Origin of the sequence: Ancylobacter tetraedralis, from assembly GCF_014195655.1 — a bacterium.
GTDB lineage: Bacteria > Pseudomonadota > Alphaproteobacteria > Rhizobiales > Xanthobacteraceae > Ancylobacter > Ancylobacter tetraedralis.
The window spans coordinates 729,616-786,104 of sequence record NZ_JACICD010000001.1 but is presented as its reverse complement, the minus strand read 5'-3'; the positions used below and the strand labels follow the sequence as shown (position 1 = coordinate 786,104).

Sequence of the window (56,489 nt, the reverse complement as noted above, 5' to 3'; positions counted from 1 at the left end):
ACCACCACGAGGTCGACGCCGGCATCGACCAGCAGTTCTGCCCGGTGGAAGCCGTCATCGCCGACGCTGGTCGCCGCGCCGACGCGCAGGCGGCCCTGCTCATCCTTGGCCGCGTTGGGATTGGTGACAGCCTTTTCCATATCCTTGACGGTGATCAGGCCGACGCAGCGGCCCTCATCGTCCACTACCAGCAGCTTCTCGATGCGGAACTGGTGCAGCAGCCGCTTGGCTTCGGCCTGCTCCACGCCCTCGCGGACGGTGATGAGCTTGTCCTTGGTCATCAACTCGGAGATGGGCTGCGCCGGATTGGTGGCGAAACGCACGTCGCGGTTGGTGAGGATGCCGACCAGCTTGCCGGCGCGGCCATTGGGCCCGCGCTCGACCACCGGAATGCCGGAAATGCCGTGATTCTTCATCAGCGCTAGCGCGTCGGCCAGCGGCTGGTCCGGGTGGATCGTGACCGGGTTCACGATCATGCCCGACTCGAATTTCTTCACCATCCGCACATGCTCGGCCTGAACTTCCGGGTCGAGGTTGCGGTGGATCACGCCGAGGCCGCCCGCCTGCGCCATGGCGATAGCGAGCCGCCATTCGGTCACGGTGTCCATGGCCGAGGAAATGATCGGGATGTTCAGAAGAATGGAGCGCGTGACGCGCGAGCGGATATCCACCTGCCCCGGCATGACATCGGACAGGCCCGGCTTGAGGAGAACGTCGTCGAAGGTAAGCGCTTCCCGCGCGAGGCCGTCATGGACCGACATCGCCAACTCCCAGATCTGGGGCATGCGACGCGCCAAGCCGCGCCAGCCCGATGGATGGAATACGCAAAAGGGAGCGGAAAAAGCGTCATCCGCGCCCTTCGGGTTGGCGAGGGCTCATACCATGGCGCGGGACGCTTTCCTAGGCGCTTGCTCTGCCTGTGACGCAATGCGGATGCGCGTCCGCAAAAGGCCCCGCTCACCCTATCGTGAAAGCCCGCTCTCCCGGCGTCAGGCCTCGCCGAGCCGGCATTGGCGAGCTATATGCCACGTCACTCGACCTTTCCCGCGATCCGCCGGTTTTGCCCAGTGCGCCCTGAACGTCTCGTTCCCCTCATCGTCGCCTGCGCCCTGTTCATGGAACAGCTCGATTCGACCGTGATCGCCACCTCGCTGCCCGCCATCGCCATCGATCTCCACGAGGACCCGATCGCGCTCAAGCTGGCGCTGACCTCCTATCTGCTCAGCCTCGCGGTGTTCATCCCCGCCAGCGGCTGGTTCGCCGACCGGTTCGGCTCGCGCACCGTGTTCCGCGCGGCCATCGTCATCTTCACGTTCGGCTCGCTGCTCTGCGGGCTGGCCTCCTCGCTGCCGGACTTCGTCATCTACCGCATCATCCAGGGCATGGGCGGGGCGATGATGGTGCCGGTCGGCCGGCTGGTGATCCTTCGCACCGTGCCCAAGCAGGACCTCGTCTCGGCGCTGGCCTGGCTCACCGTGCCAGCGCTGATCGGCCCCGTGCTCGGCCCGCCGCTCGGCGGTTTCATCACCACCTATTTCGACTGGCGCTACATCTTCTTCCTCAACATTCCGATCGGGCTGATCGGCGTGCTGCTGGCCAGCCGCTTCATTCCCGATATCCGCGAGGACGACCTGCCGCCGTTCGACCTGCATGGCATGGTGCTGTCCGGCATCGGCCTCGCCGGCCTGGTCTTCGGTTTCGCGCTGCTGGGCCAGCACGCGGTGCAGCCGTGGATCGCGCTGGTGGTGGTCGTGGTGGGCGCGGTGGCGATGTTCTTCTATGTGCGCCATGCCCGGCACACCGACCGGCCGATCCTCGACCTGACGCTGCTGCGCATCCCCACCTTCTTCGCCGGCGTGGTGGGCGCCTCGCTGTTCCGCGTCGGCATCGGCGCCCTGCCCTTCCTGCTGCCGCTCATGCTGCAGCTGGGCTTCGGCCTCTCGCCCTTCGCCTCGGGCATGATCACCTTCGCCTCCGCCGCCGGGGCGATGACCATGAAGTTCACCGCCGCCCCGATCATCCGCGCCTTCGGCTTCCGCCGCGTGCTGATCGTGAACTGCTTCATCGCCTCGGCCTGCATCGCGGTCATTGCCGTGTTCCGGCCGGACATGTCGCATCTGGCGCTGATCATCGCGCTGCTGGTCGGCGGCTATTTCCGCTCGCTGCAGTTCACCAGCACCAACGCGCTGTCTTATGCCGACATTTCCAGCGAGGCGATGAGCCGGGCCACCAGCTTCGCCAGCGTCGCGCAACAGGTGTCGATCTCGACCGGCGTCGCGGTGGCGGCACTGGTGCTGGACAGCATGCGCAGCCTGCGCGGCGACGGGACGATCCACCTGTTCGACTTCAGCGTGGCCTTCGTCGTGGTGGCGATGATCGCGGTATGCTCGGTGTTCTTCTTCGTCCGCCTGCCCAAGGATGCCGGCGCCGCGCTGTCCGGCCGGCCGCGCCGCGCCGTGACGCCGGCCGAGGCGCCGGGCGAGATGGGCAGCGCGGCCTGAACCGCGCCGCGCGCCCGCCCGCTCTCAGTCCGGATCCGTGTCCGGCTCTCGACCCTGGCGGCTGCGGAAGCCGGTGGCGACGACATAGAGCTCGGCCGAATCCGCCCGGCTCGCCTGCGGCTTCACATGCTTCACCGTGGTGAAGTCGCGCTTCAGCTCGGCCAGCAGCGCGTTCTCGGTACCGCCCTGGAACACCTTGGCGATGAAGGCGCCGCCCGGAGCCAGCACCTGCCGGGCGAAATCGATAGCCAGTTCCACCAGCCCGACAATGCGCAGATGGTCGGTCGGCCGGTGGCCGGTGGTGTTTGCCGCCATGTCGGACATGACGACATCCGCCTCGCCGCCCAGCATGGCCTTCAGCCGCTCCGGCGCGTCGTCCTTGAGGAAGTCCATCTGGGCGAACTCGACGCCGGGGACGGGGTCGATCTCCAGAAGATCGATGGCGACGATCTTGCCGCGCCCCTCCTCCGCCTTCACGCGCTGGGCGGCAACCTGGCTCCAGCCACCGGGCGCCGCGCCGAGATCGACCACCCGCGCGCCGGGCTTGAGCAGCTTCATCTTGTCGTCGATCTCGATCAGCTTGAACGCCGCGCGCGAGCGCCAGCCTTCCCGCTTGGCGCGGGCGACATAGGGGTCGTTCAGCTGGCGCTGCAGCCATTTCTGCGAGGAGGAGGAGAGCGAACGGGCTTTCTTCAGGCGCACCTTGAGCGGGCGCGCCTCGCCGCCCTTGCGGGCCTCAGGCTTGTCGATCACGTATTCGTCCTCGCCACGGGCGCCTCGACGCCCTCGCGCCAGACACCGTCCGCGCGCATCAGTTCCACCAATATGCCCTCGCGCAACCCGCGGTCCGCCACGCGCAGGCGGTCGCACGGGAAGGCCCGGCGCACCGCTTCGAGGATCGCGCAGCCGGCGAGCACGAGGTCCGCGCGCTCCACGCCGATGCACGGGTTGGCCGCGCGCTCGGAGAAGGGCATCTCGATCAGCCGGTCGACCACCACCCGCACCTGCTCGGCGCCGAGCCAGGTGCCGTCGACCTGCGAGCGGTCATAGCGCGGCAGGTCGAGATGCACGCCGGCAATGGTCGTCACCGTGCCGGACGTGCCGAGCAGGTGCAGCCGGCCGCAATTATGCGGGCCGACCGCCTTCACGAACCCGTCGAGATGGGGCGAAAACTCCGTCACCATCGCCTCGAAATCGTCGCGCGTCACCTTCACGCCGCCATGGCGCTCGGCCACGGTGACGACGCCGAGCGGCACCGAGACCCAGGCGCGGATGATGGCTGCGGGCGGACCGCCGTCGCAGGTTTCCACCCGGTCGAGCCAGACCACCTCGGTGGAGCCGCCGCCAATGTCGAACAGCACCGCGCCATCCGAATAGGGATCGACCAGCGGCGTGCAGCCGGCGGCGGCAAGGCGCGCCTCGGTCTCGCGATCGACGATTTCCAGCGCCAGCCCGGTTTCGCGCTCGACCCGGCGAATGAAGTCCGCCCCGTTCAGGGCGGAGCGGCAGGCCTCGGTGGCGATGAGCCGGGCACCGGCAATGTGGCGGCTGCGAATCTTGGCGGCACAGACGCCGAGCGCATCCACCGCCCGGTCCATCGCCGCCTCGCCGAGCCGGCCCGAGCCGATCAGGCCCTCGCCGAGGCGCACGATGCGGGAGAACGCATCGACCACGCGGAAGCCGTTCGCGGTGGGGCGGGCGACGAGCAGGCGGCAATTATTGGTGCCGAGGTCGAGCGCGGCGTAGCAGCCCTCGCTGGGTCGTGCACGGGCCGGCCCGCCGGCTTCCGCCGGCGAGTGTGCCGCGTGGCCACGCCGTCCCCGCCCGTGGCGATGGCGCGCGTGCGGTTGTGGGCGATCCTCGCGCGACGACCTCTCGGTCGTCGGCGGGCCTGCCCAGGTCTGGGTCTCGTCGACCATTTCGGGTTCCCCGGCCGAAGCCGGCGGCCCTGCCGGCGCGGTGCGCGCCACAAGGACCGCTTTGTTCATGACTCCCGCGAAATGTAACATTCGGAAGCGCCAACGCAATCGCCATCATGACAGGGATGCCCGGAACGCGCCGCCCGGGCCGGGCCGATCGCCGCTCCGCGCGCAATTTATGCCGGCCTTATGGCGTGGCCGCGAGCTTCGCATCGATCCCTGAGACGTGCCCGCCTAGCTTCTGCGGGCGGCGCACAACCCCGCGCCGACGAACCCTCGTTGCCTTCATGAGCACTCTTTCTGCCAACCCTCTTTCCGCAAAACTCGCGGCGGGCATCGCCCCGATCGCCAATCGACTGCGTTTCGCGGTCGGCAAGGACCCGTTCGGCCACTGGGTGGCCATTGAGGAACACGGCCTGGGCGGCGGCCTGTTCCGCTCGCGCGAGGACGCGCTGCGCTATGCCTGCCGAGAGTGCGGGGGCCGGCGCAAGGCCGTGCGGCTGGTGCGCCGCCCGTTGCTGCTTACCCTGTGAGGGCGTAGCCATGCTCAACGGTGTCCTCGTCCCGCTCCTGACGCCCTTCCTCGGGGCCACGGTCGACGAGAATGTCTACGCCCATCAGGTCGAGAGGCTGCTCGCGGCCGGGGTCGGGGGGCTCATCACCGGCGGCATCATCGGCGAAGGGCCCACGCTCAGCGCGGCCGAGAATACGCGGCTGGTGCAGATCGCCGTCGAAGCCGCTGCAGGCCGGGTACCGGTGATCGCCGCCACCGGCAGCAACTCGACCGCCGCCACCATAACCGCAACCCATGCCGCCCGGATGGCCGGCGCCTCGGCCGCGCTCGTGGTGACGCCCTATTACAACCGCCCCGGCCAGGCCGGCTTGTTCGCTCATTTCGAGGCGGTGGCGCGGACGACCCAGATGCCGCTGATCCTGCACAACGTGCCCGGGCGCACCCATGTCGCGCTGGCGCCACCGACGCTGGAGCGGCTGGGCGCGCTCCCCGCGATTTTCGCGCTGGTCGACGAGAGCGAGGAGACGGGCCCGCACACCGCACGGGCGGAGGCCTGCGCCGGGCGGCTGTGGCGCATCGCCCCCGATTGCCGCAGCCCGTTCGCGCCTCACCTGCGGCCGCCCCGCGCGTGCCTGAGCGCCATGGCCAATATCGCACCCCGGCTATGCGTCGCCTTGTGGCGCCAGCGGCTGGCGGGGCATGGCGCGCGGGCGATGGAACTCGCCGCGCCGCTCGACATCCTGCAGCACGCGCTCGACCTCGAGACCGAGCCGGCGGGCCTCAAATACGCCGCCTCGCGGCTCGATCCGGCCTTCAACCCCTCCCCCCGCCTGCCGCTGACCGCGCCGGCGCCCGCCTCCGCCGCCGCATTACGCGTCGCCGTCGCGGCGCTGGCCTGCGCGCCGCTGCATGACCTGAGCCCGACGCCAATGAGCCCGACGCCATGAAGTCCATCTTCCCGACCCCTCGCTCCCGCCCGCGCCCGCCGCGGCGGCCCGCCACGCGCTATGCGCAGAGCCATGCCCTGATGACGCGGCTGGCGGTGATGTTCAGCCTCGTCTTCGGGCTCGCCATGGTGCTGAGCCATGTCGAGCGGCCGCAGCCGGAAGCGCCGGCGCCGGCGGCTCACGCGGCGGTGCGATAGCCGACGCCCGGCTCGGTGACGATGAGCACGGGGTTGGCCGGGTCAGCCTCCAGCTTGGCGCGCAGCTGGCCGACATAGACGCGCAGATATTGCGTGTCGTGCTCGTTGGCGGGGCCCCAGACCTCGCGCAGGATGTGGCGATGGGTGAGCACCTTGCCGGCATGGCGCGCGAGGAAGGCGATGAGCTCGAACTCCTTCGGGGTCAGCTTCACCTCCGCGCCGGCGCGCAGCACGCGGTGGCGGGGAATGTCGATCTCGACATCCCCGAGGCGCAGGATCGGCGTCTCGCCCTTTTCCTGCATGCGATGGCGCAGCGCCGCGCGCAGCCGCGCCATCAGTTCGCCCATGCTGAACGGCTTGTTGACGAAATCGTCGGCGCCAAGATCCAGCGCCTCGATCTTCTCGATCTCCCGATCCCGCGCGGAGAGCACGACGATCGGCACGTCCGACCAGCCGCGCAGCGAGCGGATCACGTCCTTGCCGTCCATGTCCGGCAGGCCGAGGTCGAGGATGACGATGGCCGGCCGCCGGTTCACCACGAGGCTCAACGCTTCCGCACCGGTATCGGCACGCAGCGCCTCATAGCCGTTGGCCGCCAGCGCCGGCGCCATGAAGCGATGGATGGCGGGCTCATCGTCCACGACAAGGACCGTCACGCCGCTCATGCGATCTCCTCCGTTTCGGCCGGGGCGGCCGGCTCCAGCGGCAGGCGCAGCGCGATGCGCGTACCGGCCCGCTGGCCTGGCGCGGGGCTGCGCGCCGCCACGGTGCCGCCATGCGCCTCCACAATACCCTTGGTGATGGCGAGGCCAAGGCCGGAGCCATCGCCGCCGTCGCCGCCCGGGCGCACCGCGCGCACGAATTTCTCGAACACATGCGGCAGCACATCGGGCGCGATGCCGGGCCCGTCATCGGTGACGGCGATGACCAATTGGCCATCGATCACCGTGGCGGACAGGCCGATGCGCGCCTGCGGCCCGGCATAGCGCACCGCATTGCCCACGACATTGCCGAGCGCCTGGTCCATCAGGCTCGGATCGGCCCTGAGCAGGGGCAGATCGGGAGCCGCCGTCACCACGAAGCGTTGCGTCGCGCCGCGCCGGCGGGCCGCCGAGCAGGCCCGGTTCATGATCTCCACCACGTCGATCCAGTCCCGGCGAAGGTCCAGCGCGCCCGCTTCCAGCCGCGTCATGGAGAGCAGGTTGCGCACCATCTGGTCGAGATTTTCCGCCTCGTCGCGCATCTGCAGCAACAGGTCGCGCCGCGCCGCTTCGGGGATATCGGCGCCATAGTCGATCAGGCTGGTCGCCGCGCCGAGGATGGAGGCGAGCGGCGTGCGGAAATCATGGCTGATTGAGGCCAGCAGGATGTTGCGCACGCGCTCGGTCTCGGCGGCGGTGCGGGCCTGCGTGACTTCGGCGGAGAGCTGGGTGCGCACCAGCGCCGCGGCGGTCTGCTCCGCCAGCGTGCCCAAAATACCCTCGCTCTCGGCGTCGAGCGCGGCGACGCCCGCCGTGCGCTCGATGCCGACCACGCCGATCGGCGCTCCGGCCTTGGCGCCGGTGAGCGGGCGGAAGAACCACGGCACGCTCGGCAGCGTGCCGGTGCCCGCTCCTGCCGGCTCGCCATGGTCGAACGCCCAGCTGGCGGCGGTCATCGAGGCGGTGTCGAGCCGGTCCTCCGGCGGCCACGCAGCGGCGATGGCGAGTTCGCCCTTCTCGCTGGTGAGGATGACACTGGCGCTGCCCAGCGCGGCGTGCAGCTCGACGGCGGCGGCCTCCGCGACCGAGGCGCTGTCCGGCCGGGCGGAGAGCTTGCGGGTGAACTCGTAGAGCCGGCGCGTGGCGCGCATGCGCTGGGCGGCCAGCCGCGCCTGCTCGCGCGAGCGCCCGGCCAGCGCGGAGATCGCAACCGCGACGATGAGGAAGATCAGCAGGGCCAGCAATTCATGCGGGCGGGCGACGGTGAACGTATCGACGGGGTCGATGAAGAAGAAATTATAGGAGAGGAAGGACAGCGTCGAGGCGATGATCGCCGGCCAAACGCCGTACAGCAGCGCCGGCATGAGCACGGCGAGCAGATAGAGCATCGAGACGTTGGGCAGCGCCACGAAGCGCGTCAGCAGCAGCCCGAGCAGCGTCGCCGCGCCCACCCCGAGCGGGGCGACGAGATAGCCGGCGAGCGGGCCCGGCTGCGGCAGGCGCGGCAGGCCGCGTGCCGCCGGCTCGGGCTGGTCGGCGGTGACGACATGTATGGCGACGCCGGTGGCCGCGCGCACCAGCGCATCCGCCAGCGAGCCACGCAGGAAGGCGCGCAGGCTCCAGCGGCGCGCCTTGCCGATGATGATCTGCGTCACGTTCTCGAAACCGGCGAAGCGCAGCAGTTCCGCCGGCACGTCGGAGGCGACCAGCGAGCGCACCTCCGCCCCGAGATTCTCGGCGAGGCGCAGGCCCGCCTCCAGCCGATGCCGGTCCCGCGTCGCCATCACATGGCCGGGCCGCTCGACCGTGACGGCGAACCAGGTGGCGTCCATCCGGTCGGCCAGGCGCTTGGCCTCGCGTACCACCCGCTCGGCCGCCATGTCGGGCCCGACGCAGACGAGCAGGCGCTCGCCGGCCGCCCACGGACCCTGGATGGCTGATCCCTGCATGCGCGCGACGAGGTCGCTGTCGACGCGGGCCGCCACCTGGCGCAGGGCCAGCTCGCGCAGGGCGGTGAGGTTGGAGGGCTTGAAAAAGCTCTGCACCGCGCGCGTCGCGGTGTCCTCGACATAGACCTTGCCGTCGGCGAGGCGCTTGATGAGCTCGTCCGAGGGCAGGTCGACGAGGATGATCTCGTCCGCCTTCTTCAGCGCCATGTCCGGCACGGTCTCGCGCACGCGCACGCCGGTGATGCGCTGGACGACGTCGTTCAGGCTGTCGAGATGCTGGATGTTGAGCGTGGTCCACACGTCGATGCCGGCGTTCAGCAGTTCCTGCACATCCTGCCAGCGCTTGGGATGGCGGCTGCCCTCGACATTGGAATGGGCATACTCATCCACCAGCAGCAGGCCGGGATGACGTTCGAGCGCGGCCTGCACGTCGAATTCCGGCACCAGCCGGCCGCGATAGGGAATGTTGCTGCGCGGCAGCAGCTCAAGGCCCGCGACGAGCGCCTCGGTCTCCGCCCTGCCATGCGTCTCGACGATGCCGATCACGACGTCGCCGCCCGCTGCCTTGGCGGCGCGGGCGGCGGAGAGCATCGCATAGGTCTTGCCGACGCCGGGCGCGGCGCCGAGGAAGATGCGCAGCTTGCCACGCGCCTCCCGCTCGGCGGCGGCCAACAGCGCCTCGGGGTCGGCGCGGGTGGGGTCCATCGCACTCATGCGCCGTATTCCCGAATGACCCGCCGCCGCTGAGGTCGTCCCCACTCAGGACGATGGCGTGGCCGGGGCGGCTGCATCGAGCGCCAGGTTGAGTTGGAGAACGTTGACACGCGGATCGCCGAACAGGCCGAGCTGGGGCTTTTCTATGTGGGCCTCGACGAGCGAGCGCACAAGCGCCTCGCCGAGCCCGCGCGCCTTGGCCACGCGCGGCACCTGCGCCAGCGCGAAGGCCGGCGAGATATGCGGATCGAGCCCGCTGCCGGAGGTGGTGACGGCATCGGCCGGGATCGGCCCGGCAATCCCCGCCGCCCGCAGCGCATCGGCATCGCTTTTCAACCGCTCGGCCAGCTTGGCGCTGGTGGGCCCGAGATTGCTGCCGGAGGAGGCCGAGGCGTCGTAGCCGGTGCCGGCCACCGAGGGGCGCGGATGGAAATAGCGCGCCTCGATGAAGTTCTGCCCGATCAGCGCCGAGCCGACGACCTTGCCGTCGCGCTCGATCAGCGAGCCGCCGGCCTGCGCCGGGAACACCGCCTGCGCCACCTCCACCATGGCCAACGGATAGGCCAGCCCGGTGATGAGGGTGAAGGCGACGAGCAGCGTCAGCGCGGGGCGCAGTTGGTTCACCATGGAAGTCATGTGCGTCGTCTCCTCAGGCGAGGCCCATCGCCGTGATGGCGATGTCGATGAGCTTGATGCCGGCGAAGGGCAGCAGGATGCCGCCCAGCCCATAGATGGCCAGGTTGCGCGCGAGCACCGCGCCGGCATCCTGCGCGCGGTAGGTCACGCCGCGCAGGGCGAGCGGGATCAGCGCGATGATGATCAGCGCGTTGAAGATCACCGCCGAGAGAATGGCGCTCTGCGGCGAGTGCAGCCCCATGACGTTGAGCAGGCCGAGTTCGGGAATGGCGGCGATGAACAGCGCGGGGATGATGGCGAAATATTTCGCCACGTCGTTGGCGATGGAGAAGGTGGTGAGCGCCCCGCGCGTCATCAGCAATTGCTTGCCGATGCCGACGATCTCGATGAGCTTGGTCGGGTCGCTGTCCAGATCCACCATATTGCCGGCCTCGCGGGCGGCCTGCGTGCCGGACTGCATGGCGACGCCCACATCGGCCTGGGCGAGAGCAGGGGCGTCGTTGGTGCCGTCGCCGCACATGGCCACCAGCCGGCCGCGACGCTGCTCGGTGCGGATATAGGCGAGCTTGTCCTGCGGGGTGGCCTCGGCGATGAAATCGTCGACGCCGGCCTCCGAGGCGATGGCGGCGGCGGTGATGGGATTGTCGCCCGTCACCATCACCGTACGGATGCCCATGCGGCGAAGCTGCGCGAAGCGCTCCTTGATGTCCGGCTTCACCACGTCCTTCAGATGGATGACGCCCAGCAGCCGGCCGTTCTCGGCAAGGCCGAGCGGCGTGCCGCCCGAGCGGGCGATCCGCTCCACCGCCGCATCGAAGGCGGCGATGCCGGTCGAGGCCCGCGGGTCGACCGAATGAACGAAGCGCTTCACCGCATCCACCGCGCCCTTGCGGATGCGGCGTCCCGCGACATCGACGCCCGACAGGCGGGTCGCCGCGGAGAAGGCGACGAAACTGGCCCCTTCCAGCGCCGCCATCTCGGCGGTGATGCCGTATTTTTCGCGGGCGAGCGCAAGGATGGAGCGGCCTTCCGCCGTCTCGTCGGCCAGGCTCGCCTGCACCGCGATCAGCGCCGCCTCGTGCTCGTTGATGCCGGGCACGGCGATGATCTCGGCCGCCATCCGGTTGCCGAAGGTGATGGTGCCGGTCTTGTCGAGCAGCAGCGTGTCGACATCGCCCGCGGCCTCCACCGCGCGGCCGGACATGGCGAGCACGTTGTGGCGGATCAGCCGGTCCATGCCGGCAATGCCGATGGCCGAGAGCAGGCCGCCGATCGTGGTGGGGATGAGCGTGACCAGCAGCGCCACCAGGATCGGCACCGGCACGTCGGCGGCCGAATAGCGCCCGAGGCCGGCCAGCGAGACCACGGCGATGAGGAAGATCAGCGTCATGCCGACCAGCAGCACCGACAGCGCCATCTCATTGGGCGTCTTCTGGCGCTCGGCGCCTTCCACCAGCGCGATCATGCGATCGAGGAACGAGGATCCGGGCGCGGCGGTGATGCGCACGACCAGCCAGTCGGAGATGACGGTGGTGCCGCCGGTCACCGCCGAGCGGTCGCCGCCACTCTCGCGGATGACGGGCGCCGATTCACCCGTGATCGCCGCCTCGTTGACCGAGGCGATGCCCTCGACGATCTCGCCGTCGCCGGGGATGAGGTCGCCCGCCACGACCAGCACATGGTCGCCGAGCTTGAGGTCGAGCGCGGAAACGCTGTCGACGCTGGCATGATCGGCCGCGCTGCGCAGGCGCTTGGCCACCGTGTCGGTGCGGGCCTTGCGCAGGGAGTCCGCCTGCGCGCGCCCGCGCCCCTCGGCGATTGCCTCGGCGAAATTGGCGAACAGCACGGTGAACCACAGCCAGGCCATGATCTGGCCGGTGAAGGCGAGCGGATTGCCGACCAGGACGTCGCGCAGGAACAGCACGGTGACGAGGGCGGCGACCACTTCGGTGACGAAGATCACCGGGTTGCGCATCAGCGCCACCGGGTTGAGCTTCACGAGCGCATCGCGCGCCGCCCGTCCGATCAGCTCGGGCGAGGCGAAGGCGGATGTCCCGTTGGCCGGTTTCGCGTGGGAGTGAGTGGACATTCGAAGTCTCCGAGCGCGGTCTGTCAGAAGGTCTTGGCCGAGAGCATCTGCACCTGCTCGGCGATCGGGCCGAGGGCGAGAGCGGGGAAGAACTGCAGACCGCCGAGGATGAGGATGACGCCGACGAGCAGGCCGATGAACAGCAGGCCGTGGGTGGGGAAGGTGCCGGACGAGGCCGACAGCCGGGTCTTGGCGGCGAGCGAGCCGGCAATCGCCATCATCGGCACGATATAGGCGAAGCGGCCGAGCAGCATGGCGATGCCGAGCGTGGTGTTCCACCACGGCGAGTTGGCCGAGAGCCCGCCAAAGGCCGACCCGTTATTCCCCGCCGCCGAGGAATAGGCGTAGAGAATCTCGGACAGTCCGTGCGGGCCGGCATTGCCGAGCCCGGCCAGCGCATCGGGCAGCACGGCGGCGATCGCGGAGAAGCCGAGGATCGCGGCGGGGAGGATCAGCACGGCGAGGATCGCCATCTTCACCTCCGTGACCTCGATCTTCTTGCCGAGATATTCCGGCGTGCGCCCCACCATCAGCCCGGCGACGAACACGGCGATGATCGCCATGACCAGCAGCCCATAAAGCCCCGAGCCGTTGCCGCCCGGCAGGATCTCGCCCAGCTGGATCAGGAACATCGGCACCAGCCCGCCGATCGGCGTGAAGGAGCCGTGCATGGCATTGACGGCGCCATCCGACAGGCCGGTGGTGACGGCGGCGAAGAAGGACGAGGCGGCAAGGCCGAAGCGCACCTCCTTGCCTTCCATGTTGCCACCGGTGGGGTCGAGACCGGCGGCGACCAGCGAGGGCGTGCCCGCCGCCTCCGCCCAATAGGTGACGGCGATACCGGCCACCAGGATAACAGCGATGGCGGCGAGAAGCGCACGCGCCTGCCGCCGGTCGCCGATCAGCCGGCCGAAGGCGAAGACCAGCGCGGTGGAGACCACCAGCATCTGCCAGATCTCCAGCGCATTGGCGAGCGCGGTCGGGTTCTCGAACGGATGCGCGGCATTGACGTTGAAGAAGCCGCCGCCATTGGTGCCGATCTGCTTGATCGCCATCTGCGTGGCCACCGGCCCCATGGCGATGGTCTGCTGCGCGCCCTCGAGCGTGGCGGCGGTAACGGTGGGTGCAAGCGTCTGCGGCACGCCCATGCCCACCTGGATGAGCGCGGTGACAATCGCCAGCGGCAGCAGCACGTAGAGCACCGAGCGCGTCATATCGACGAAGAAATTGCCGACGCCGGCGGCGTTGGAGCGGGCGAAGGCGCGCACCAGCGCCACGGCGAGCGCGATGCCGGTGGCCGCGGAGAGGAAGTTCTGCACCGTGAGCCCGGCCATCTGGCTGAACAGGCTCATGGTGGTCTCGCCGCCATAGGACTGCCAGTTGGTGTTGGAGACGAAGCTCACCGCCGTGTTGAAGGCAAGGTCCGGCGAAACGCCGGCAAAGCCCAGCGGGTTGTAGGGCAGCAGCCCCTGCAGCCGCAGGATCGCATAGAGCAGCACGACGCCGGCCGCGTTGAAGGCCAGCATGCCGAGCGTGTAGGCGAGCGCGCCCTGCTCGCGGCTGGGGTCGACACCGGCGAGGCGGTAGAGGCCCCGCTCGACCGGGCCGAGCAGCGACGAGAGCAGCGTTGGCTCGCCGGCATAGACGCGCGCCATATAGGCGCCGAGCGGCACAGCCGCGACGACGACGAGCGCAAGGACAATGGCTATCTGAAGCCAGCCGAGAACGGTCATTGGAATGCCTTTCGGCAGATATGTCTTGATCGGGACAAGCGTTTTTCGGGGAAGCGCCGGCGCGTCAGAACTTCTCGGGCCGCAGCAACGCGGCGACGAGATAGGCGGCGAGCGACAGGGCGACAGCGGCGCCGAGCAGGAGATCGAACATCGGCCCTACCCCTTTGAAACGGCGCGCGCATAGGCGGCCATCAGCATGAAAAAGCCGATGGCGATCGCCAGATAGACAATATCGAGCATGATCCAGCTCCTCTTGTTGAGCTGGCGGATCCTCTAGGCCTCCCGCGATAAGCGTTCGATCCGGAATGCGGCGGGCCGGCATAAAGGACGCATAAAGCCGCAGGCGCCGGCATATGGGCCCGAGCCCCGGCTGCGCAGCCAATGCCCCCGATGAGTTGGCGGCTGGATCGCGCGAACGCAGCGATTGTTCTTGATTTGTTCAGACGCGAGGCGCCAGAGTGGCTCGGTTCAGGAGAGACTCATGGCGAAGAAGACCTTCTACGTCGTCCAGCCCTTCGTGGCCGGCAAGCGCGGCTCGATACGGGCCGGTCAGCCGATGGAAGTGCGCAATGCCGCCGATGCCGAGCGCATTGCCGAACGCATGAGCCTGGTGAAGCTCGGCGCCATCGCGTTCTCCACCGATGTCGAGCCGGAGAGCGGCGATGCCGACCCACCCGTGCTCATCGCCTCGTTCGGTCAGGTGCCCGACGGCATCCTGGAGCCGGCCTGAAACTCGCCGACCTCGCCTCACACCCGCCCGCGGCAAGACGCGGCAAAGCCATCGCCACGACTGGATGCGCGCTGTGAGGCAGGGAATGGCGACGAGTTGCCCGGATTCGCCCATCGCGCGCCCCGAGACATCAAGGCGTCGTCGCGCTACGGCGAAACATGAGAGCGAGAGAGAGAGGACGTTGGCGGGAGATACCGGCAGCCGGCAAGCCCGGCTGGGGGTAGCCGCTGGGGGTAGCCGACGACAAGGTCGGTCGGCTAGATCCTTGATTTTCAACGACTATCGGAAGTGGCTGGGGGACCTGGATTCGAACCAGGACTAACGGAGTCAGAGTCCGCAGTTCTACCGTTAAACTATCCCCCACCGAAACGCCTCGGGTTCGAGGCTATTTCCGGGGCCGGCCGGCGATGACGGTTCGCGTCAGCGCCGGGGGCAGCGGCAGTGGCGGGGTCTATAGCCTCTCCCGCGGGCGCGGTCTACCCCCATATTGAGCAAACATGACACCATCCCCAGCGAGGATGGTTTCCTCGCCCGGCGTCGCCTTTCCGGCATGCGGCGATGGGCTCGCGGTGCGGCGATCGACGACGGCGCGTGATGGTCGCGCCAGCGGCGGGCCCTGCGTGGAGAGCCGAAGCTGCGGCGCGCCGGGATCTGCGGGACGCGGGATCGCCCCGACGCCGGCCCGACGGCACCGGCGGACAGCCGATCTGCCGTCCATTCTACACATGCCCCAGAGACCACCCCGCGCGATTGACGTATGGAACGAGCGGAATTTATGGTTTCTAAATACCTTTTTTCGCAGCAATCTTCACATTGACCGTCTTATGATACCTTGTTTGGAAATCTCCCCACCAAGATACCCATGCGTCATGTTCATTGCTGTCATGCAGCATGTCGTCTTTTGCAGCGCACCAATCCGTCTATATTTCCTGGCATACAGAATGCCTGAGATGATTGGAGAGCTCAGATGAGCACCTTTTCGCTGACCCACCGTACCTCGCCCGACTTCTTCTCGCGTGCGATCGAAGCCGTCGTCAGCTTCTTCGACGCCATTGGCGAAGGCCGCCGCATCGCCCAGCGCTATGAGCAGCTGTCGCGCCTGTCGGACGCCGCCCTTGCCAAGCGCGGCCTCGCCCGCGAAGATATTGCCCGCTTCGCCGTCAACGGCCGCTGATCAGACTGCGCGCGTCTGCCGACGAATCGATGGGCGCGCGAATGCGCACCATGACGCTGTCGGCCGCGCCAGTGGCATCCATGACCGTCAGGCGCACGAAGCCTGTCCCGACCGGTTGCCAGAAGAAGGCCCGGCCGGGAAGCGGAACGCCAGCGGGAATGCCGTCCACCAGCACGGTGAGACGCCCGATGCCGCCCGTCACCTTCAGCACCAGCGGTTCACCGGCTTCGTGTTCGAGGCTGGCTCCATCCGGTGGAAAGGCGATTCGCGGCGCACCGCCGGCCGTCGCCTGGCCCACGCTGCGGCCGAAATGGCGGAGCGGAGGCGGCAATTCACCATTGCGGACGCCCAGAGCCTCGCGCGGCGCCGAGCCGAGCGGCGCGGGTTTCGAGACCAGCCTCGCGAAGGCCTCGAACAGAAGCGGCGCGGCAGCCTCGCGGCCGATCATGCCCGGCACCGGCTGGCCATCCGGTCGGCCCACCCAGACGGCAAGGGTGCGCCGCCCGTCGAAGCCGACCGCCCAGGCATCGCGATAGCCATAGGATGTGCCGGTCTTGAAGGCGATGCGCCCAGTGCGCTCGTTCTGCGGCGCCGGCGTGCCGATGAGCGCCTGCGCCAGATACCAGGCTGCCACCGGGCTCATGAGGCGCCGGGCTGGCCTCTCCTCCATCATCGAGCCGTCGAGCCGGTCGCGCAGCGCGTTGGCCATGCCGCCATTGGCGATGCCGGCATAGAGCCCCGCCAGCGCGTCGAGGCTCATGCCGACACCGCCCAGCCCCACCGCCAGCCCGGGTACCTCGCCGGGCGGCAGCTGCAGGGCGAAGCCCGCCTCCCCCAGCCGGCTGGCGAGCCGCTGCGGCCCTACCGCCTGCAGCAGCACCACCGCCGGCACGTTCAGCGACAATTGCAGCGCCTGCCGCACCGGCACGGTGCCCTGGTAATCGCGATCGAAATTGCGCGGGCGATAGGCGCCGAAGCGGATCGGCCGGTCATCGATCAGCGTCTCGGGATGGGCGATGCCGTCCTCGAAGGCGAGGCCGTAGATGAAGGGCTTGAGCGTCGACCCGGGCGAGCGTATGGCGCGGGTCAGGTCCACCGCGCCGGCCCGGCCGGCATCCAGCGGATCGGCGCCGCTGACGCGCGCCAGCACCTCGCCGCTGGCATTGTCCACCATCACGAAGGCGAGCGAGACGCTCGTGCCCAGCGTGCGCACCCGCTCGCGGGCGAGATCCTCCAGCCTTGCCTGCGCTCCCCCATCGATGGCGAGGCGATGCTCGCCCGCGCTCGGCCGCTCGGCCCGCGCGCGCTCGGCAGCGTGGGCCGCCAGCATCGGCAGGGCGAGGCGCCGGTTCGGCACGGGCGTGCGCAGGGCGAGCTCGGCCTCGGCCGGGCTGAACATCCCGCTGCGGCGGAGCCGGCCCAGCACGCCATCGCGGCCATGCGCGGCGCGCTCGGGATGCCGGTCCGGCCGGCGGCTCTCCGGCGCCTGCGGCAGGGCGACGAGCAGGGCCACTTCCGCCAGCGAGAGGCGACGCGGCTCCTTGCCGAAATAAGCGAGGCTCGCCGCCCGCGCGCCCTCGATATTGCCGCCGAACGGTGCGAGCGTGAGGTAGAGGCTGAGAATCTCCCGCTTGGAGAGCTGCGACTCCAGCTGCAGGGCGCGGCGGATCTCGCGCCATTTGGCCGTGAGGCTGCGCTCGCCGCGCGGCTCCAGCAGCCGAGCCACCTGCATGGTGAGCGTCGAGCCGCCGGAAACGATGCGTCCGCGCGTCAGCATCTGGCCGGCGGCGCGCAGCAGCGCCAGCGGATCGACCCCGCCATGCGAATAGAAGCGCTTGTCTTCATAGGCGAGCAGCATCGCGATATAGCGCCGGTCGACATCGCCGGCGCCCGTGCGCAGCCGCCAGCGGCCGTCCTCCAGCGCGAAGGGGCGCAGCAGCCGTCCCTCGCGGTCGAGCACTTCCACCGAGGTGGCGATGTGAGGGATCGGCGGGGCCGCGGCGCGCACGCCGGCGAGCCAGGCGACCGTGCCGCCGGCCAGCAGCATCAGCGCCAGCAGCGCAAGCCCGGCGGCGCGCGCGAGCGCCCGCTTCACCGCGCCACGCCCCTCATGCGGTCGCCCCTCTCATCGTGCGGGTCCCGTCATCGTGCCGGGCCCGTCACCTCGACCCGGCCCACCGCGGTGCGGGCGAAGCGGCCGGGACGGTACATGTCCTCGACCGTCGCCGGGGGATGGGCATAGCTGCCGGGGGAGACCGCCCGCACGATATAGGCGACGCGCAGCAGCTTGGGCTCCTCCTCGCCCTGGGTGAGGTCGAAGGCGGCGGCGAAGAAGGCGTCGCGGAATTCGGCATGGGCGGCGTCGCTGGTCTCGCCCAGCCAGCCGAGCGCGCCGGCATCGGAACCGACCGCCAGCGCCGGATTGTCGATCTCGAAGCCGGCCGGCAGGTTGTCGACGAGGAGCACATGGCTCGGCCCGGCTTCATCCTCCTGCGCTTCGAGCACCACGACCAACCGCTGGTTCTGCGCCACTTTGGCGGGATCGGCCGGCTTGCCGTCCAGCGTGAAATAGCGGCGCGTGAGCGCGAAGCCATTCGCCGCCGCCGGCTCGGGGCTCGCCGGCGGGCCGTCGATCGAGACCGCCACATCCAGCGGAGCATTGCCGCGATTGGTGATGACCACGGGCTTTGCCGCCAGTTCCTGCGGGGTGAGCGCGCGCTCATAGATGCCCGTCTGCGCGACACCATCGACATCGATCGCGATGCCGCGCCCCTCGCGGGCGGCGCGGGCGGCCAGCAGCAGCCACGCGTCTTCCTGGGTCGAGGTCGGGCCGGCATCGATGGCGGCGGTGGCGAGCCGCGCCCGCGCGGTGCGGGCCGTGGCGGTGAAGCCCGCTTCGGAGGCGAGTGTCGCCACGCCCGCCGCATCGCGCAGGATCGAGCCGAAATCGGGCCGGCCGGATACCAGCGTTTCGGGCGCGTCGGGCAGCAGTTCCAGCGCCGCGCCGAACACTTTTTCCGCCCGCCCCTTGTCGCCGAGCATGGCGAGCGCGGCCCCGAGCTGGCCGCGCGCGAAGGCGCTCTGCACCTCCTCCAGCTTGGCGTCCGCGACATAGCGCAGGTCGCCGAGCGGAGCGCGCCCGTTGCGGGCGAGTACATAGATGGCATAGGCGGCGCCGTCGTCGGTCGCGCCGTCGGTGGCGAAGGCCAGCGCATTGCGCAGCCGGTCGAGCGCCATTGTGAAGGGCTGCTCGGGCACCACATGGCCCTTCTCGCGCGCGCGGGTCAGGAAATCGGTGACATAGGCGTCGAGCCACAGATCATTGCCGCCGGCCTGCCACAGGCCGAACGAGCCGTCCGAGCCCTGCCGCGCCACCAGCCGGGCGATGGCGCCGGCGATGGTCTCCGCCGGCGGCTTGGCGAGGCGGAAGCGCGAGGCATTGCCGAAATCACTGAGGTAGAGCAGCGGCAGCGCCTGGCTGGTGAGCTGCTCGGAACAGGCGAAGGGATAGCGGTCGAGCGCGCCGATCAGCGCGGGCACGTCCAGCGCCGGATCGGGGCCGGCGAACACCGTCACCCCGCCCCGGCCCGGCACCAGATCGGCGACGAGATCACGGCTCAGCGTGATCGAGGCGCCGGGCGCGATGGCTTCCACGCTGCGCCGCGAAATCGCGGGATAGGCGGGCCGCACGTTCAGCCGGTAGTCGCGGGTGATCGCCAGCCCGCCCGGACCGGACAGCCGCACCGAGATCTTCGCTTCACCGAGACCCGTGCCGTCCACCTGCAGGTTGAAGGCCTGCCGGCCGCCCTTGTCGAGCGGGATCACCTTCGGCGCGCTGGCAATGGCCACCGGCCCGTCGGTGACAATGTCGAGCGCATAATCGCCCGCCTCGCCATCGACATTGGCGAGCGCGAGATTGAGCGTCGAACGGTCGCCCATGGCGAGGAAGCGCGGCAGCGTGGCGGTGATCACCACGGGATCGCGGATGGTGACATCGGCCTGCGCATGCCCGACCGCCCCGGCCGACCACGCCACCGCCATCAGCCGGCCGGTACCGTCAAACGGGGGAATGGCGAAGTCGATCTTGCCCCGGCCCTCCGCATCAAGCTTCACGAGGCCGGAGAACAGCGCGAGCGGGGGCTGCGTCGGCGGCTCGGCCTGCAACTCGGCCGCCATCATGTCACCGCCCGAGCGCAGGCGCCCCCGCGAGCCGAGCATGCCGTCGATCAGCTGGCCGTAGAAATCGCGCACCTCGGTGCCGAGCGCGCGCTGGCCGAGATAGAAGCCGTCCGGGTCCGGCGTCTTGAAGGCGGTGAGGTTGAGAATGCCGACATCGACCAGGGCAAGCGTCACGTAGGCCTCGCTCCCCCGCCCAGGGCCCGACACCGTGACCGGGACGGACAGCGTCGTCTCCGGCCGCACCAGCGCGGGCGCGTCGAGCGTCACGTCCAGAACCCGCTCGGCATGATCGACGCCGAACCAGGCGAGGCCGATGGCGCGTCCGGGATTGCGGCCGGCGGCGACATCGAGCGGCCGGTGCAGGAAGGCCAGCGCATAGGCGCCGGGGCCCCAGCCCGCTTCCACCGGGAAGTCGACCACGCTGTCGCCCGCCTTCACGTCGAGCGTCTTCGAGGCGAGCACGCCGTCGCCCACGATCAGCACGGTGGCCGAGCCGGCATAGCGGCTGGCGAGGTTGACCTTCAGCGTCTCGCCGGCGGCGTATTGCGCCTTGTCGAGGCTGACCTCCAGCCGGTCGGGCGCATCGGCGGTCGCCCCGCCGCCCCATCCGGCCTGGAACGGCACGGCGGTGTTGAGCGTGCCCTCGCTCACCTCCAGCCGGTAACGCCCCCAGGCCACCGGCACGTCGAGCCGGGCCGGCGCACCCGTGCCCAGTTCCAGCGCGCCATCCGCAACCTTGGCGACGGTCTCGACCGGCTCGAAATCCCAGTCGCTGCCGAGGCGATACCATTGATAGCGCGTCTCGATGCGGTAGAGCGCCCATTGCGCGCCCTTCAGCGCCACCGGCTTGCCCGCGGCGTCGAAGGCCTGCACCTCGAAGCCGGCGCTGCCATTCTCGCCCGGCCCGCTGCCGGCGAAGAGCGGCTTGACGCCGATGCCGTTGCCGGCCGGCGTCACCGGCAGCACCAGCGAGCGGCGCACGGCACGCCCGCCGCCCTCGTTGAGGCTGACGAAGACTTCCGCCTCCAGCGGCCGCGCGGTGGGGGCGAGGCTCGGCAGCAGCACGGACAGGCTCGCCTTGCCCTGCGCGTCGGTTACCGGCGTCTCGGGCAGCGGCTGGCGCTCGGCCGTGAAGCCGTCATCGGGCCGGCCGAACGTCCAGCCCGGCAGGCCGGGGCGCGCGGCGGCGATGCGCAGCTCGACCTCGGCGGTGATGTCGAGCCCGGCGGCGGGCGGTCCGAACAGCCAGCGCCCTACCGCCGCCACGCTCACCGGCGCATTCGGCGCGATGGCGGTGGCCGTGGTGGAAAGGTCGAGCGCGAGGCGCTCTGGCACATAGTCTTCCAGCAGGAAGGTGGTGAACCCCACCGGCGCGCCGCGCGGATCGACATAGGCCTCCACCCGCCACACGCCGGTCATGGCGTCACCCAGCAGGGGGAAGGCGATGGCGCGGCCGCCGCCGCCGGCATCGGGCGCCAGCACGCGGCGCTCCTCCACGCCATCGGGGCGCTTGAGGATGAGCGTCAGCGGCACGCCGGCCACCGCCCGCACCTGCGGGTCGCGCAGCAGCGCGGTGATATGCACCTCCTCGCCCGAGCGGTAGACGCCGCGCTCGGTGGTCACGAAGGCATCCAGCTTCTCCGGCACTGCCCGCCCGCCGACGCCGCGGTCGGTCAGGTCGAAGGCCTGTTCCTGCAGCGAGAGGAAGGCGTAGTCGCCATCTCCGGCCTTGGCCACCACGACGGCGGGGGCGAAGCCGTCCTTGCCGCGCATCAGCCCGGCATCGAAGGTCGCCGATCCGGACGCATCGGTGCGCAGGCTGGCGAGAACTTCGTTCGACTTGGCGAGCAGCCGCAGATCCACGTCGGCGAGCGGCTGCGCGGAGCCGAGCGCGCGCACGATCACCTTCAGCCCGGTCGAGCCCGACAGCGCGGTGAGGCCGAGATCGGACACCACGAACCACTGCGTCGCGCGCGTGCCCCACTCATCCTCGGGATTTGCCGCCTCGCCCGCGGGCCGCGCGGCCAGAACGTAGACGCCGGGCGCCAGCGTACCCACCGCCTCGTCAACCGGGAAGGAGGTGGTGACGTCCGCGTTGAGCGTCGATGCGGTTTCCAGCTCGCCCTTGAAGACCAGTTCGGCCCGCCCGCTCTTCAGCTTCTCCAGATCGTAGCCGCCGAGATCGCGGCGGAAATCGCCATCGAGCGCCGTGGGAATGAGGCTGCGGTCGCCGATGCGGTAGAGCTCCATGCCCACCCGCGAGGTGTTCACGGACACGATCGGGATGCCGCGCGGGCCGGTGCGCGGCAGCACATAGTTGCGGCCGGTGACGCGCACGCCGGGCTTGCGGTCGCGGACATAGATGGTGAGATCGGCGCTCTCCGCCAGCGTCTCCGCCGGGATGGCCGACGGCAGCCCCTGCTTGAGCCGCACCTCGTAGCTCTCGCCGTGCTTCAGCCCCTCGATGCACAGCTGGCTGTCGTCCACCGTCACCGCGGGCTTGTCGACCGCGCCGCCGGGGCCGCTCAGGCCGGCGAAGGCGGAAAAGTCCACGCCGCGCTTCGCCAGGGCTTCGGAAAACTGCACGCAGACGCGCGGGTTGGAGGCGTCTGAATCCACCGTGTAATCGAGCATCCGGAAGCCGCGCTCCGCGCGTAGCTTGTCGTAGAAGACGCGCTGCTCGGGCACGTTGGCATAGGTGAGCGCGAGCGCCAGCGTGTCCAGCGCCGCGCGCCAGAGCGAGCGCTGGTCGTAGAGATGACCGATGGCGAAGAGCGCGTCCGCCTGGGCGGCGCGCGTCGCCGCGCTGCGGTAGGCGAGGAAGGCCGCGCCCTGCGCCCGTTCGAGGAACGTGTCCTCGCTCTCATTGTCGTTGGGCTTGATGCGGGACAGCGCCCGCGACAGGCGCAGCCACGCCCCCGCATCCCCGCTGCCGGCCCGCACCAGCTTGCTGTAGAGGTCGGCCGCGGTGCGCGCATCGCCCGCGGCGAGCGCCGCGTCGGCATCCTTGCGCAGCTGCGCGGCGGGCTTGGCGAGGAGCGCACGATCCCGGTCGACGAGCGCCTGCAGCCGGCGCGCCGACTCGACCAGATCCGGCCGCGCGAAGGTCTTCGGCAGGGCCGGCTCGGCGGGCACGGGGGCCGCTGCCGGCTTGGCCTGCGGCTTGCTGGCCGGCTTGGTCAACGCGCTGGCCGGCGGGCTCGCATTCTGCGCGATACTGGGAGCGACACTCATCGCGATGAGGAAGAGCGACGTCGCCAAGCCTCTCAGAAGACGAGGGACACCCGAATGACGGGCAGCGGCTGACGCAACCATGGCACCTATCCCGAGAACGACCGGCCAGACCGGAGCCGCCACAATAGGACGGATTCCCGCATGGAGTCATGACGCATGGAAAGGGGGCCTGATAGTGGCAAAGTCGCGGCACTTTTGCCACACAGCCGAGGATTGCGATTCCCCCGGCATTGAATAGCTCATCATGCTTAGGTATACCGGCCCTCATCCATTGCGAGCCTGCCGGCGCGGGAGCCGCGGAGGATTTCCAATTCAACCGGGGCCAGGGCGGCCGCCGATATCAGAGGCATTTCATGTCGACAACGTTCGATGCCGTCGCCAACATCATTGCCGAAACGTGCGATATTCCGCGCGAGAACATCACCGAAGAAAGCCACGCGATCGATGATCTTGGCATCGACAGCCTGGACTTCCTGGATATCGCTTTCGCGATCGACAAGGCATTCGGCATCAAGCTTCCGCTCGAGAGCTGGACGCAGGAAGTGAACGAAGGCAAGGCCACGACCGAGCAGTATTTCGTGCTCAAGAACCTGTGCGCGCGTATTGACGAGCTGATTGCCGCCAAGACCGCCTGACGACTGAAATAATAGCGGGGGGGCAGAGCGCAGCAATGCGGCTCGAATATTTTCAGATGATCGACAAGGTGCTGGCGCTCGATCTCGACGCCCGCACCTTGAAAACCGCAAATACGGTTCCCGAGGAGAGCCCCATTTTCGAGGGCCATTTCCCGGGACACCCCCTGCTTCCGGGCGTCCTGCTCTTCGAGATCATGGCCCAAAGCTGTGGCATGTTGTTGCTGCGCCTGCACAATTACGACCGAATGGCGTTTCTTGCCTCGGTCGACAAGGGCAAGTTGCGCACCTTCGTGACGCCGGGCCAGGTCATCGTCGTCGATGCGCGCCTGGAGCATGACGGTTCCGGCTATGGCCGGCTGAAGGCAGAAGGGCGGGTCGACGGCAAGCTCGTCTGCAACGCTGACATCACGCTAAAGACCATGCCGTTCCCGGCGCCGGAACTGCGTGGGTATCTGCTGTCCACCGCCGAACGCATCGGCATGCCGATGGGCGAGGCAGCAGCGCCGGCGTCCTCGGGAAATCTATCGCATGTCTGACCGTCGTGACGTCTGGATTACCGGCATCGGGCTTGTTTCTTCGCTCGGTGAAGGTCTGGAAGCTCATTGGACTGCGCTCTCCACACCGGCCAAGCCGGCGGTGGACGAGACCACGTATGCTCCCTACGTTCTGCATCCGCTGGCGAAGATCGACTTCGACCAGCAGATCCCCAAGCGCGGCGACCAGCGGCAGATGGAGCCGTGGCAGCGTATCGGCACGTATGCGGCCGGGCTTGCGCTGGATTCGGCAGGCCTGAAGGGGAACAAGGAAGTTCTCGCGACCACCGACATGGTTGTCGCGGCGGGCGGCGGCGAGCGCGACCAGACGGTCGACGGCGCCATCCTCACCGATATCGAGAAGCAGCCCAACCCTGAGGTCTTCCTCAGCGAACAGTTGCAGTCCAACCTGCGGCCGACGCTGTTCCTCGCCCAGCTGTCCAACCTGCTGGCCGGCAACATCTCGATCGTGCATGGCGTTACCGGTTCCTCCCGCACCTTCATGGGCGAAGAGAGTTCGGGTACCGACGCGGTCCGCATCGGCTGGTCGCGCATTGCGGCAGGCACGAGCGAAATCGCCCTCGTGGGCGGCGCCTACAATGCCGAGCGGCGCGACATGCTGCTGCTGTTCGCGCTGAAGAGTGTCGCGCTGCACTCCCCCTGGGCCCCGGTTCTGGCGGACCCGAAGGGCGTGCCGACCGGCTCGGCCGGGGCGTTCCTGGTGCTGGAATCGCCCGAGCACGCCATGGCGCGCGGCGCCAAGCCGATCGCCAAGCTCTCGGGCGTGTGGTCGGAGCGTGCCAAGCGCGGCGAGCCCGGCGCCATCGAGGCGCTCGTCGACGAGATGATCCGTACGGCGAAGGGCGATGTGAGCGAGGGCACCGCGATCCTCTCCGCGGCCTGCGGCGCTCCCGAGCCGACATCGGCCGAGGTTGCGGCTATCAGCCGGTCCGGCCTGCCGGTTCGCTCCGTGACCGACCGTGTCGGCCACAGCCTGGAAGCGCAGATGCCCGTCGCCCTGGCGCTCGCGGCACTGGCCGTCTCCAAGGGAAAGCTGTTCGCGCCGCTGGAAGGCGAGACGCTGGAAGAAGCTTTCGAGGGCACGCTGACGCGCGCTATCGTTACCGGAGTGGGGCATTGGCGGGGGGAAGGCGTGGCTCTGGTTGAGCGCGTCGACTGACCCAAAAGGCGGGAGCGCATCGCTCCCGAGGAGCAGATAATGGCTTCCTATACCGACAAGGCAGGCCGTCCGATTGTCGTTGTCACCGGCGCGGGGATGGTGACATCGCTGGGTCAGGGCAAGCAGGACAATTGGGCGAAACTGATCGCCGGCAAGTCCGGCATCCACCGCATCACCCGCTTTCCGATTGACGGGCTGCGCACCACCATTGCCGGCACGGTGGATTTCCTCGCCGAGAGCGGGCGTTCGGCGCCCGATCTCTCCGAGGAACTGGCCTCTCTCGCGGCGGCCGAGGCCATCGCGGAATCCGGCATCGGCTCGAAGGGCAATTTCCCCGGGCCGCTGTTCTGCGCGGTGCCCCCGATCGAGATCGAGTGGCCGCAGCGCCGCGTGCTCGCCCAGGAATCGGCCGCCAACGGCCCGATCACCTATGACGACCTGCTGCGCGCGGCCGAGGCCGGCACGCACGAGGCGTGGCACGAGCGCTTCCTCTATGGCTCGATCGCCGATCACCTCGCCGACAAGTTCGGCACGCGTGGCCAGCCGATCTCGCTGTCGACGGCCTGCGCGTCGGGCAACACCTCGATCCAGCTCGGCATCGAGGCGATCCGGCGCGGCGATTGCGAGGCGGCGCTGTCCATCGCCACCGACGGCTCGGTGACGGCGGAGGCGCTTATCCGCTTCTCGCTGCTCTCCGCGCTCTCGACCAATAACGAGAACCCCGAAGCGGCATCGCGCCCCTTCTCCAAGAATCGCGACGGCTTCATCATTGCCGAGGGCGCCGGCGCCCTGGTGCTGGAGAGCCTGGAACACGCGATGGCGCGCGGCGCCGAGATCATCGGCGTGCTGGAAGGCGTGGGCGAGATGGCCGACAGCTTCCACCGCACCCGCTCGTCGCCGGATGCCAAGCCGGTGATCGGCTGCATGCGGGCCGCCCTGGCCGATGCCGGGGTGACACCCGACGACATCGACTACATCAATGCCCACGGCACCTCGACGCCGGAGAACGACCGCATGGAGTTCACCGGCATGAGCGCGGTGTTCGGCGAGCGGATCGGCAGCATTCCGCTGTCCTCCAACAAGTCGATGATCGGCCATACGCTGACCGCTGCCGCGGCGATCGAGGCGGTGATCTCGCTGCTGACCATCCGCAATGGCCGCATTCCGCCGACCATCAACTATGAAATCCCGGACCCGGCCATCCCGCTCGACGTGGTGCCCAATGTCGCCCGCGACACGCAGGTGAACCGGGTCATGTCCAACTCGTTCGGTTTCGGCGGGCAGAATGTGTGCCTGTTGCTCACCGGCGAGCCGGCCTGAGGCGTTCGCGTTCGTCCACGGCAGTCCGAGAGGGCCGGGATCCTTCCGGCCCTCATCCTCCCCATAGCCGAGCGCTTCTTGCGCGGCGCCCTCGCGAAGAGATCCGGAAAGGTCCATGTCGATGACCCAGCGTGTTCTCGTAACCGGCGGCGGCCGCGGGGTTGGCGCGGCGATCGTGCGGTCGCTGGCGCTCGCCGGCTTCGAGGTGGTGTTCACTGTCCGCACGGCCTCCGCGGAAGCGCAGGCGCTGATCGCGGACATCCACGCCGAGAAGCCCGACGCGGTGCTCGAAGCGCGTTCGCTCGACCTCGCCGACAAGGCGGCGGTGGAAACGTTCGCCGCCCAGTTGGCGGAGGAGCCGACCTATTACGGCTTCGTCCACAATGCCGGCATGAGCTATGACACGCTGGCCGTCATGGTCGACCAGACGAAGGCCGAGCAGCTGATGCAGGTCAATTACTGGTCTTTCGTCAAGCTGGTCGGCGCGCTGGTGCGACCGATGACCCGCGCCCGCACCGGCCGGATCATCGCCATCGGCTCGATCGCGGCGGAAGTCGCCAATGCCGGCAACGCCATCTATGCCGGCTCCAAGGCGGCGCTGGCGGGCTATTGCCGCACGCTGGCCATCGAATCCGCGCGCCGCGGCGTGACGGTGAACGTGGTGGCCCCCGGCTTCGTCGACACGGCGATGCTGGTGCCCTATGCCGCCTACCGCGCCAATGTCGAGAAGCAGATCCCGGCCGGGCGTTTCGCGGCCCCGGCCGATGTCGGCGCCCTCGTTGCCTTTCTCGCCTCCCCCGGCGCGTCCTACATCACCGGCACGACGCTGCCGGTCGACGGCGGGCTTACCGCCGCACTAGCCATTCAGCGTTGAGTTCGTTAATCACGCTCGTCTTTTCACGCGGCCTCGCCGCTTTCATCCCCGCCTCCACGTTTTGATTGGGGGCCGGCCGCAGCCGATGATGTCCCGGAGTTGTCCATGCGCGCGCTTCAACTCGTATCCGACCGAGAACTGACCCTGGTCGACCTGCCCGAGCCGGATGCCCCGGCCCCCGGCGAGGTGCAGGTAAGCATCAAGGCCCTGGCGCTGAATCATATCGACGTGTGGGGCTGGCGCGGCATGGCCTTCGCCAAGCGCAAGATGCCGCTGGTCGTCGGCGCCGAGGCTGTCGGCGAGGTGATCGCCACCGGCGAGGGCGTGACGCGCTTCAAGCCGGGCTCCAAGGTCGCCATGTATGGCGCGCTGACCTGCGGCCAGTGCCGCATGTGCAAATCCGGCCGCGACAATCTCTGCGAGGAAGTCGCCGGCGTGATGGGCTTCCATGTCGACGGCTTCGCCCGCGACAGGCTCAACATCAAGGACCGCCTGTGCGTGCCGATCCCGGAGGGGATTTCCTGGGTGGACGCGGCGACCGCGCCGGTCACGTTCTCCACCGTCGAGCACATGCTGTTCGACAATGCCAAGCTGGAGCCGGGCGAAACCATCCTCGTGCACGCGGCCGGATCGGGCATCGGCACGGTGGCGATCCGCATGGCCAAGGAAATCGGCTGCACGGTCATCACCACCGCGGGCGATGACGAGAAATGCGCCAAGGCGCTGGCGCTCGGCGCCGACCACGCCATCAACTACCGCACCGACCGCTTCGAGCACGAAGTGCGCAAGATCACCAAGAAGAAGGGCGTCGACGTCGTGTTCGAGCATGTCGGCGTCGAGACCTGGAACGGTTCGCTGCTGTCCATGCGGCGCGGCGGGCGTCTGGTCACCTGCGGCTCGACCTCGGGCGTGTCGGTGAACATGAACCTCATGCAGCTGTTCCAGCGCCAGTATCGCCTCATCGGCTCGTTCGGCGCGCCCATCCGCGCGATTGCCGACGGGCTGACGCGCATGGAGCGCGGCGTGCTGCCGGTGATCGATTCGCAGTATCCGCTGGAGGATTTCGGCGCCGGTCTGGAGCGGCTGGAAACCCGCCGCGTGTTCGGCAAGGTGGTCATCACCTTCTGACGCCGGACCACCGCCGATACCTGATGGAATGACATCCTTGAACGAGCACACCCCGCCCTGGCCGACGCGGCTGCGCGACGGCCTCCTCTCCGCGGGCGTGTGGACCATCATGCGTCTGCTGCGCCTGCAGCCGCCGCAGTTTTCCGCCTGGGTCGGCAGCTTCTGGGCGCGGGCCATCGGCCGGCACACGCGCGTGCACAAGGCGGCGCTGCGCAATCTGCGCCTCGCCTATCCCGAGAAAAGCGATGCCGAGCGCGAGGCGATCGCCATCGGCATGTGGGACAATCTCGGCCGCATGGCGGGCGAGTTCGTCCATCTCGATCGCATCTGGCAATACAATATGTGGGAGCCGGCCAAGAGCCGGATCGAGGTTTCGGGCGGCTCGAACTTCGTCGCCATGCGGATCGACGGCAAGCCGGCGCTGGTTTTCACCGCCCATCTCGCCAATTGGGAACTGCCCGCCATCGCCGCCGCCGCGCAGGGGCTCGACAGCGCCGTGCTGTTCCGCGCGCCGGACAATACCTTCCTCGCCGACCTGCTGTTCGCGGCGCGCAGCAAGGTAATGGGAAACCTCGTCGCCGCCTCGCATGTCGCGGTGTTCGAACTCGCCACCGTGCTGGACCAGGGCAAGCATCTCGGCATTCTGGTGGACCAGTCGCGGCCCGGCGGGCCGATGGTGGATTTCTTCGGCCACCCCTGCCCGGTGAACCCGACCATCGCCCGGCTGGCGCGGCTCTATGAGTGCCCGGTGCACGGCGTGCGGGTCATCCGCCTGCCGGGCGGACGCTTCCGCATCCAGTGCACACCTCCGCTCAACCTGCCGCGCGACGCGGGCGGCAAGATCGACGTCAACGGCTCGATGCAGATGATCACCTCGGTGGTCGAGGGCTGGATTCGCGAGCATCCCGAGCAGTGGACGTGGTTCTACCGCCGCTGGCGCCATCTCGGCGCGGGATACTGAAGGCGCCACCCCGACACTCGGTGATCCGTTCGAAAAAGCAAAAGGCGCCCGGGACCACCGGGCGCCTTTTTCAGGTCATCGGCGCAGGAGACCGGCCTATTTGCCGCGCTTGAAGTCGCTCCAGGTGCGGGTGACGACGCGCTGCACCTTCTGCGGATAGGTGGTGACGGTGAACAGCTTGGCCAGCGTTTCCGGCGTCGGGTAGATCGACGGGTTGTCGAGGATGGCCTTGTCGATGAACTGCTGGGCGCCGAGGCTGCCGCTGGCATAGGAAATATAGTTCGAGTTCTTCGCCGCAACCTCGGGCTTCATCATGTAGTTGATGAAGGCCAGCGCCTCGTCCGGGTGGGGCGCATCCTTCGGAATGGCGAAATTGTCGAACCACATGAGCGCGCCCTCCTTGGGGAGGATGTATTCGACCTTGACCGGCGGCTTTCCGGTCTTTTCGGCGGCTTCCTCGGCGCGGGCCTTCGCCTGGAAAATGTCGCCGGACCAGCCGGTGGCAATGCAGATGTCACCCCCGGCCAGCGCGTTGATGTAGCCCGACGAATCGAACTTTTTCACGAAGGGACGGATCGTGGCGAGCAGCTTGCCCGCTTCCTGGATGTCGGCGGGCTCCTTGGAGTTCGGATCCTTGCCGAGATAGCGCAGCGCGGTGGGGATGATCTCCTCCGGCCCGTCGAGCATGTAGACGCCGCAATCCTTCAGCTTGCCGAGGATCTCCGGCTTGAAGATGATGTCCCAGGTGTCGAGCGGTATGTCGCCGAGGCGCTCCTTGACCTTGTCGACATTGATGCCGATGCCGGTCGTGCCCCACATGTAGTTGACGGCGAACTTGTTTCCGGGGTCGTAGACCGCGAGGCGCTCGGAAATCACCGGCCACTGGGACGTGATGTTCGGCAGCTTCGCCTTGTCGAGCGGCAGGAAAACGCCGGCCTGGATCTGGCGCTGCAGGAAGGAGCCGGTGGGGACGACGACATCATAGCCTGTCTTGCCGCCGAGCAGCTTGGTTTCCAGCACCTCGTTGGAATCGAAAACGTCGTAGCGAACCTTGATGCCGGTTTCCTTGGTGAACGCCTCCAGCACCGACTCGTCGATATAGTCGGACCAGTTATAGACGTTCACGACCTTGTCCTGCGCGGATGCCGGCGCGATCGCCAGCGCCGCCAGCAGACCGGCCGCAATTGTCGTGAGCAGGCGAGACATCCTGTTCTCCTTGGGAGAGTTGAGGGTTTTTGACGCGAGCGCCCCGTGAGACCCCGTTGGCACTCAAGCTAGTGCGTCGGTCGCTCATGCTCAAGCCGTAGTCACGCTTACAAATAGGTCTCGTACTCCAGCAGATTGATGCGGCGCTCGAAGGCCATGAGCTCGGCCTCCTTCATGATCGCGAACACCCGGCGATATTCCGGGCCAAAGGCGCGCCCGACAAATTCCGACTGCGCGAACATGCGGATCGCCTCGCCCATGTCGTAGGTCAGCAGCGGCGCGCCGGCTTCATAGGCATTGCCGGTCAGGGTCGCGGGCGGCTCCAGCTCGCGCTCGATGCCCTCCAGCATGCCGGCGAGAATCGCCGCCAGCACGAGATGGGGATGGGCATCGGCGCCGGCGATGCGGTGCTCCAGACGGCGCGCCTTGGGCGGGCCGTTGGGCACGCGCACCGCCACCGCTCGGTTGTCGTATCCCCAGGAAATGCTGGTCGGCGCATAGCTGCCCGGCACCAGCCGGCGGAAGCCGTTATAGCTTGGCACATAGAGCACGGCGGTGTCCGCCATGGTGGCCAGCATGCCGGCCGCCGCCTGCCGCAGCAGCGTCTCGCCGGCCGCGCCGGCGCCGAAGGCATTGTTGCCCGCCGCGTCGGTGAGGCTGACATGCACATGCATGCCCGAGCCGGCGAAGTCGAGGAAGGGCTTGGGCATGAAGCTGGCGCGCAGTCCGTGCTTGCGGGCCACGCCGTCGATCAGCCGGCGCAGCAGGATCGCGTCATCCGCCGCCGCCATGGCATCGCGGCGGTGATAGAGATTGACCTCGTACTGGCCAGGCGCGGCTTCGGAAATCACCGTGTCGGCCGGCAGCCCCTGGATGCGCGCCGCCTCGCGCACATCGTGCAGCAGCGGCGCATAGGCATCGAGGTCGGACATGGCATACATGTTCTGTCGGGCCGGCCCCGAGGTGGCGGCGGCGAAGACCGGTTCCGGCGCGCCGTCGCGGCCGGGAGCGGGCTTCATCAGGTAGAATTCCAGCTCGAAGGCGACGCACGGGTAAAGCCCCAGCGCGGCAAGACGCGCGACCTGCGCTTCCAGCTTGTGGCGTGGGTCGAGATCCCACGGCCGCTCGCCGCCCTGCCCGTTGGGCTCGAACATCGAGATCATGACCTGCGCGGCCGGGCGTGGCGACCACGGCACGGGCTTGAGCGTGCCGGCCACGGGACGGCACATGCCGTCGCGGTCGCCGGTCTCGATGTGAATGCCGGTCTCCTCCACCTCGCGCCCCCAGATGTCGAGGCCGAAAATGGACAGCGGAATGGCCACGCCGTCCTTCCAGATCTTGCCGCCGGCCCCGCCGGGAATCCATTTGCCGCGCAGCACGCCATGCGTGTCGGGCAGGAGAACCTCGACGATTTCGGGAATGCCGTGCTCGGCGACATAGGCGCCGAACTCATCAGCCTTGCGGCCGGCATCGCTGGCAGGGGCCGCGGCGGAACCCGCGGCGTCGGGCAATGGCATGATCCACCTGGTTGAATGCGTCACATCGATTTGCTCACGGCCGCGCAGGGCCGGTCAATGCCCGCGCGTCCATCACATGAGCGAGTTGTGCCATGCCGAAGCGCTTGACGCACGAAAAATGTGATCACATTCTGCAGCCCAGCAATCGAGATCCAGGTGCGCCATGACCCTTCCCAAGACCACCGCCGAACTGCGCGCGCTCGACGCCGCGCATCATCTTCATCCCTTCAGCGATACCAAGGCGCTGAACGAGGAGGGCTCGCGCATCATCGTCAAGGCGGAAGGCGTGTGGCTCACCGATTCCGACGGCAACCGCATCCTCGACGGCATGTCGGGCCTGTGGTGCGTAAATGTCGGCTATGGGCGTGAGGAGATCGTCGAGGCGGTCGCCACGCAGATGCGCGAGCTGCCCTACTACAACACCTTCTTCAAGACCACGCACAAGCCGGCCATCGAGCTGGCCGCCAAGCTCGCCGAACTGACCCCGCCGCAGTTCAACCGCGTGTTCTTCACCGGCTCGGGCTCGGAATCCAACGACACCGTCATCAAGCTGGTCCGGCGCTATTTCGACATCAAGGAACAGCCGAAGAAGAAGATCATCATCTCCCGCCGCAACGCCTATCACGGCTCGACCGTGGCGGCGGGGAGCCTGGGCGGCATGTCGCCGATGCACGACCAGAGCGCGGTGATCCCGGATGTGATGCACATCGCCCAGCCCTATTTCTGGGGCGAGGCACGGCAGGGCGAGACGCCGGACGAGTTCGGCCTCCGCACCGCTCGCGCGCTGGAGAGCACGATCGACGCGCTGGGCGAGGATCGCATCGCCGCCTTCATCGCCGAGCCCATCCAGGGCGCCGGCGGCGTCATCGTGCCGCCCGCCAGCTACTGGCCGGAAATCGCCCGCATCTGCCGCGAGCGCGACATCCTGTTCATTTCCGACGAGGTGATCTGCGGCTTCGGGCGCACCGGCTCGTGGTTCGGCTGCGAGACCTTCGGCACCCAGCCGGACATTCTCGTCATGGCCAAGGGCATCACCTCGGGCTACATGCCGCTCGGCGGCGTGATGGTGGCCGATCGGGTGGTGGACGTGCTGCTGCAGGGCGGCGACTTCAACCACGGCTACACCTATTCCGGCCATCCCGCCGCCTGCGCCGCGGCCCTCGCCAATCTCGACATCATGCTGCGCGAGAAGCTGGTCGAGCGCGTCGCCAACGATGTCGGGCCCTATCTCAAGGCGCAATGGTCGACCCTGGCCGAGCATCCCCTCGTCGGCGAAGCGCCGATGGTGGGGCTGGTCGGCGCGCTGGAACTGACGCCGGACAAGATCGGCCGCACCAAATTCGCCGATGTCGGCAAGGTCGGCACGATGGCGCGGGACTTCTCGTTCCAGAACAACCTGGTCATGCGCGCCGTGCGCGACCGGCTGATCATCGCCCCGCCGCTGGTCATCTCGCATGGCGAGATCGACGAACTGGTCGCCCGCGCCCGCAAGACGCTGGACGCGACGCATGCCGAGCTGAAGCGGCTGGGCTGGGTGAACTGACGCGCCCTGCCCGCCGGGCCGCGTGCCGTCTAAGCCCCGGGCGTGCGCGCGCCCGGCGTCTGCCGCGCGACGTAACGGACACATCGCGCTACACTAACGCAATGGTGCCGCCGGAGCCTTCGCGCGGCGCCCGCAAAGGGGAGCGTACCGGCGTGCGCCAGCGTGGGACATGAACATCAACGTCTCCTCCGAAGCCTCCGGCGTGGCGCCGGCCCGGGTCTCGGCGCTGCGGGCGGAAGCCGAGGCGCTCTATCTCGGCACCCGGCCGAAGACCCGCGCGGCGGCCGGCGCGGCGGCGCATCTGTTCCAGGGCGTGCCAATGCACTGGATGGTCGACTGGTCGACCCCGGTGCCGCTCGTGGTCGCCGACGCGACGGGCGCGCGACTGACCGATGTCGACGGGCACGGCTATGATGATTTCTGCCTGGGCGACACCGCCTCGCTGTTCGGCCACGGCCCGGCGCCGGTGGCAGAAGCGCTGATCCGGCAGGCGAAGCACGGACTTGCCACCATGCTGCCCAGCCCGGATGCCGGCCTTGTCGGGGACCTGCTCGCGTCCCGTTTCGGCCTGCCCTACTGGCAGATCGCGACCACGGCGACCGATGCCAACCGCTTCGCTCTGCGCGCCGCGCGCGCGGCGACGGGGCGCCCGCGCATTCTCATCTTCGACGGCGCCTATCATGGCGCGGTGGACGACACTTTCGTGGGGCTCACGGCCAATGGCCGGCCGGCCAACCGCCCGGGCCTGCTGGGCGAGCCGCGCGACCTGACCCTGCTTACCCGCGTGGTGCCGTTCAACGATCTCGATGCCGTGGAGGAGGCTCTGGCCGACCACACGGTCGCCTGCGTCATCACCGAGCCGGTGCTCACCAATTCCGCCATGGTGCTGCCGCAGCCCGGCTTTCACGAGGGGCTGCGCGAAATCACCCGCCGCCATGGCACGCTGCTGCTGATCGACGAGACGCACACGCTCTCCAGCGGGCCGGGCGGCTATAGCCGCAAATTCGGCCTGTCGCCGGACATGTTCGTCGTCGGCAAGGCCATTGCCGGCGGCATTCCCGCCTCCGTCTGGGGCATGACCGAGGATGTGGCGGACCGGCTGACTCGTGCCCGCGACAGCCAGCCCGAGGGGCGCTCCGGCATGGGCACCACGCTGTCGGGCAGTCCGCTGCAACTGGCCGCGCTGCGGGCGACCCTGGAACAGGTGGCCACCGAGGAGGCCTATGCGCACATGAACCGGCTCGCCGACCGCATGGAGCGCGAACTGACGGGAGTGATTTCCGAGGCTCGCCTGCCCTGGCATGTCGCCCGCTGCGGCGCGCGGGTGGAAGTGGTGCGCGCGCGCCTGCCACTCTGGGACGGCGGACAGGCCAGTACCGCGCATTTTCCAGCGCTGGAGACTGCCATTCACCTGGCGCTGCTGGTGCGCGGCGTGCTGATCGCGCCGTTCCACGACATGATGCTGGCCTCTCCCGCGACGACGGATGCGCAGGTCGACCGCCTCATCGCGGCGACACGCGATGTCGTGCAACGACTGACGGCCTGAAGCGGGTCGGCTGAAGGGGCTCAGCCCTTCAGCGTCTCGAAACCCGCTTCCTTCCAGGCCAGGATGCCGCCGGCCATGTGGCGATGGAGATCGACGCCGGCCGCCTGCGCCGCCGCCGCCGCCCGCTGCGAGCGCTGGCCCGAGCGGCAGGAGAAGACCAGCGTCTTCTCGCCGGGATCGGGAAGCTGGCCGGCCTCGAAAGTGGACAGCGGAAAGTCCACCGCGCCGGGAATGCGCTCGGCGGCGAGTTCGTTCGGCTCGCGCACATCGACGAGCAGGATGGTGCCGGCTTCAAGACCGGCCTTCACCTCGTCGACCGACAAATGCTCGATCACGCCCCCGAAGGGATTGGGCTGCTGCATCGCGTCGCTCCTGACTGTTCTCGAGGAGGTAGACCCGCGCCCGGCCGACCGCAAGGGGCATCAGCCCCCGGAGCACGCGCGGCGCGCGTCAGGCCGGCGTACGCGGCGGGCGGGCGACGACGACACCCGCGACCACCATCAGGCCGCCAATCATCACCATGAGCGAGGGTACCTCGCCGAATAGCATCGCCGCCAGCGAGGTCCCGACCACGATCTGCAGCAGCAGCACGGTCGATACAAGCCCTGCCGGCAGCCGGCCGAGCGCGACCGTCGTCAGCCCCTGCCCCGCCGCATGCGCCACGAGACCGAGCCCAACCACCGCCAGCAGCCCTTTCAGGCTCTGTGGCACGATCACCTCATCCGTCGCCACGGCCCAGACGAGGCAGACGATGGCGCCGGTCGCCGAGGAAATGAAGGAAGCCATGCCTCCGCCGAGGCCGACACCGCCGGCCCCGTCATTGCGGCGCAGTGTTCGGGTGACGATCACGTAGCCACCGTAAGAGACGGCCGCGACGACGCAGAACGCATCGCCGATCAGGCTGGCGGCATCCCCGCCATGCGCCCCGGCGCTACGCGAGATGATCAGCGCCGTGCCGACAAGCGCCAGCACCAGCGCCGCCATCAGGCCGCGCGTCGGCCGTTCGCCCAGGCACAGCCAGCCAAAGATCAGCACGAAGACAACGGCGAGATTGCCCAGCAGCAGGGCATTGGCGGTCGTCGTGCGTACCAGGCCGAAATGGAAGGCGATCAGGTCTGCGCCGAAGAACAGCCCCGCGAAGGCCGCGAGGAAGAACTGCCGGACGGTGAACAGGCGCAGCGGACCCGCAGCCCCCGCCCGACGCCGACGCGCCTGCCCGACCCGGTATTCGGCATAGGCCCAGACGGCGGTGGGACCGAGCGCGAACAGCAGGCGCCAGAAGCCGATCGCGGCCGGGCCGGTATCGGCCAGCCGTACGAAGATCGCGGAGAAGCCGATGCATATCGCCCCCGCGATCGCCGCCAGAAAAGCGTTGCGACGCAGGAGCGCCTCATGAGCCTCGCCCGAGAGCGGAGCGAGGAGATGAAAACTGTCGGTCGCGACCGGAGAGAGGGCGGCGGCGGGGGGCGGAGACATGATGACCTGAGCGATGGAACAGCGCGAAAAATGCGGGAACGCGGGAGACAGGGAAGCCGACCTTGCGGCCCGGCACCGCCCCACGCTGGTGGATGTACACCCGGCCGAGATATCGCCAAAGCGAGTTTATTTTGTCGTTTCATTCGCAAAAATGATATGAACGAATGCCGGCGGCGGTGCCGGCATAGACCGGACCCACCCGATGCGCCATCTCGACACAGAATCCCTTGGCATGCTGATCGCCATCGTCGACACCGGCGGCTTCACCGCCGCGGCGGAGCGGGTCGGGCGCACGCAATCGGCGGTGTCGGCGCGGATCGCCCAGCTCGAAGTAAGCCTTGGCGTGCGGCTGCTGGAGCGCTCAAGGCGCGGCATCGCGCTCACCGAGACCGGCGAGCGGCTGGTCGCCCATGCCCGCCGCCTGCTCGCCTTCGAGAGCGAGGCGCTGGCGGATCTGAAGGGCGGCACGCCGGAAGGCAGCGTGCGGCTCGGCATGCCGGACGATTATGTCGACGCCTATTTCACCCCCACCATCGCGCGCCTCGCGGCGGCCTATCCGCGCGTGGAGATTTCCATCCGTTGCGACCTGTCCAAGAACCTGGAGCCGGAGGTCGAGCGCGGGCAGATCGACGTCGCGCTGGTGACGCGCGATCTCACGCGCCCGACCGGGGAACTGCTCAAGAAGGAAAAGCTGCTCTGGCTGGGCGCGCGCGGCCATCGCCCCGAACGCGGCGAGACGCTGCCGCTCGCCCTCTTCCCCACCGGCTGCCGGGCGCGCCCGCATATTGCCGCGGCGCTGGACAAGGCCGGCCGCAGCTGGCGCGTGGCCTGCACCTCCTCCTCCCATAGCGGCATCTATGCGGCGGTGGAGACCGGACTGTGCATCACCGCGCTGCCCGAATGCGCCGCCCCGTCGGAATGGCGGCGGCTGGGCCCGGCGGAGGACCTGCCGCCGCTGCCCGACACCGAGGTCGGCCTGCTGATCGCCCCCGCCGCCTCACCGGCCGCACGGCGCCTCGCCGAGACGCTGCGCGCCGCGCTTTCCGTGCCGACGGTCGTCGCGGCGGCGTAGCGCGTTTTCACGCTGCGTCTTCGCGCGGAAACCCGGCTGGGCCCTTCCGGCAGCGCCCTTCCAGCGGAAAGGATCCGGCCCCACCTGTCGTGTAAAATTCACATGCACGGGTGGGGCTTCCGCGCTACCCGTGCGTCTCATGAGCGATGCGCAAAACGATGATATGGCGGCCGAAACGCCGCCCCTGGCGGCGGACCTCGATCGCCCGGCCGGCACGGCCGGCGAGGTGTTTGTGGCCTTCCTCCGCCTGGGGTTGACCTCCTTCGGCGGTCCTGTCGCGCATCTCGGCTATTTCCGCGACGATCTCGTCAAGCGGCGGCAATGGCTGACCGAGGACGCCTACGCGACGCTGGTGGCGCTGTGCCAGTTTCTGCCGGGCCCGGCTTCCAGCCAGGTCGGCATGGCGATCGGCCTGATGCGCGCCGGGCTCGCCGGCATGGCGGCGGCCTGGATCGGCTTCACCCTGCCTTCCGCGCTGCTCATGCTCGCCGTCGCCTATGGCATCACCACAACGGCCGGCATCGCCGCGGGCTGGCTTGCCGGGCTCAAGATCGCGGCCGTCGCCATCGTCGCGGATGCCGTGCTCGGCATGGCGCGCAACCTGTGCCCGGATCGCGCACGGCGCACCCTCGCGCTCATCGCCGCCGCCGCGGCCGCGAGCGTGCCCGGCGCGGTGGGGCAGATCGGCGTGATTGCGGCCGGCGCGCTGGCGGGACTTGCCTTTCTCACACCCGACACGACGCCCGGCCGCATGCCGGCTCATGCTCCGGCCGGCCACCTGCCCGGCAGGAGCGCCTCGATCATCGCCCTGCTGGTCTTCGCAGCGCTGCTGGTCCTGCTGCCGCTACTGGCGAAGGTGACGGGCAATGGCGGCATAAGTCTCGTCGACACACTCTATCGCGCTGGCGCGCTGGTGTTCGGTGGCGGCCATGTGGTGCTGCCGCTGATCGAGGCGGAACTGGTGCATCCCGGCGGCCTGACGCGTCAAACCTTCCTCGCCGGCTATGGCGCGGCGCAGGCGATGCCGGGGCCGCTCTTCTCCTTCGCCGCCTTTGTCGGGGCGGCCATGCCGGGCGCACCGAACGGCGTGACGGGCGGGCTCATTGCCCTCCTTGCCGCGTTCCTGCCCTCGGCGCTGCTGGTTTATGGCGCGCTGCGGTTCTGGACAGCGCTGGCGGCTGACCGCCGGGTGCGCAGCGCCATGACCGGGGTCAATGCCGCCGTGGTCGGCCTGCTCGGCGCCGCGTTCTGGGATCCGGTGGTGACATCGAGCATCAGTTCGGGGCGCAGCTTCGCGCTCGCGCTCCTCGCCTATCTCGCGCTGGCGCTGTGGCGCGTGCCGGCCTGGGCCGTGGTGGCCGGCGCCGCGCTGGCCGGGGGCCTGCTTCTGTGATCAGCCGCGCGTGATCTTGAACGGCGAGAAGGACTGGCAGGTCGCGAAGGGCTGGATGCGGTTGATATTCACGTGGCGCGGCACCGATGTGACGAAGAATACCTGCTCGGCAATATCCTCGGCCGTCAGCGGCTGGGTATTGGCGTAGATGCCGCCGGACTTTTCCGAATCGCCATGGAAGCGCACCAGCGAGAACTCGGTCTCGACGAGGCCCGGCTCGATATTGGTGACGCGCACCCGCGTGCCCGCGAGATCGGCGATGAGGTTGAGCGCGAACTGCTTCACGAAGGCCTTGGTGGCGCCGTAGACGTTGCCGCCGGGATAGGGATAGTCGCCGGCGACGGAGCCGGTGAACACCACATGCCCCTCACCGCGCTCGACCATGCCGGGGAGCGTCGCCCGCACCGTGTAGAGCAGGCCCTTGATATTGGTGTCGACCATCTCCTCCCAATCGTCGAGGCTGGCCGCGTGCGCCGGTTCGAGGCCGAGCGCGAGACCGGCATTGGCGAACACCACGTTGAAGGCGCGGAAGGCGTCCGGCAGTTTGTCCAGCGCCGCGCCCAGCGCCGCCTTGTCGCGCACGTCGACCTCGAGGGGGTGGAAATTCGCGCCCAGTTCGTCGCGCAGCGCGATCAGCCGCTCGGTCCGCCGGCCCGTTCCCACCACCCGCGCGCCGGCCAGGACATAGCGTCGCGCCGTGGCCGCGCCGATGCCGGACGTAGCGCCGGTGATGAGGACGGTGAGCGTCGAGGGATCCAGCATCTGGTACACGGGCGGGTTCCTATTCCAGTGTTTGGCGAGCGCAGCCTGTTGCATCGCACATAGCCTGTCGCCATGCTGGCGTCCATGCGTGCGACGCGACCGGCGACCCGGAGCGCGCCGGCGGCCGGGTAACGCCGCTCGCGGGAGGCTCGAGGAGCCTTGGCCGGGGCGGTTCGAGGTTCTTGATCCGGTGACGGTACGTTAAGGATTTGTTGAGCATAAAAAGAGTCGTGGATGGCTCCAGGCTGCCGCCACGGCAGGGTCACGCTCACGCCACGATCCTTGACGACACAGGTATATCCGCTGCACGGCCCTGCCGGCGCGGCGATCCAAGGGGCAAGGGTCCGCGCGCCGCGCGGGCAGGAGTGACAGGTCGATGCGGTTCCAGACCTTCGTGGCAACGGCCAGCATGGCGGTTCTCCTGGGCGGTTGCAGCACGACGCTCGACGGTTTCGGCGGCGCCCAGGCGACCGCCTCGGCCAATCCCAGCCCGATCACCCCCGCTCCCTCCGGTTCGATCGTCAGCGCCCCCGTCCCTGCGCTGGAGGGGACCTATGGCGCCACCGCGACCACCGCCGCCGCCGCCGTCACCCCTCGCGCGGCGGCGACCCCGGTCGCTCTCTCGCCTCCCGCCGCCACGGCGCCCGGCGGCGTTGCCTATGCCGAGCCCGGCGCGGCGCGCACCCAGTTGGCCGGCGTGTGGGATTTCGCCTGGGACAACGGCCAGAAGACCTGCAAGGTCACGCTTTCCACCACGCGCGGCATGTCCGGCTTCGCCGCCAATGCCGATGTGGGCTGCCCGAACGACATCTTCATGACCAAGGGCTGGGACGTCTGGGGCAACGACATCGTGCTGCAGAACCATCTCGGCAAGGTCACGGCCCGCCTGCAGCCCGCCGGCGCCGGTCAGTATGACGGAGCGACCACGGCGGACGGCTCGAAGATCAGCCTCACCCGCTCCTGAGCGACCGGATCGATCCAGTCATTCCGGATGGATTGCACGCCGTCTCACGTAAGCATTTTGCCCGATCCACGGCGATTTACGCATCGGAACGACCGCATCTGTCATGCGGACGTGAAAAATTCTTCTTATAATTGAAATAGATTTCCGTCGACTTCGTATTCCCTCGGATTGCGAAGTGATTGCGCTGTGAGAACTTGGCAACAGCTGCCCGTCACATTGTCGGGAACAGGCAAATAGTTCGTGCGTTAAAGGGCGGAGCGGTTCATTCTGCCCATCGGAAAAGCTGATTGATTCGCTCGTACGATCAGAGGGGGTTGTGATGCTGCAGGCAGCGACGATGACCAGACAGTCCAGCTCCGCACCGACCACGCCTCTGGGAGCCGCGCCGCTTGGAGCGGCCACTTCCGTGGCGGCCATGCGCGAGGCGGACCCGGCGCGTCAGATGTTTGCCCGGCGCGATGCCCCTTCGATCTCCCACCTCATGACCCAGATGCTGGATCTCACTCGTCCCGGCAGTGATGCCGAGGCGTTGCGGCTGCTGCGTCAGGCTTTTCCTGCCGCGCCGCTGACCGCGCGCGTCGAGGCGATGGCCCGGCGCGCCCGCTGATTTCGTCGGCTTCCGGCGGCAGCCCGCTCGCCCCTTCCCATAAGGCCAGGTTCCGGCTTCAGGCCTTATGGCCCGGTTGCGCCGCGATCAGTTCAGCTGGTTCGGCGGCCGGTGCTCTTCCTGCGGCTCGGGCTTGATCTCATCGCGGTGCAGCCCCTCGGACCGCGCCGGCTCCACGGCGCCCGCCCGCTGGCGCGCATCATGGTCGCGTGCCAGCCGCGCATAGCGCATCGCCGAGAAGGGCAGCGAGGCGAGATAGGCGATGCACAGCACCGACAGCGTCGCCCACGGCCACGTCACCAGCACCGCGACGAACAGCACGACGCAGACGAAGAGCGGAATGACCTGATCGCGCGGGATACGCGAGCCAAGCCGCTTGCCCGACCACGCCGGCAGCTTGGAGGCCATCAGCAGCGCGATCGCGAAACAGTAGAACGCCGCCACCGCCGGCGAGGCGATGAGGCGTGGCAGGCCGATCAGTTCGAGATAGACCGGCAGCAGCACGCAGATAGCCCCGGCCGGCGCGGGCACGCCGGTGAAGAAATCCGAGGCGAAAGCCGGCTTGTTGGGATCCTCCAGCATCACATTGAAGCGCGCCAGACGCAGCGCCGCGCAGATGGCGAAGGCCAGCGCGGCGATCCAGCCGATCGAGCCGAGCGATTCCAGCCCCCACATGTAGAGCACCAGCCCCGGCGCCACGCCGAAGCAGACGAAATCCGACAGACTGTCCAGTTCCGCACCGAAGCGCGAGGTGCCCTGCAGCATGCGCGCCAGCCGCCCGTCCATGCCATCCAGCACGGCGGCGAGCACGATGGCGCCGAGCGCCAGTTCCATGCGCCCCTCGATCGCCATGCGGATGCCGGTGAGGCCGGCGCAGAGAGCCAGCAGGGTGACGAGATTGGGCAGCAGCAGGCGCAGCGGCACCGCCTGGAAGCGGCGGCGGCGCGGCCCCGGCTCATCCGGCTCGAAGGATTGGAACAGGTCGGACATCGGGTGCCTCGCAGCGCTTCGGTTCAATCGATGCGGAAGGTCGGCTCAGGGCCGAAGGCCTCGCGATCGGCGAGGACGGTTTCGCCCGCAATGGCGCGCTGGCCCTCGGCCACCAGCGCCCGCGTGCCGGCCGGCAGATAGACGTCGACGCGCGAGCCGAAGCGGATCAGGCCGAAACGCTCGCCCGGCGCGAGGCTTTCGCCCTCGCGCACGAAGCTGACGATGCGCCGGGCCACCATGCCGGCGATCTGCACCACGCCGACCGCACCGATCGCGGTGTCGAGCACCATGCCGGAGCGTTCATTGTCCTCGCTGGCCTTGTCGAGATCGGCCGAGAGGAACTTGCCGGGCCGATAGGCGATGCGCGTGATGCGGCCGGCGAGCGGCGCACGGTTCACATGCACGTCGAACACGTTCATGAAGATGCAGATGCGCGGCAGCGGCACGTCGCCGAGCCCGAGTTCGGCCGGCGGCACGGCCGGGCCGATGAGGCACACGCGCCCGTCGGCCGGCGAGACCACCAGCCCCTCGCGCACCGGCGTCACCCGCTCGGGATCGCGGAAGAAGTAGCAGATCCACACGGTGATCAGCACGGCGATCCAGCCGAGCGGGGCAAACAGCCATAGGAACAGGACGGACGCCGCCGCGCCGATCAGGATGAACGGGTATCCCTCGCGGTGAACGGGCACGAGGCCGCTGCGGATCGAGTCGATGACGGACATTAAGCGCTGTTCCTGAGATCTTCCGCCCGTTCGCGGGCCCCTGAGAGGTAGGGCGACGCGCCCGCGCCGTCAAATGCCATGCGCCGGAACCGGGCGCATGGCTGCCCTTCGGTCACGCCGCATCGCTGGCCGTGGCGGGCTCGACCGGGGCTCCGAGCGTCGGCTCCACCGCTTCCCCGGCGGCTTTCAGCGTCTCGCGGGCCCGCTCCGCCTCGCGCTGGCGCTCCCACATGGAGTGATAGAGCCCGTGCCGGAGCATCAGCGCGGCATGGGTGCCGCGCTCGGCGATGCGCCCCTGTTCCAGCACGATGATCTCGTCGGCGCCGACCACGGTGGACAGGCGATGGGCGATGACCAGCGTGGTGCGCCCGCGCGAGACGCGCTCCAGCGCGTCCTGGATTTCGCGCTCGGTATGGCTGTCGAGCGCCGAGGTCGCCTCGTCAAGGATGAGAATCGGCGGGTTCTTGAGGATGGTGCGGGCGATGGCGACGCGCTGCTTCTCGCCACCGGAGAGCTTCAGCCCGCGCTCGCCCACCTCGGTGGCATAGCCCTTCGGCGTGCGCCGCACGAAGCCGTCGATCTGGGCCAGTTCGGCGGCGCTCTGCACATCCTCCTCGCTCGCCTGCGGGCGACCGTAGCGGATATTATAAGCCAGCGTGTCGTTGAACAGCACCGTATCCTGCGGAACCATTCCGATGGCCGCACGCAGGCTCTCCTGCGACACCTCGCGCAGATCCTGCCCGTCTATGGAGATGCGGCCGGCATTCACGTCGTAGAAGCGGAACAGCAGGCGCGACAGGGTCGACTTGCCCGCCCCCGACGGGCCGACAATGGCAACGGTGCGCCCGGCCGGCACGTCGAAGCTGATGCCCTTGAGGATTTCCCGGTCGGGATCGTAGGAGAAGCGCACGTCCTCGAAGCGCACATGCCCGCCCTGGATCGTGAGGGCGCGCGCGCCCGGCGCGTCGCGGATTTCCGGCGGGCGGGCGAGGATGGCGAACATCGCCTCGATATCGATGAGCGACTGCTTGATCTCGCGATAGATCATGCCGAGGAAGTTCAGCGGCTGGTAGAGCTGTATCATCATGGCATTGACCATGACGAAGGAGCCCACCGACTGCCGCCCCGCGCGGATGTCGAAGACGCACAGCACCATAACCGCGGTGAGGCCGAGCGTGAAAATCGCCGCCTGCCCGGCATTCAGCCAGGCGAGCGAGGTGTCGGTGCGGATCGAGGCGCGCTCGAACCGAGCCATGGAGCGGTCATAGCGATCCGCCTCCCATTTCTCGGCACCGAAATATTTCACCGTCTCGTAGTTGAGCAGGCTGTCGACCGCCTTGGCATTGGCGTCCGTGTCGCTCTCGTTCATCGCCGCGCGGATGCCCATGCGGAATTCGGTCATCAGGAAGGTGAAGATTGTGTAGGCGACGATCATGGCGATGGCGGCCAGCACATAGCGCCAGTCGAACTGCCAGAGCAGCACGCCGATCACCATCGCGAATTCCAGGATGGTTGGCGCGAGGTGCAGCACCAGCATGCGCACGATGGTCTCGATGCCCTCGCGCGCGCGCTCCAGCACCCGCGTCAGCCCGCCGGTCTTGCGCTCCAGGTGGAAGCGCAGCGACAGCGCGTGCATGTGCTGGAAGGTCTCCAGCGCCAGGCGCCGCACCGCATTCAGCGCCACCTTGGCGAACAGCCCGTCGCGCCATTGCGTCAGCCCCGCCGTGACGACGCGCGAGACGCCGTAGGTAAGCGTCAGCATCAGCGGCGCCGCGATCAAAAGGCTGATCGCATCGGTCGAGATTTCAGCGCCCTCGCGCATCGCCACCGCGTCGGTCGCCCATTTGAAGAAGAAGGGCGTCGTCATGGTGGCGATCTTGGCGAGCACCAGCAGCAGGAGGCCCCAAGCGACGCGCGCGCGCAGGTCCGCCCGGTCGACCGGCCAGAGATAGGGCCACAGCCCCTTCAGGGCGACGAGCAGGCTGCCGCGCGGATTGATCTCCGAGGCCTTGGTCGGGCGCGAGAGCGCCTTTCCGCCGTCAGGTGCGGACATGAGACTTCCAGTTCTGCGTCTTGCTCAGGCCTTTTTGGCCCGAATTCCCGAATGTGTTGTCGTTCAGATAGGCGTCGAAAGGCTCGAAACCAAGGCGTCGGCACGCGGCGCAGGGTTGCGCCGCCCGTCATCAAGGGCCGCGAACAGGGTCCCGACCTGCGTCGCCAGCGCGGCGAGACTCTCGCGATCGAGGCAATAGCAGGAGCGAGGCCCTTCGATGGTGCCGGTGATGAGCCCGGCCTCCTTCAGAACTTTCAGATGCTGCGACACGGTCGATTGCGCGAGGGTGAGCCCGCGCACGATCTCGCCACACTGGCACCGATCCGCCGCCGCCAGCGCCCGCACGATCGCCAGCCGCGCCGGATGCGCGAGGGCGCGCAGGCGCAGGGCGAGGAGGTCGTCGTCCGGCATATCCATGCCGATCGTTTATCGTCGATGAACGATGACGGCAAGGGAAAGACGTTCCGTTCGAGAGGCCTGCCCACCTCGGACTGGACGCGCCGGCAAGAGGCGCGCTACGTCATCTTGCTACCGTCGCGTGCAGAGATCGCGCGCGGAGATCGCGCCCCTCACGCCCCGACGGCCATCCAGGATTCACCCGTGTCCCGCCAGCATGCCCGCCCCGTCCTCATCCGCGACAACCTACCGGCGATATCTCTCGCCCCCGTGACGCTCGGCAGCGGGGATGGGGCGATTTCCGAGGCGGACATCCAGCAGCTGGTGCACGAGCACCCCTCGATGCTGCCGATCGCCGAGATCGACCCCGCCTTCCAGAACCCGGTGGCCATCTGCCGCGAATTGCGCACCACGGCCGGGGCGATCGACAACTTCCTCGTCACGCCCGGCGGCATGCCGGTCATCGTCGAATGCAAGCTGTGGCGCAACCCGGAAGGGCGCCGCGAGGTGGTCGGGCAGATCCTCGACTACGCGAAGGAGCTGAGCCGCTGGTCGCAATCGGATGTCCAGCGCGAGGTGAATATCCGTCTCGGCACAACCGGGAATGTCCTGCTGGAAAAGGTGCGCTCCGTGGCGCCCGAGACGGACGAGATCGGCTTCAACGATGCGCTGACGGCGAATCTGCGGCGCGGGCGCTTCCTGCTCCTGATCGTCGGCGACGGAATCCGCGAGGGGGTGGAGGCGATTGCCGAGTATCTTCAGCGCCATGCGGGCCTGCATTTTTCCTTCGGGCTGGTCGAACTGCCCTTCTTCCGCCTGCCGGACGGCAGCCGGCTGGTGGCCCCGCGCATCCTTGCGCGCACGGTGAACGTGGTGCGCCACGTCGTGGCGCTGCCGGAGGGGATGGCGATCACCGACGGTGTCACTGATGACGAAGCTACCGAGACGACCGATCCGGACGTGACCGAGTTAGCGGCCAAGCGTCAGCAGTTCTGGAAGGAATTCCTCAGCGTGCTGAAGCTCGACGACCCCGAACAGCGAATTCCCAATCCATCTCGCCGGGGTTATCTCAATTTTATGCTTCCTGCTCCGAGCGGAAGCAGCTGGTTGTGCGTTTACCGCGAAATGAAAGACAGTCGGGTCGGCGTATTTCTGGCATCGACACGCGACAGCGCGGGTGAATACGCGGAACAGCGCCTCGAAAGCGAATGGAGCGAGATACAGCCTCTCCTCGGCGGCAGCGCAAAAATTCAAACAGGCTCGTATGAACGCGGACATATTGGCGACGCGCGGGTCTTCGGCGATCTGAACAATTCGGAAGTGCGCCAGCAGGCGTTCGCCTGGCTCGCCGAGCGCACCAACACCTTCGTCAACGTGCTGCGCCCCCGGGTACGCTCGGCGGTGGCCGATTACGAGGCGAACCAGGGCGCCTGATGTGGCGCCCGCCCCTCCCCTTCGTCCGCACCGCGCACTCGCGCATTTCCCGTGCACGGCGACTCTTGTCGACACGCCTTTTGCTGTGCACCATGGCGGACATGACAAAGATCAAAAGCGTATGCGTCTATTGCGGCGCGGCTCCGGGCAACGATCCGGTCTATCTCGCCGCGGCGATCGAGCTCGGCCGCCTGTTCGCGCATGAGGGGATCCGCCTCATCTATGGCGGCGGCGGCGTCGGGCTGATGGGGGCGGCGGCGCGCGCCTGCGCGGAGGCCGGCGGCATGGTCACCGGCATCATCCCCGATTTCCTGATCGGCAAGGAACAGGCGTTCGAGCACGCGCACGAGCTGATCGTCACCCGGGACATGCACGAGCGCAAGCGGCTGATGTTCGAGCGGGCCGACGCGTTCATCGCCCTGCCCGGCGGCATCGGCACGCTGGAGGAACTGGTCGAGCAGCTCACCTGGGTGCAGCTCAACCGCCACGCCAAGCCGGTGATGGTGCTCAACATCGCCGGCTTCTGGGACCCGCTGCTGACGCTGTTCGACCATATGCAGGCGACAGGCTTCGTCAATGCCGGCCGGCCGATCCGCATGCTGGTCGCCCACCATGTGCGGGCCGTTCTGCCCAAGCTCAACGCGGTCGTCGCCCCGCTCGTCGAAGGCGAGCTGCATGGCGCGGCCGAGGAGCGCGTGCTCGACCGGATGTGACGCGCGGCGGGCATGGCCGGGATGGCGGCGCCCTGCCCGCCGATCGCCGCGGGGGGTGGCGGGGGCCGTGTGGCGCCCGGTCCCCACACGCGAGGCCGCCCTCAGCCGGGCGTCGACATCTCGGCCGTGAGCTTCTTTTCCAGCGTCGTGTTGCCGAGCCATTCGCCGCCGCGCTGCACGGTGTTGCGCTGGCGCGCCACGTAGCCGCGCGCCTGAAAGAAGGCGAGCGCGGTATCGCTGGCGTCGACCGTGAGGCTCTTCGCGCCGCGCGCGGTTGCCAGTTTCTCGATCGCCACGCACAGCAGCGTGGCGACGCCCTCGCCGGCAACCTCCGGGCGGATGTAGAGAAGGTCGATGATGGTGTTCTCGGCCAGCGCGATGAAGCCCACCGGCTCGCCCGCGCGCGTCGCCACCAAGGTCAGCCGGTCGGCGAGGCGCTCGGCCAGCGCCTCCTCATCGGCGAAGGCATCCGCCCACGCCTCCTGCTGCCGCTCGTCATAATCCTCGCCGGTGAGTTCGAGGATGGCGGTCATGGCGATGGCGGCGAGCAGCGGCACGTCGCCGGGCAGCGCCGGGCGCAGGGCGGCGGCGGGTTCGACCGGCGGAGATTCGGCGCTCATCGCCGGGGCTCCCAGCTGGTGGTGCCGTCCTTGTTGTCCTTCAGCGCCACGCCGAGCGCCAGCAGCTCGTCGCGGATTCGGTCGGAGGTCGCCCAGTCGCGATTGCGCCGCGCCTCGATGCGCTCGGCAAGGCGCGCCTCGATCTCGGGCGGAGACAGCGCCAGCTCGGGCGCCTGCGCCGCCCGCCATGCCTGCAACGGCCCGGGCGTGAAGCCGAGAAAGGCAAGCGTGCCGGCCAGCGCCTTCTTGCCGGCGTGGTCCTTCAGCCCATGCATCTCGGCAATGGCCTTCGGCGTGTTGAGGTCATCGGCCAGCGCCTCCAGCACGGCCGGCGCTGGGCGCGGATAGGCCTCGTCGGCCGCCGCATCGAACCATTGTTCCAGAGTGCGGGCGCTCTCGTCCAGCCCCTTCACCGTCCAGTCGATCGGCTGGCGGTAATGGGTCTTGAGCATGTTGAGGCGCAGCACGTCACCCGGCCAGTCGGCGAGCAGCTGGCGGATGGTGATGAAGTTGCCGAGCGATTTCGACATCTTCTCGCCTTCCACCTGCAGGAAGCCGTTATGCATCCAGACCTGGGCCATGATGTTGGTGTGGAAGGCGCAGCGCGACTGCGCCACCTCGTTCTCATGGTGCGGGAACACCAGGTCGATGCCGCCGCCATGGATGTCGAAGGTCTCGCCGAGATGCTTCCAGCTCATGGCGGAGCACTCGATATGCCAGCCCGGCCGGCCCGGCACCTCGATGCCCGCCGGCGAGGGCCAGCCCGGCTCGCCCGGCTTCGAGGGCTTCCACAGCACGAAATCCATCGCGTCCTGCTTGTAGGGCGCCACGTCCACGCGCGCGCCCGCCAGCATGTCGTCGAGCGGGCGATGCGAGAGATTGCCGTAATCGGGCATGGAGGGCACGGAGAACAGCACGTGGTTCTCCGCGACATAGGCATGGCCGGAGGCGATGAGCTTCTCGATCAGCTGGCGCATCTCGACGATATGCTCGGTGGCGCGCGGCTCCACATCCGGATGCAGCACGCCCAGCGCTTCCAGGTCGTCGTGGAATTGCGCCTCGGTGGTGAAGGTCACGCGCGAGATGGCCTCGTTGAGGTCGAGGCCGGGAAATTCCTGCGCCGCGCGCGCGTTGATCTTGTCGTCCACGTCGGTGACGTTGCGCACATATTTGACGTGGTCCGCGCCATAGAGATGGCGCAGCAACCGGTAGAGAATATCGAACACGATCACCGGGCGCGCATTGCCGATATGCGCGAAATCATAGACCGTCGGGCCGCAGACATACATGCGCACCGCCGCCGGGTCCAAGGGAGCGAACCCCTCCTTGGCGCGCGTGAGCGTGTTGTACAGCTTCAGTTCGGGGAGGCCCGACGCAGAATTGCCCGACATGTGTCCATTTCTCCACACGCCCCCGTTTACAGGGGGGCGACGCCGCGTCTGTCGTCGCTTTGGCCCGCCGCGTCAAGCGTAGCGGGCCAAAACGCGCGACGCGTCGCCGGCGCACCATTACCAGGCTGCGGTTGACGGTGTCGGGGTGGCCGGATTATTTCCCCGCGCCTCGGCAGCGGATCGTGCCGCTGATGAATCGTTAAGGGTCGCTTCAAACCTTTTCGCCACATTCGCGTTAAGCGATCGGAGGCCCTCGGGCACCCTGTCGCCGCCCTTCCGCCACACCACAACCCCAGTTCGTATCATGCGCCCCGCTTTGCGTTTTCGTGCCGCCCCGCTCCGCCTCACCCTGGTGGCCGCGCTTCTCGCCCTCGCCCCGGCCGTGGCCAGCGCGGGGACGGCGACCGAGATCTTCACCGTCGATACGTCGGAAGGCTACGGGATCGATGCCTGCCTCGCCTCCGGCGCCAGCTGCGGGCAAGGCATCGCCGATGCCTGGTGCCGCGTGCATGATTTCGAGCGCGCGGTCAGCTTCGGCAAGGTGAAGAGCGACGCCACCCCGATCGCCTCGGCCGGCAAGAGCGTGCGCACCGCCTGCACCGGAACGTCCTGCCCGGATACGGTCGCCATCACCTGCCAGTGAACGCCGTCACGGCGCACGGACACGCGCGGACGGGGCCGGCGCCATGCCGGCCCTTTTTCATGGGCAGACCGTCTCCCGACTAGAGGGCGTCGCGGGCGAGGCCGTGCTCCACCAGCCGGTCGATCACCTCGGCATAGGGAACGCCGCTGGCCGCCATGGCCTTCGCGTACATGCTGATATCGGTGAAGCCGGGAATGGTGTTGAGTTCGTTCAGCAGCACATTCCCCTCATCGGTGACGAAGAAATCGACGCGCGCCATGCCGTCGCAGCCCACCGCGCGGAACGCCGCCGCCGCCACCTCGCGCAGGCGCCCCTCCATGCCTTGCGGCAGCTCGGCCGGCACCTTGATCAGCGCGCCGTCGGCATCGATATATTTGGCATCGTAGCTGTAGAAGCCATGGGCCTCTGCTGGCACGATCTCGCCGGGGCGCGAGACGAACAGGCCACCGGCCGGATCCTCCAGCACGCTGCACTCGATCTCGCGGCCACGGATGAACGCCTCGGCCAGCAGCTTGCGGTCATATTTGAAGCCTTCCGCCAGCGCCGCCGCGAAGGCCTCCGCGGTCTCCACCTTGCTGACGCCGATGGACGAACCCTGCCGCGCCGGCTTGATGAACATGGGCAGGCCGAGTTCCGCCGCCACCTCGTCGAAGGTGGGCGGAGCCGATTCGTGGATCGTGACGGCGCGCGCGGTCTCGATGCCCGCCGCGCGTAGCAGCCGCTTGGCGATGTCCTTGTCCAACGCGGTGGCCGAGCCGAGAATGCCGCAGCCCACCAGCGGCACGCGGGCGACCTCCGCCAGCCCCTGCACCGAGCCATCCTCGCCATGCATGCCATGCAGCACCGGGAACAGCATGTCGATGGGCGCCAGCTCATGGGCGGGCCCATCGGCCGGCAGCGCCAGCAGGCGCCCGCGCCCGCCGGGCACGAGGCACAATTCGGTGCCGGTCTCCGGCCGGGCGAGTTCGCCGTCCGTGAAGGCGCTGAGCAGCCAGGCGCCCTCGCGGGTCACGTATACCGGCAGCGCGTCATAGCGCGCGGGATCGAGGGTGAGCATGACATTGGTGGCCGACATCACCGAGACGTCATGTTCCGGCGAGCGTCCGCCAAACAGCACGGCAAGGCGGAGCGGGGCGGCGTCTGGGCGATGGGTCACGGAATTTCCCCTGGATCTGGCGATGGTACCGAGTGAGGGGCGAGACCTGTCACCAAATCCTTAACGCCGCGACACAAGCCTGCCGCGACGGCACGCCGCCCCGCCCTCGCCTATTCACGAAATCCGCTATTTCACGAAATCCGCGCAGCGGGGCGCCTCGCCACTGGCGCCCCACGGCATGATCGGCACGGTGGAGGTCGAGTTCTTCGGGCTGCCGTCGATCAGCTTGTCGGAATAGACGAGATAGACCAGCACGTTGCGCTTGGCGTCACAGCCGCGCACGATCTGCATCTTCTTGAAGATGAGCGAGCGGCTCTCGCGATAGACCACGTCGCCCTGCTCGAACTTGCCCTTGAAGGCGATCGGCCCGATCTGCCGGCAGGCGATGGAAATGTCGGACACTTCCTCCGCCACGCCCAGCATGCCCTTCACCCCGCCCTTCTCGGGCACGGTGTAGTGGCAGGCGACGCCCTCGACGACCGGATCGTCGATGCCATAGGTGGCGAGCTTGTCGTCCGGGGTGAGGAACTTCCACACGGTCGACTTGCGGAAGATGAGGTCCGGCTCCTGCGCATGAGCGGGCGCGGAGGCGAGGCCCGCCACGAGCGCCAGGGCGCCGAGCATGGCCGCGCCCAGGATGGGAAGACGGGAGGCGAATCGGGGCATGGACATCAACTCCGGCGGCAGGACATGCGCAAAGGGCCGTCGATCATATGGGATGTCGTTGCGACAGGACAAAGGCGGCCGGCGGTTTGCGGGGCCCGCGCGGGAGGGTTCAAAATTTCGACACCCTCGCCATGCTCATTGCCCTCGCCGCTCATTTCCGGCACACAGCCCGCGCAGCCGAGTGAAAACAGCCGAACCCATGATGTCATTGCCGAGCCGCCTCCGCCTGTTCCTTTCCGCCGTCGCGACCGTGGCTTGTGCGGGAATGGCGCTCGCGCAGGACGTGCCGCCCGGCACCTTGGGCGGCGGACAACCGGGCGACCGCTCGGTCTGCATCCGGCTGGAGGGCCAGCTTGCCGCGCTCGACCGTGGCGGCGGCGGTGGCCAGCAGGACCTTGGCGCCACCATCAACCAGCAGCGCCAGACGCTGGCCGACCTCACCGCGCAGGTGCGCCAGCTCGGCTGCGACAAGCGCGGCTTCCTCATCTTCCAGCCGCAGCTGCCGCCGCAATGCGAGGCGCTCAACGGCCGGCTGCAGCAGGCCCGCTCGGCGCTCGACCGCACCATGTCGGCCGCGCAGGGCCAGCGCAGCGGCAATGACGAGCAGCGCCGCCAGCTGGTCTACGCCCTCGCGCAGAACAATTGCGGCGCGCAGTATCAGGCGGCCATCGACCAGTCGCAGGGTGGCGGCGGCAACGCGCAGCAGCGCCGGGCGCCGCGCAACTTCTTCGAACAGCTGTTCGGCGTGCCGCGCCAGGTCGAGGAAGAGGCCGGCCCGATCGACCAGCCGCCGCTGGAAATGCCGAAAGTGTCGACCTATCGCACGGTCTGCGTGCGCACCTGCGACGGGTTCTTCTTCCCCGTCTCCTACGCCGCCACGCCGGCGCGTTTCTCGGCAGACGAGGCCTCCTGCCAGCGCCAGTGCCCGGGCACCGAGGCGCGGCTGTTCGCCTATCGCAATCCCGGCGAGGACATCCAGCAGGCGGTGGGCACCAATGGCCAGCCCTACATGTCTCTGCCCAATGCGCTGCTGTTCAAGAAGCAGTTTGTGGCGACCTGCTCGTGCCGCCCCGCCGGCATGAGCTGGGCGCAGGCGCTCGGCCAGCAGGACGACGCCACGCTGCGCAAGGGCGATATCGTCGTGACCGAAGATGCCTCGCGCGAAATGGCGCAGCCGCGCCCGGCAACCCCGGTGCCGGCCAACGCGACCAAGAAGCCGTAAGCCGCAGCGAACCGGGCTCTCCGGCGGGAGGCGTCAGGCGGGCTCGCCCTTGAGCCGCGCCTCAGCCTTCTCCCGGCCGATCAGCGGCAGCAGCGCCTTCAGCTCCGGCCCGCTCTCCGCGCCGGTGAGCGCGAGGCGCAGCGGATGGAACAGCGCCCGCCCCTTGCGCCCGGAGGCCGGCTTCAGCGCGTTCAGCCACGCGGTGTAGACCTCGCCGTCCCACGGCTCCGGCGGCAGCCGTTCGGCGGCCTGCGCGAGGAAGGCGGCGTCCTCGCCCTGAGGCGGCGGGGCGATCGGACCCTCAACCACCTTCCACCAGTGCGCGGCATCGCCGAGACGGCCGAGATTGCCCCGCACGGCCAGCCAGAATGGCTCGCCGCCGCCGACACCGTGCTGCGCCAGCCGCTCCTCGACCGTCGCGAAGGGCAGATGGTGCAAGGTGGCGGTGGTGAGCGCGGAGAGTTCCGCGGGATCGAATCGCGCCGGAGCGCGCGAGATCTTGGCGAAGTCGATGCGCGCGGCGAGCGTGTCGAGGTCGGAAACCGGCTCCACCGCCAGCGAAGTACCGGTGAGCACCGCGAGCGCCGCCACCGCCAGCGCCTCCTCGCCCTCCTTGCGCAAAGCGGCCAGCGAGAGGTGCCCGAGCCGCTTGGACAGCCCCTCCCCGCTCGGCAAGGTGAGCAGATTGTGATGGCCGAACACCGGCGGCGTGCCCCCGAGCGCCTCGATGATCTCGATCTGCACGCCGGTATTGGTGACGTGGTCCTCCCCGCGCACGACATGGGTCACACCCATCTCGATATCGTCGACCACCGAGGTCAGCGTGTAGAGATAGGAGCCGTCCGCCCGCACCAGAACGGGATCGGAAAGCGTCGCGGTATCCACCGCCTGCTCGCCGCGCACGAGGTCGGCCCAGGCGAGCTTGCGCCCGTCCAGCCGGAAGCGCCAATAGGGGCGCCGACCCTCGCCCTCCAGCCGGGCGCGCTCGGCATCGCTCAGGTCCAGCGCGCCGCGATCATAGATCGGCGGCAGGCCGCGGCGGCGACGCGACAGGCGGCCCGTCTCCAGTTCCTCCTCGGTCTCGTAGGCCGGGTAGAGCCGGCCCTCCGCCTTCAGCCGCTCCACCGCCGCATCATAGCGGGCAAGCCGGTCCGACTGGCGCTCGACGCGGTCCGGCGGGATGCCGAGCCAGGCGACATCGCGGGCGATGGCCTCGGCGAAGGCTTGCGTCGAGCGCGCCGTGTCGGTGTCGTCGTAGCGCAGGATGAAGGTGCCGCCCTCCCGCCGCGCGTAGAGCGCGTTGTAGAGCGCGGTGCGGGCATTGCCGACATGCAGCAGGCCGGTCGGGGACGGGGCGAAGCGGAGGACGGGTCGGGTGCTCATGGGCGGGCTTATGGCCCGGATGGCAGCGGGGAACAACGGGGAACCCATTCTAAGCCCTCTCCCCATTGGGGAGAGGGGCCCGCGAAGCGGGTCGGTGAGGGGTAGCGCCTTCGCGGAGCCGTGGGAGCCCCCTCACCCCAACCCTCTCCCCCTCGGGGAGAGGGGGCCGGCGTGGCAGAGCCGGGATCGCGTTCCGAAGTCACACGATCCCGGATATTGCCCGCGGCAATTCCGGTATGACGAAAACACGGGGATCACCCCGTCTCGCGGAACCGGTTGGTAATGGGATAGCGCCGGTCGCGGTTGAAGATGCGCGGCGTCACCTTCACGCCGGGCGCCGCCTGCCGGCGCTTGTATTCGGCGATGTTCAGCAGGCGCTCGACACGGGCCACCAGCGCCGGATCATAGCCCTCCGCCACGATGTCGGCGACGGGCAGCTCACGCTCGACCAGCCGCGTGAGGATGGCGTCGAGCAATTCATAGGGCGGCAGGCTGTCCTGGTCGGTCTGGTTGTCGCGCAGCTCGGCCGTGGGGGGCTTGTCGATCAACCTGTCGGGAATCACCGCGCCGCCAGGGCCGAGCGCGTGGGCCGGCTTCCAGCGGTTGCGCAACCGGCAGAGGCGGAAGACCTGTGTCTTGTAGAGGTCCTTCAGCGGGTTATAGCCGCCATTCATGTCGCCATAGAGCGTGGCGTAGCCGGTGGAGAGTTCCGACTTGTTGCCGGTCGTCAACACCATCGCGCAGAACTTGTTGGAGATCGACATCAGCAGCGTGCCGCGCACACGCGCCTGCAGGTTCTCCTCGGTCACGTCCCGCGCGCGGCCCTCGAACAGCGGTGCCAGCACAGCTTCCAGCGCCTCCACGCCGGGGGCGATCGGCAGGATGTCGTAGCGCACGCCCAGTGCCCGCGCGACGTCGGCCGCATCGGCGAGCGATTGCGGCGCGGTGAAGCGATAGGGCATCATCACGCACTGCACCCGGTTCGCGCCCAGCGCATCCACCGCCATGGCCGCGCATAGCGCCGAATCGACACCGCCGGAGAGCCCGATCACCACGCCGGGAAAGCCGTTCTTCTCGACATAATCGGTGAGCCCGGTGACGCAGGCGGCATAATCCGCCTCATCGTCCACCAGCAGCGGCGCCCGCGCGCCCTCCTCGCAGCGCCA

At 68.7% G+C, this 56,489-nt stretch carries 48 protein-coding genes, 1 tRNA gene and 1 pseudogene (2 of these 50 only partly in view); 23 read left to right on the top strand and 27 right to left on the bottom strand.

Annotated features, from left to right (window positions below):
* Positions 1-761: the 5' portion of an IMP dehydrogenase gene (guaB, locus tag FHS55_RS03600; protein ID WP_183188632.1), read on the bottom strand. The gene continues 730 nt to the left of window position 1, outside the view; 761 of the gene's 1,491 nt are visible here — the first part of the coding sequence; it begins with the start codon at positions 759-761; the stop codon falls past the left edge of the window.
* Between the two features lie 306 nt (positions 762-1,067).
* Here guaB and FHS55_RS03595 point away from each other — a divergent pair, with 306 nt between their 5' ends.
* A complete protein-coding gene (locus FHS55_RS03595) occupies positions 1,068-2,501 on the top strand; it encodes a DHA2 family efflux MFS transporter permease subunit (RefSeq protein WP_183188274.1) in 1,434 nt (477 codons plus the stop codon).
* A gap of 24 nt (positions 2,502-2,525) precedes the next feature.
* Here the strand turns inward: FHS55_RS03595 and FHS55_RS03590 are convergent, their stop codons facing one another.
* A complete protein-coding gene (locus FHS55_RS03590; RefSeq protein ID WP_183188273.1) occupies positions 2,526-3,254 on the bottom strand; it encodes an SAM-dependent methyltransferase in 729 nt (242 codons plus the stop codon).
* Positions 3,251-4,420: a Ppx/GppA phosphatase family protein gene (locus FHS55_RS03585; protein WP_183188272.1), complete on the bottom strand. Its 1,170-nt coding sequence runs from the start codon at positions 4,418-4,420 to the stop codon at positions 3,251-3,253. The genes FHS55_RS03590 and FHS55_RS03585 overlap by 4 nt, the downstream gene beginning before the upstream one ends.
* A 287-nt stretch (positions 4,421-4,707) precedes the next feature.
* Here FHS55_RS03585 and FHS55_RS03580 point away from each other — a divergent pair, with 287 nt between their 5' ends.
* The 3 genes from FHS55_RS03580 to FHS55_RS03570 are packed head-to-tail and all read left to right on the top strand — an operon-like array spanning position 4,708 to position 6,078.
* Positions 4,708-4,953, top strand: a complete 246-nt coding sequence (locus tag FHS55_RS03580) for a hypothetical protein (protein WP_210286873.1) — start codon at positions 4,708-4,710, stop codon at positions 4,951-4,953.
* Between the two features lie 10 nt (positions 4,954-4,963).
* Positions 4,964-5,881, top strand: coding sequence for a dihydrodipicolinate synthase family protein (locus FHS55_RS03575; RefSeq protein ID WP_183188271.1), 918 nt, complete (start codon positions 4,964-4,966; stop codon positions 5,879-5,881).
* The gene (locus FHS55_RS03570) at positions 5,878-6,078 is read left to right on the top strand and encodes a hypothetical protein (RefSeq protein WP_183188270.1); all 201 of its coding nucleotides are present in this window, start codon (positions 5,878-5,880) and stop codon (positions 6,076-6,078) included. The genes FHS55_RS03575 and FHS55_RS03570 overlap by 4 nt, the downstream gene beginning before the upstream one ends.
* Here FHS55_RS03570 and FHS55_RS03565 read toward each other — a convergent pair.
* The 6 genes from FHS55_RS03565 to kdpF all read right to left on the bottom strand — a co-directional run bounded on the left by FHS55_RS03565 (position 6,060) and on the right by kdpF (position 14,222).
* On the bottom strand, positions 6,060-6,743 hold the full coding sequence (locus FHS55_RS03565) for a response regulator (protein WP_183188269.1): 684 nt from the start codon (positions 6,741-6,743) through the stop codon (positions 6,060-6,062). The genes FHS55_RS03570 and FHS55_RS03565 overlap by 19 nt on opposite strands.
* On the bottom strand, positions 6,740-9,442 hold the full coding sequence (locus FHS55_RS03560; RefSeq protein WP_183188268.1) for a sensor histidine kinase: 2,703 nt from the start codon (positions 9,440-9,442) through the stop codon (positions 6,740-6,742). The genes FHS55_RS03565 and FHS55_RS03560 overlap by 4 nt, the downstream gene beginning before the upstream one ends.
* Positions 9,443-9,487: 45 nt before the next feature.
* A complete protein-coding gene (kdpC, locus tag FHS55_RS03555; RefSeq protein WP_183188630.1) occupies positions 9,488-10,069 on the bottom strand; it encodes a potassium-transporting ATPase subunit KdpC in 582 nt (193 codons plus the stop codon).
* Between the two features lie 22 nt (positions 10,070-10,091).
* Positions 10,092-12,167: a potassium-transporting ATPase subunit KdpB gene (gene kdpB, locus FHS55_RS03550; RefSeq protein ID WP_183188267.1), complete on the bottom strand. Its 2,076-nt coding sequence runs from the start codon at positions 12,165-12,167 to the stop codon at positions 10,092-10,094.
* Between the two features lie 23 nt (positions 12,168-12,190).
* On the bottom strand, positions 12,191-13,900 hold the full coding sequence (kdpA, locus tag FHS55_RS03545) for a potassium-transporting ATPase subunit KdpA (protein ID WP_183188266.1): 1,710 nt from the start codon (positions 13,898-13,900) through the stop codon (positions 12,191-12,193).
* Between the two features lie 64 nt (positions 13,901-13,964).
* Positions 13,965-14,222: a K(+)-transporting ATPase subunit F gene (gene kdpF / locus FHS55_RS23220; RefSeq protein WP_210286824.1), complete on the bottom strand. Its 258-nt coding sequence runs from the start codon at positions 14,220-14,222 to the stop codon at positions 13,965-13,967.
* A 159-nt stretch (positions 14,223-14,381) separates the two neighbouring features.
* Here kdpF and FHS55_RS03535 point away from each other — a divergent pair, with 159 nt between their 5' ends.
* Positions 14,382-14,630, top strand: coding sequence for a hypothetical protein (locus tag FHS55_RS03535; protein ID WP_183188265.1), 249 nt, complete (start codon positions 14,382-14,384; stop codon positions 14,628-14,630).
* Positions 14,631-14,919: 289 nt separating this feature from the next.
* On the opposite strand, the gene FHS55_RS03530 is transcribed toward FHS55_RS03535, so the two are convergent.
* Positions 14,920-14,993, bottom strand: a tRNA-Gln gene (locus FHS55_RS03530).
* A gap of 604 nt (positions 14,994-15,597) precedes the next feature.
* On the opposite strand from FHS55_RS03530, the gene FHS55_RS03525 reads away from it, so the two are divergent.
* Positions 15,598-15,804, top strand: coding sequence for a DUF1127 domain-containing protein (locus FHS55_RS03525; RefSeq protein WP_183188264.1), 207 nt, complete (start codon positions 15,598-15,600; stop codon positions 15,802-15,804).
* Here FHS55_RS03525 and pbpC read toward each other — a convergent pair.
* The gene (pbpC, locus tag FHS55_RS03520) at positions 15,791-17,851 is read right to left on the bottom strand and encodes a penicillin-binding protein 1C (protein WP_183188628.1); all 2,061 of its coding nucleotides are present in this window, start codon (positions 17,849-17,851) and stop codon (positions 15,791-15,793) included. The genes FHS55_RS03525 and pbpC overlap by 14 nt on opposite strands.
* Before the next feature lie 95 nt (positions 17,852-17,946).
* Positions 17,947-23,244, bottom strand: coding sequence for an alpha-2-macroglobulin family protein (locus FHS55_RS03515; protein WP_246339790.1), 5,298 nt, complete (start codon positions 23,242-23,244; stop codon positions 17,947-17,949).
* A gap of 326 nt (positions 23,245-23,570) precedes the next feature.
* On the opposite strand from FHS55_RS03515, the gene FHS55_RS03510 reads away from it, so the two are divergent.
* From FHS55_RS03510 to FHS55_RS03480, 7 genes are all read left to right on the top strand, one after another.
* Entirely contained in the window at positions 23,571-23,852 is a 282-nt protein-coding gene (locus FHS55_RS03510; protein ID WP_183188262.1) for an acyl carrier protein, read from the top strand.
* 35 nt (positions 23,853-23,887) lie between these two features.
* Positions 23,888-24,388 carry a 3-hydroxyacyl-ACP dehydratase FabZ family protein gene (locus FHS55_RS03505; protein WP_183188261.1) on the top strand — a complete coding sequence of 167 codons (501 nt, stop codon included), beginning with the start codon at positions 23,888-23,890 and terminating at the stop codon, positions 24,386-24,388.
* Positions 24,381-25,565: a beta-ketoacyl-ACP synthase gene (locus FHS55_RS03500; protein ID WP_183188260.1), complete on the top strand. Its 1,185-nt coding sequence runs from the start codon at positions 24,381-24,383 to the stop codon at positions 25,563-25,565. Before FHS55_RS03505 ends, FHS55_RS03500 begins: the two co-directional genes overlap by 8 nt.
* A gap of 39 nt (positions 25,566-25,604) precedes the next feature.
* Positions 25,605-26,885: a beta-ketoacyl-ACP synthase gene (locus tag FHS55_RS03495; protein ID WP_183188259.1), complete on the top strand. Its 1,281-nt coding sequence runs from the start codon at positions 25,605-25,607 to the stop codon at positions 26,883-26,885.
* A gap of 115 nt (positions 26,886-27,000) precedes the next feature.
* Positions 27,001-27,759, top strand: a complete 759-nt coding sequence (locus FHS55_RS03490; protein WP_183188258.1) for an SDR family NAD(P)-dependent oxidoreductase — start codon at positions 27,001-27,003, stop codon at positions 27,757-27,759.
* A 105-nt stretch (positions 27,760-27,864) separates the two neighbouring features.
* Positions 27,865-28,887, top strand: coding sequence for a zinc-binding dehydrogenase (locus FHS55_RS03485; RefSeq protein ID WP_183188257.1), 1,023 nt, complete (start codon positions 27,865-27,867; stop codon positions 28,885-28,887).
* Between the two features lie 37 nt (positions 28,888-28,924).
* On the top strand, positions 28,925-29,848 hold the full coding sequence (locus tag FHS55_RS03480; RefSeq protein ID WP_246339789.1) for a lipid A biosynthesis lauroyl acyltransferase: 924 nt from the start codon (positions 28,925-28,927) through the stop codon (positions 29,846-29,848).
* A 96-nt stretch (positions 29,849-29,944) separates the two neighbouring features.
* On the opposite strand, the gene FHS55_RS03475 is transcribed toward FHS55_RS03480, so the two are convergent.
* On the bottom strand, positions 29,945-31,054 hold the full coding sequence (locus tag FHS55_RS03475) for a polyamine ABC transporter substrate-binding protein (protein WP_183188255.1): 1,110 nt from the start codon (positions 31,052-31,054) through the stop codon (positions 29,945-29,947).
* 107 nt (positions 31,055-31,161) lie between these two features.
* A complete protein-coding gene (locus FHS55_RS03470) occupies positions 31,162-32,571 on the bottom strand; it encodes a glutamine synthetase family protein (protein ID WP_183188254.1) in 1,410 nt (469 codons plus the stop codon).
* A gap of 163 nt (positions 32,572-32,734) precedes the next feature.
* Between FHS55_RS03470 and FHS55_RS03465 the strand changes: the two genes are divergently transcribed.
* Entirely contained in the window at positions 32,735-34,114 is a 1,380-nt protein-coding gene (locus tag FHS55_RS03465) for an aspartate aminotransferase family protein (RefSeq protein ID WP_183188253.1), read from the top strand.
* A gap of 169 nt (positions 34,115-34,283) precedes the next feature.
* A complete protein-coding gene (locus FHS55_RS03460; protein WP_183188252.1) occupies positions 34,284-35,660 on the top strand; it encodes an aspartate aminotransferase family protein in 1,377 nt (458 codons plus the stop codon).
* A gap of 20 nt (positions 35,661-35,680) precedes the next feature.
* Here the strand turns inward: FHS55_RS03460 and FHS55_RS03455 are convergent, their stop codons facing one another.
* Positions 35,681-36,022, bottom strand: a complete 342-nt coding sequence (locus FHS55_RS03455) for a rhodanese-like domain-containing protein (protein ID WP_183188251.1) — start codon at positions 36,020-36,022, stop codon at positions 35,681-35,683.
* A gap of 88 nt (positions 36,023-36,110) precedes the next feature.
* Positions 36,111-37,136, bottom strand: a complete 1,026-nt coding sequence (locus FHS55_RS03450) for a DMT family transporter (protein WP_183188250.1) — start codon at positions 37,134-37,136, stop codon at positions 36,111-36,113.
* Between the two features lie 202 nt (positions 37,137-37,338).
* Here FHS55_RS03450 and FHS55_RS03445 point away from each other — a divergent pair, with 202 nt between their 5' ends.
* Together FHS55_RS03445 and chrA are read left to right on the top strand one after the other, a co-directional pair.
* Complete coding sequence (locus tag FHS55_RS03445) at positions 37,339-38,208, top strand: LysR substrate-binding domain-containing protein (protein WP_183188249.1); 870 nt, start codon at positions 37,339-37,341, stop codon at positions 38,206-38,208.
* Positions 38,209-38,371: 163 nt separating this feature from the next.
* Positions 38,372-39,601, top strand: coding sequence for a chromate efflux transporter (gene chrA, locus FHS55_RS03440; RefSeq protein WP_183188627.1), 1,230 nt, complete (start codon positions 38,372-38,374; stop codon positions 39,599-39,601).
* On the opposite strand, the gene FHS55_RS03435 is transcribed toward chrA, so the two are convergent.
* Positions 39,602-40,372: an SDR family NAD(P)-dependent oxidoreductase gene (locus FHS55_RS03435; protein WP_183188248.1), complete on the bottom strand. Its 771-nt coding sequence runs from the start codon at positions 40,370-40,372 to the stop codon at positions 39,602-39,604.
* 367 nt (positions 40,373-40,739) lie between these two features.
* Between FHS55_RS03435 and FHS55_RS03430 the strand changes: the two genes are divergently transcribed.
* Positions 40,740-41,327, top strand: a complete 588-nt coding sequence (locus FHS55_RS03430) for a protease inhibitor Inh/omp19 family protein (protein WP_183188247.1) — start codon at positions 40,740-40,742, stop codon at positions 41,325-41,327.
* Between the two features lie 319 nt (positions 41,328-41,646).
* Positions 41,647-41,934: a hypothetical protein gene (locus FHS55_RS03425; RefSeq protein WP_246339788.1), complete on the top strand. Its 288-nt coding sequence runs from the start codon at positions 41,647-41,649 to the stop codon at positions 41,932-41,934.
* Between the two features lie 87 nt (positions 41,935-42,021).
* Here FHS55_RS03425 and pssA read toward each other — a convergent pair whose 3' ends face one another.
* The 4 genes and pseudogenes from pssA to FHS55_RS03405 form a co-directional block, all read right to left on the bottom strand.
* Positions 42,022-42,924 (bottom strand): CDP-diacylglycerol--serine O-phosphatidyltransferase, encoded by a 903-nt coding sequence (gene pssA, locus FHS55_RS03420; protein WP_183188246.1) that lies wholly within the window; start codon positions 42,922-42,924, stop codon positions 42,022-42,024.
* Between the two features lie 23 nt (positions 42,925-42,947).
* Positions 42,948-43,649, bottom strand: a pseudogene (locus tag FHS55_RS03415) (phosphatidylserine decarboxylase); the annotation flags it as partial.
* Positions 43,650-43,758: 109 nt separating this feature from the next.
* Positions 43,759-45,699, bottom strand: coding sequence for an ABCB family ABC transporter ATP-binding protein/permease (locus FHS55_RS03410; RefSeq protein ID WP_183188244.1), 1,941 nt, complete (start codon positions 45,697-45,699; stop codon positions 43,759-43,761).
* Between the two features lie 63 nt (positions 45,700-45,762).
* Positions 45,763-46,116, bottom strand: coding sequence for an ArsR/SmtB family transcription factor (locus FHS55_RS03405; RefSeq protein WP_183188243.1), 354 nt, complete (start codon positions 46,114-46,116; stop codon positions 45,763-45,765).
* A gap of 18 nt (positions 46,117-46,134) precedes the next feature.
* On the opposite strand from FHS55_RS03405, the gene FHS55_RS03400 reads away from it, so the two are divergent.
* Both FHS55_RS03400 and FHS55_RS03395 read left to right on the top strand, forming a co-directional pair.
* On the top strand, positions 46,135-47,529 hold the full coding sequence (locus FHS55_RS03400; protein WP_183188242.1) for a DUF4268 domain-containing protein: 1,395 nt from the start codon (positions 46,135-46,137) through the stop codon (positions 47,527-47,529).
* 101 nt (positions 47,530-47,630) lie between these two features.
* On the top strand, positions 47,631-48,242 hold the full coding sequence (locus FHS55_RS03395; protein WP_484477009.1) for an LOG family protein: 612 nt from the start codon (positions 47,631-47,633) through the stop codon (positions 48,240-48,242).
* A 101-nt stretch (positions 48,243-48,343) separates the two neighbouring features.
* On the opposite strand, the gene FHS55_RS03390 is transcribed toward FHS55_RS03395, so the two are convergent.
* A complete protein-coding gene (locus FHS55_RS03390; RefSeq protein WP_183188240.1) occupies positions 48,344-48,862 on the bottom strand; it encodes a GNAT family N-acetyltransferase in 519 nt (172 codons plus the stop codon).
* Positions 48,859-50,253 carry a cysteine--tRNA ligase gene (gene cysS, locus FHS55_RS03385; protein WP_183188239.1) on the bottom strand — a complete coding sequence of 465 codons (1,395 nt, stop codon included), beginning with the start codon at positions 50,251-50,253 and terminating at the stop codon, positions 48,859-48,861. The genes FHS55_RS03390 and cysS overlap by 4 nt, the downstream gene beginning before the upstream one ends.
* Positions 50,254-50,557: 304 nt before the next feature.
* Between cysS and FHS55_RS03380 the strand changes: the two genes are divergently transcribed.
* Entirely contained in the window at positions 50,558-50,896 is a 339-nt protein-coding gene (locus FHS55_RS03380) for a hypothetical protein (protein WP_183188238.1), read from the top strand.
* A 79-nt stretch (positions 50,897-50,975) separates the two neighbouring features.
* On the opposite strand, the gene FHS55_RS03375 is transcribed toward FHS55_RS03380, so the two are convergent.
* Entirely contained in the window at positions 50,976-52,052 is a 1,077-nt protein-coding gene (locus FHS55_RS03375) for a D-alanine--D-alanine ligase (protein ID WP_183188237.1), read from the bottom strand.
* 126 nt (positions 52,053-52,178) lie between these two features.
* Positions 52,179-52,718 (bottom strand): CreA family protein, encoded by a 540-nt coding sequence (locus FHS55_RS03370; RefSeq protein WP_183188236.1) that lies wholly within the window; start codon positions 52,716-52,718, stop codon positions 52,179-52,181.
* 265 nt (positions 52,719-52,983) lie between these two features.
* Here FHS55_RS03370 and FHS55_RS03365 point away from each other — a divergent pair, with 265 nt between their 5' ends.
* Entirely contained in the window at positions 52,984-53,940 is a 957-nt protein-coding gene (locus FHS55_RS03365; RefSeq protein WP_246339787.1) for a DUF2865 domain-containing protein, read from the top strand.
* Between the two features lie 33 nt (positions 53,941-53,973).
* Here FHS55_RS03365 and FHS55_RS03360 read toward each other — a convergent pair whose 3' ends face one another.
* Positions 53,974-55,323, bottom strand: a complete 1,350-nt coding sequence (locus FHS55_RS03360; protein ID WP_183188234.1) for a glutamate--tRNA ligase — start codon at positions 55,321-55,323, stop codon at positions 53,974-53,976.
* Positions 55,324-55,577: 254 nt separating this feature from the next.
* Positions 55,578-56,489: the 3' portion of an NAD+ synthase gene (locus FHS55_RS03355; protein ID WP_183188625.1), read on the bottom strand. 774 nt of this gene lie beyond the right edge of the window; only the last 912 of its 1,686 coding nucleotides appear in the window; its start codon lies beyond the right edge, outside the window; the stop codon is at positions 55,578-55,580.

What these genes read in the sequence shown, in the direction of transcription:
- FHS55_RS03560 (WP_183188268.1), bottom strand. Translation starts at nt 9,442, where the DNA reads ATGAGTGCGATGGACCCCACCCGCGCCGACCCCGAGGCGCTGTTGGCC.
- chrA (WP_183188627.1), top strand. Translation starts at nt 38,372, where the DNA reads ATGGCGGCCGAAACGCCGCCCCTGGCGGCGGACCTCGATCGCCCGGCC.
- FHS55_RS03460 (WP_183188252.1), top strand. Translation starts at nt 34,284, where the DNA reads ATGAACATCAACGTCTCCTCCGAAGCCTCCGGCGTGGCGCCGGCCCGG.
- FHS55_RS03565 (WP_183188269.1), bottom strand. Translation starts at nt 6,743, where the DNA reads ATGAGCGGCGTGACGGTCCTTGTCGTGGACGATGAGCCCGCCATCCAT.
- FHS55_RS03395 (WP_484477009.1), top strand. Translation starts at nt 47,631, where the DNA reads ATGACAAAGATCAAAAGCGTATGCGTCTATTGCGGCGCGGCTCCGGGC.
- FHS55_RS03400 (WP_183188242.1), top strand. Translation starts at nt 46,135, where the DNA reads ATGAACGATGACGGCAAGGGAAAGACGTTCCGTTCGAGAGGCCTGCCC.
- FHS55_RS03475 (WP_183188255.1), bottom strand. Translation starts at nt 31,054, where the DNA reads ATGTCTCGCCTGCTCACGACAATTGCGGCCGGTCTGCTGGCGGCGCTG.
- FHS55_RS03370 (WP_183188236.1), bottom strand. Translation starts at nt 52,718, where the DNA reads ATGCCCCGATTCGCCTCCCGTCTTCCCATCCTGGGCGCGGCCATGCTC.
- FHS55_RS03410 (WP_183188244.1), bottom strand. Translation starts at nt 45,699, where the DNA reads ATGTCCGCACCTGACGGCGGAAAGGCGCTCTCGCGCCCGACCAAGGCC.
- kdpB (WP_183188267.1), bottom strand. Translation starts at nt 12,167, where the DNA reads ATGTCCACTCACTCCCACGCGAAACCGGCCAACGGGACATCCGCCTTC.
- pssA (WP_183188246.1), bottom strand. Translation starts at nt 42,924, where the DNA reads ATGTCCGACCTGTTCCAATCCTTCGAGCCGGATGAGCCGGGGCCGCGC.
- FHS55_RS03505 (WP_183188261.1), top strand. Translation starts at nt 23,888, where the DNA reads ATGCGGCTCGAATATTTTCAGATGATCGACAAGGTGCTGGCGCTCGAT.
- FHS55_RS03430 (WP_183188247.1), top strand. Translation starts at nt 40,740, where the DNA reads ATGCGGTTCCAGACCTTCGTGGCAACGGCCAGCATGGCGGTTCTCCTG.
- FHS55_RS03535 (WP_183188265.1), top strand. Translation starts at nt 14,382, where the DNA reads ATGGCGAAGAAGACCTTCTACGTCGTCCAGCCCTTCGTGGCCGGCAAG.
- kdpF (WP_210286824.1), bottom strand. Translation starts at nt 14,222, where the DNA reads ATGCCGGCCCGCCGCATTCCGGATCGAACGCTTATCGCGGGAGGCCTA.
- FHS55_RS03525 (WP_183188264.1), top strand. Translation starts at nt 15,598, where the DNA reads ATGAGCACCTTTTCGCTGACCCACCGTACCTCGCCCGACTTCTTCTCG.
- kdpC (WP_183188630.1), bottom strand. Translation starts at nt 10,069, where the DNA reads ATGGTGAACCAACTGCGCCCCGCGCTGACGCTGCTCGTCGCCTTCACC.
- FHS55_RS03485 (WP_183188257.1), top strand. Translation starts at nt 27,865, where the DNA reads ATGCGCGCGCTTCAACTCGTATCCGACCGAGAACTGACCCTGGTCGAC.
- cysS (WP_183188239.1), bottom strand. Translation starts at nt 50,253, where the DNA reads ATGTCGGGCAATTCTGCGTCGGGCCTCCCCGAACTGAAGCTGTACAAC.
- FHS55_RS03500 (WP_183188260.1), top strand. Translation starts at nt 24,381, where the DNA reads ATGTCTGACCGTCGTGACGTCTGGATTACCGGCATCGGGCTTGTTTCT.
- FHS55_RS03455 (WP_183188251.1), bottom strand. Translation starts at nt 36,022, where the DNA reads ATGCAGCAGCCCAATCCCTTCGGGGGCGTGATCGAGCATTTGTCGGTC.
- FHS55_RS03450 (WP_183188250.1), bottom strand. Translation starts at nt 37,136, where the DNA reads ATGTCTCCGCCCCCCGCCGCCGCCCTCTCTCCGGTCGCGACCGACAGT.
- FHS55_RS03365 (WP_246339787.1), top strand. Translation starts at nt 52,984, where the DNA reads ATGGCGCTCGCGCAGGACGTGCCGCCCGGCACCTTGGGCGGCGGACAA.
- FHS55_RS03425 (WP_246339788.1), top strand. Translation starts at nt 41,647, where the DNA reads ATGCTGCAGGCAGCGACGATGACCAGACAGTCCAGCTCCGCACCGACC.
- FHS55_RS03570 (WP_183188270.1), top strand. Translation starts at nt 5,878, where the DNA reads ATGAAGTCCATCTTCCCGACCCCTCGCTCCCGCCCGCGCCCGCCGCGG.
- FHS55_RS03510 (WP_183188262.1), top strand. Translation starts at nt 23,571, where the DNA reads ATGTCGACAACGTTCGATGCCGTCGCCAACATCATTGCCGAAACGTGC.
- FHS55_RS03405 (WP_183188243.1), bottom strand. Translation starts at nt 46,116, where the DNA reads ATGGATATGCCGGACGACGACCTCCTCGCCCTGCGCCTGCGCGCCCTC.
- FHS55_RS03445 (WP_183188249.1), top strand. Translation starts at nt 37,339, where the DNA reads ATGCGCCATCTCGACACAGAATCCCTTGGCATGCTGATCGCCATCGTC.
- FHS55_RS03360 (WP_183188234.1), bottom strand. Translation starts at nt 55,323, where the DNA reads ATGAGCACCCGACCCGTCCTCCGCTTCGCCCCGTCCCCGACCGGCCTG.
- FHS55_RS03470 (WP_183188254.1), bottom strand. Translation starts at nt 32,571, where the DNA reads ATGCCATTGCCCGACGCCGCGGGTTCCGCCGCGGCCCCTGCCAGCGAT.
- kdpA (WP_183188266.1), bottom strand. Translation starts at nt 13,900, where the DNA reads ATGACCGTTCTCGGCTGGCTTCAGATAGCCATTGTCCTTGCGCTCGTC.
- FHS55_RS03495 (WP_183188259.1), top strand. Translation starts at nt 25,605, where the DNA reads ATGGCTTCCTATACCGACAAGGCAGGCCGTCCGATTGTCGTTGTCACC.
- pbpC (WP_183188628.1), bottom strand. Translation starts at nt 17,851, where the DNA reads ATGCTGCTGGCCGGCGGCACGGTCGCCTGGCTCGCCGGCGTGCGCGCC.
- FHS55_RS03580 (WP_210286873.1), top strand. Translation starts at nt 4,708, where the DNA reads ATGAGCACTCTTTCTGCCAACCCTCTTTCCGCAAAACTCGCGGCGGGC.
- FHS55_RS03465 (WP_183188253.1), top strand. Translation starts at nt 32,735, where the DNA reads ATGACCCTTCCCAAGACCACCGCCGAACTGCGCGCGCTCGACGCCGCG.
- FHS55_RS03380 (WP_183188238.1), top strand. Translation starts at nt 50,558, where the DNA reads ATGCGCCCCGCTTTGCGTTTTCGTGCCGCCCCGCTCCGCCTCACCCTG.
- FHS55_RS03390 (WP_183188240.1), bottom strand. Translation starts at nt 48,862, where the DNA reads ATGAGCGCCGAATCTCCGCCGGTCGAACCCGCCGCCGCCCTGCGCCCG.
- FHS55_RS03585 (WP_183188272.1), bottom strand. Translation starts at nt 4,420, where the DNA reads ATGGTCGACGAGACCCAGACCTGGGCAGGCCCGCCGACGACCGAGAGG.
- FHS55_RS03575 (WP_183188271.1), top strand. Translation starts at nt 4,964, where the DNA reads ATGCTCAACGGTGTCCTCGTCCCGCTCCTGACGCCCTTCCTCGGGGCC.
- FHS55_RS03490 (WP_183188258.1), top strand. Translation starts at nt 27,001, where the DNA reads ATGTCGATGACCCAGCGTGTTCTCGTAACCGGCGGCGGCCGCGGGGTT.